This window comes from Vibrio sp. 10N.261.54.A5, from assembly GCF_041471145.1.
Classification (GTDB): Bacteria; Pseudomonadota; Gammaproteobacteria; order Enterobacterales; family Vibrionaceae; genus Vibrio; species Vibrio crassostreae_C.
In genome coordinates, this window is sequence record NZ_JBFRNU010000037.1 from 1 (window position 1) to 43,915 (window position 43,915).

Genomic DNA, 43,915 nt, shown 5'->3' on the forward strand with positions numbered 1-43,915 from the left:
ATGTCGATAATCCAGATAACGCATTCACACCGGATTCGATTACTGGCACCAACGGCAACCTCACCATTGGTGCTAATGGCCAATGGACATTCACCGCCAACAGTGCGTTTAATCAATTGAACGTCGGCGATAAAGTCGAAGAAACCTTTACCGTCTCTTCCGTTGATGGCACACCGTCGACCATCAAAGTGACGATTAATGGCACCAATGACCGCCCTACTATCTCAGGTACCTCAAGTGGCGCGGTGATCGAACAGGGCTTGAACACGGCAGGAAACCCCGATGCGACAGGGAGCTTAATCGCGACTGATATAGATAAGTCCGACACCGTTACGTGGGCAATCAATCAACCCCAAGGTCAATGGGGAACGCTGTCGATTGATCAGCATGGTCATTGGCACTATCAGCTAGACAATTCAACCGGCGGTGCCGCGGATAAACTCGCGGCTGGTGAACATCAGTCTGAATCATTCTGGATCACCGCTACCGATTCAACAGGAGCGACAGTCCCTCATAAAGTCGTTATCGATGTGCAAGGCAGCAACGACAAACCAATTGTCAGTGCGTGGACTCAGCTTCCTGCGGGTAAAGAGGATCAACCCGTAACCATCAAGGCTTCTGACTTGCTAACACATGCAAGCGATGTGGATAGTAGCGATGTATTGCACGTGACAAATTTGCAAGCGACACACGGTAGCCTGACTGATAATAAAGATGGCACTTATACCTTCACGCCAGATAAAGATTTCAATGGTGAGATTCGACTCACCTATGATGTGGTTGACGGCCATGGGGGCAGCGTCAGCACTCAAGCTAAGTTTGATCTTATCGCAACTCCAGATAACGCGATTATTACCGACGCACAAGCCAATGCAGACTTACGGGGAGTAACTGAAGATCGCGGCTATATAGATACCCACTACCAACTGCATTACGACGGCAGATTAAACATCCAAGACCCTGATAAGGGAGAGGCACAGTTTGATCCGAATATAGGCTCACAAACCTATCAAGGTATTGGCTACGACACCAAACTGGGTGGGCACATACTGCTCATGCGCGACGGTCACTACACCTATACCCTCGACAACCGCAATATACAGAACTTAGCGCAAGGCGAAGTTAAACACGATTCAGCCATTATACGCTCAGCAGATGGTACAACACACACGATAGAGCTAACGGTTCATGGTACCAACGATGCCCCAACCATCAATGCTCAGTCCCACTCAGTGACTGAAGGTGGAAGCGTTCTAAATGGACAAATGGTTGGCCAAGATATTGATACCGGTGCGGCCTTGACTTACAGCGCACCGCAGATTGATGGCTTGGTGGTTAATCCGGACGGCAGTTATAGCTTCGATCCTGCTCACTCTAGCTATCAATCGTTAGCATCAGGTGTCACGAAGACATTGACTGTTCCAGTAACAGTCACAGACGAGCATAATGCGAGCAGCACTCAAAACCTCTCAATAACGATTACAGGGGTTAATAATTCTGCCGTTATCGGCGGTGTCTATACTGGAGATGTTCATGAAGGGCATACCTATACAGCACCAGATGGTACAATGTCTGGTGGCTACGTCGATGATCGCTCACCAGATCATATGCATGGAAACATCGGCAAATTATGGAACGACGAAATACACACTGATGGTCACCTGAACATTGTTGATCCAGACTCCGGTGAAAGCCATGCCCAAACCGGCGTTTATTACGGCACTCATGGTCGTGTCATACTTCAGAGTAACGGAGATTGGAGCTACTACGCTTCCATAGGCCAAGACGCAACAGGTAGAAAGATTGATCACCTCGGCCAAGGTGAATCGATAACGGATACTGTCACCGTCAAATCGGCTGATGGCACCACTCACGATATTGTTGTCACCGTTCATGGCGATAACGACCGTCCGTATTGTTCTGGTGAAGTGCAACTGAACAGCGGTAAAGAAGATCTTGCTCAAACCATCACAGCAACCGAGCTAATCGCTAATACTGTTGACGTAGACGCCAACGATGCAGGTAAGCTCACTATCGCTAATTTGCATGCTGACCATGGCTCGATTCAAGACAATCACGATGGAACCTTCACCTTCACTCCAAGCCACAATTACAACGGCAGCGTCCACTTCACCTACGATGTGAAAGACGCGCATGGTGGTACAACACACACTGGCGCATCAACGACGCTCTCGGCTGTTGGCGATAAAGCCCAAATCGCTGGCGTTGATACTGGTTCAATAACCGAAAACAGCGCGGGTGTCGACATGTCACCCGACTATGCTCACTCAGGCATCGCCACACTTGGCAATACAACACTCTATGCTGATGGCAAGCTGACCATCACAGACCCCGATGTAGGCGAGTCAGGATTTGAACGCCAAGGCAGCAATGGTTACGACTATCACGGCACCTATGGCGATCTAATCTTACTCACCGATGGCACCTGGCATTACCATGCCGATGCTGGGCATCTATCAGGTATAGGTGCTAGACCCACAACGCGTGGCACTGCAATTGACCAACTTGGTGAAGGGCAAAGCTTAACCGATACGATTACAGTCCATTCAAAAGATGGTACAACACACGATATTGTCATCACCATTCACGGCAGTAACGACAGACCTTACTGTTCATCTGAAGTGGTGCTTGCAAATGGCAGTGAAGATACACGCCAAACCTTAACCACCGCGCAACTGTTAGCGAATACCGTCGATGTGGATGCCAATGACGCCGGTAAACTAACCATTGAAAACCTGCATGCTGACCATGGATCCATTCTAAACAATGCCGATGGCACGTTTACCTTTACCCCAGAAAAAGACTATAACGGCGATGTACACTTTAGCTATGACGTTAAGGATGCACACGGTGGTGTGACCCACACCGGCGCAACCACCAACTTAGCTGCGGTTAACGACAACCCTGATGTGACGCCTTTAACCGACAGTGTCAGTGAGGGGGCCGATAATCATCACACCCTCAATCTGCTAGTAGGTGCCACAGATAAAGACGGCGACGCTTTAACTATCAGTCACCTTGAATATGCCATCGATGGCCAACCTCAGTCGGGCCAACTTCCAACGGGCATTACCTTAGATGCTGATGGGCATACGTTAATTGTTGATGCCACTGATCCCGCATTTAATCATTTGGCCAATGGTCAGTCGCAACAAATCGCTATCACTTATCAAGTAGAAGATGGCCATGGTGGAAGTACGCAACAAACCGCCACGCTTACGATTGCCGGGACAGATGATAAAGCCACACTGGTTTCTAATGTCATTCAGCTCACTGAAACACAAGCGCTGGATAGTGAATTTAAATTCTATAGAGGCCAGCTTCAGCTAATTGACCCTGATAGTGGTGATAACACTCAGTTTGTTTTTAGCGGGAAGTATTTAGGCCAAGGGGTTGAGCCTGGTCACCTTGATGTTTGGCCTAATGGCACTTATCAATTCAGATTAGAAGCTGTTACCAATCGTCATGCGGACGATCTCATTGGTAGCCTACATGCTGGCGAGTCGATGGAGCTCCCCTACGAAATCGAAACCAATGATGGTCAAAAGCTCACCATTATGGTGAAGGTGACCGGTGAAGATAACCAAGCAAAAATTGAAGTAACGCCCTACTCCAGCCTCAATAATCATGTTTACGAAGATCACACTTCCTTTGGCAATACCACTAATCAGCTCAGCAGTGGCGGCACGTTACACGTGATTGACCCCGATCACGACCAAGCCGGTTTTATTGCACAAACCATCACCACCGCCGAAGGTGGTCGGTTCAATATCAACGCAAAGGGCCATTGGTCATACGATATTGACAATGATAAAGTCCAACATTTAGGCGCAGGGGAAAGCTTCCAGCAAACCTTTACCGTTGAATCTATTGATGGCAGTGCTAAAAAAGATATCACAGTGACCGTTCATGGCACCAATGATGCGCCAATTGCCTCGGCTGAAGTGCGTTTAGCGAATGGCTTAGAAGATAGCAAAATTGTCCTCACCCCAGCACTGCTACTTGCTAACACAACTGATATCGATGATAACGATATTGGCAAATTATCCATTGAGAACCTACACGCCGACCATGGTTCGATATTAATTAATGGCGATGGCACCTTTACCTTTACGCCAGAAAAAGACTATAACGGCGATGTCCATTTTAGCTATGACGTCAAAGATGCCCACGGTGGTGTGACCCACACCGGTGCATCAACAACACTCTCGGCAGTTGGCGATGCTGCGATCTTCGCCGGAGATAAAAGCGGTCAAATAACAGAAGATCGCCACGTACAAGGTGATGCCCAACATACGATATTTGTCACTGGCGTGTTGAATGTTATCGATCCTGATGCCGGTGAAGATCATTTTTACGACACTCGTAATGCCCATGCGATCAGTGATCCCTATGGCGGTCATCTGACCATTGGAAAAGCCGGTGATTGGGCTTATTCGGTTCCCAATGCCAATATCCAGCACTTAGCGGCAGGGCAAGTCGAGCAGGTTCAATATGAAGTAACGACCGCTGGTGGTGATAAACAAATTATTACCATCAATGTGCATGGCACTAATGATAAACCAACAGTTTCTGAAGTTATCGCAGGTGCACATAACATTGATGAAGATGCTGCAAATGCGACCTCTGGGCAAATTATTATCAGCGATGTTGATCATAGCGATCAACATTCTGTCAGTATTGATAGCCAACATCAGCCACAGTATGGTTCTGTTACCTATAATAGCAATACACAAACTTGGGTCTACACACTTAATAACAGCAATAGCCATGTTAATGCTTTAAATAATGGTGAACAATTGACCGATAAGTTTTCTCTATTAGTCGATGATGGACACGGGGGCATTACAACTCAAGAAGTTGAAATGCGCATTGATGGACACAGCGATGTTCCACCAATGCCAACCCTAGTTGCCCCTGCAAAAATTACCGGCAGTGCAGGCAATCAGGACCTGCATGCCTCAATCGGAATTCCTCCAATTATTCACCAAGGAACGCCTACGCCAATGACAGGCTGGGGAATATCAGATCACCACGGACACTCTCTCACTGCATTACACGGTCAATTTGGTACTTTGCATGTCAATCCTGCAACCGGAGAGTTGAGTTACGATTACCAACAAACTTCATCAGGCGTCGTTAAGACACATACAGGAGGCTCTTACGGTAGTGGTACAGACGAAACCGACTCGTTTGTTTTAACCCTAGGAGGCGATCAAAACTCACAAGTCGCGGTGCACCTACATTTGCACTCGCAATCCGTCCATGGAAACAGCGGACATCACATTGACCAAACCACACTAACTGGCATGGATTTATCGCCAATCGCTCCACCACCTCCTCCAGCACCCGGCATGAGCCAAGCGGATGAACCGGATGCCTCTTTCAGCACCCCTGATGAAGTTACTCTTAATTTTGATGAGGTGACGGCAAACCTAGAACATACAGCGATAGGCGAACACGAACAGCGTTCTGGTGCCCATGCTTACCTAGACGCTCTGGGTATTAATGCTGACTCGCCGTCTATAGATTCACCGTCACACAATGTACCAGTAGCGCATGATATCGATATCATTTTCAGTGATGCCGAGAGTGCTTATGGGGCTGAGCAAACTGACGATGGTATGAGTGATGGGCTGTCTCACCATACCGATAACCCATCTATTGATGATTCTTTACACCATCATAATGACGTTGACGGACTGCCTGACATAGACCCAAATAACTAGAACATCACCCCTTCGGTTAGATAAAAAAAGGAGCACGGCATGTGCTCCTTTTTTATGCAAGCCAGAGTGGAGGACTTTACCTCTCTCCAAACGCCACGCTAACATTGGTATAAATCGGTTTCCATAAGTATTGGAACACCGACTTCTCGCCAGTTGTGATGTCTACTTCACCCGTCATACCCGGCAGTATGGAAAAGCTTTCAGGGTTATCACGGAAGTAAGGCGTATCAACCGACACTACAACTTCATAATAGATCTCGCCACGTTCGCTTTGACTTGTGGTCGGTGAAATACTCTCTACCGCCCCTTTTAAAGCCCCAAAGCGGCTGTAATCAAACGCATCAATCTTGACTCGAGTGGGCTGCCCAACACTCACAAAACCAATATCTCTTGGGGACAAACGTGCTTTGAAGTCAGCGTTCCCTCCGACAGGCACAATTTCAACTACCGTGCCACCCGGCTGAATAACACCACCATCCTGCGTGCTTGGTATGCTTTGCACCAAGCCTTGTAGCGGTGACACTAACATAGTGTTCGTCAATTTAGCTTGGCTTGAACGAACTCTAGCATTCAATGCTGATAAGTCAGATACGGCTTTAGAACGATCATCGCTCACTTTAGCTTTCGCTTCCGCCAGAAGCTGTATGATTTTTTGGTCATTACTGTCAGCTTGTCTAATCAATACCGACTTCTTACCACGAGCTTCTTCGATTTTCTGTTCGATACTGGCCAATTTTTGTCGCATTTCAAGCACACGTAAACGTGAAATGTTACCCGCTTTATAACCCTTCTCCAGTATGTTCAACTCTTGCTTAGTCGCATTTAACTCTTTCTCATAACTCGGCAAGGCCTTTTCTACGCTACGAAGCTGCTCTGCAATTTGCTCGCTCTCTTTCTCAAGCACCACACGCTTTTGGAAGTAGAGGGCTTTTTGCGCGTTCAGCTGCGCTTTTTGCTGGCTGACGATCTCTGGGTAATCGACCTCAAACTCAGCAAGGTTAGGCTCACGTTGCTCAAGCAACGCATTCATACGTTCCACACTGGCTAAAAGCGTCACTTGTTGGGACTTTAGCTCTTCAAGGGCGGTACGCTGGAAAGTGGCATCAAACTCAACAAGCGGCTGGCCTTTCTCTACCAACTGGCCTTCTTTAACAAGAATTTGCTTTAACTTACCGCCAATCGCACTTTGTAATACTTGCTTCTCGCCTTCCGGAATCACAGCACCTTTGGCTTTGGCGATTTCATCAACTTGAGTGACTACAGACCAAGTGGCAAAAGCAATAACACATAAGGCAACCGACCATGTGGCCAGCGCCAATGTACGAGCCGTATTTTGTGATTCAACAAGCTCACCGTAGCGCTTGCCCTTCTCGATAGATTGTTTAGTCATTAGCGACTCCTTGCTTAGACTCTGATTGTTCTTGTTGGGCTGCATTTTGTTGAGCAGACGCCTCTTGAGTTGACGGCTGTAGCTCTTGAGATAACGGTTGCTCAGATAACTGCGGTTCTTGAGAAGCTTGAGGCTCTGAAGGCTGTTCCTGCTTCGAAGACTGCTCCGGCTCTAATGGACCGGCATAAACCACTGCACCTTCATTTAATACCACCACTTTATCGGCAAGCTTGATTAAATCCGGATCGTGGGACGTGTAAATCACCGTTGCTTTTCCTTTTTTCGACTGCACAAACTCACCAAATATACGTTTAGTATTTGGGTGAGCATCAGGCACAGGGTTATCCATTAAGAACATTGGGTAGTCATAAACCAGCGCTTTTGCATCAATTAGGATCTGCGCGACGCTGCCAGACAACATGTCAAAAAGGCTGTCCGGCTGAATACTGCTGATGGAAGTATCGAGCCCACCTGATAATGTCTCGAACCAACGCTTTCCGCCGACCATTTCAATTGCAGAGATCATTTTCTGATCTTCGACTTTGTGACCGTCGTTTAGCCACTCTCGAATACTCAGCGTAAGCAAATCAGGATATGCGGCTCGAATGAAACACCAGTGGCGATAAAGCTGCGGGTCGTATTGAACGAGGTTAACGCCTTCAAGCTCGACCATGCCATTTTGGATAGGCTGCAAGCCAGACAGCACTTCAATTAATGTTGATTTACCGCTCCCAGAAGGGCCGGTAATCGCGACAACTTCACCGGCTTCAATATCAAAACTCACACCATTCAAAGCGGGGCGACTCTGTTTGGGATAGCGCAGCGTCACTTGGTCTAATTTCAAGTTAGGCGCTACCACGGGTAACGGGTGATGCTGGTAACTGAATTCACGCTCAGACGGCTGAGACAAAATACGGTTCACTTGCAGCTTGGATTGATTAAAGCTATTAAAACGCATCGCGCTGTTTGCCAACACCTGAGCAGGACCCGTCACCTTAGATATCAACATCATTGAAGCAATCAAACCACCGGGCGTCATCACTTGTTCAAAAATAAGTCCTATGCCTAACCCCATCACGGCGAGTGTCGAGCCCACACCAATGAAATAGTAAATCGAGGTGTACCGACTCTGGAGAACCGATTGATTAAAGGTCACTGTTGAAGCAAGAAGATTGGCTTTTTTGAAACGTTGAATCCAGTGCTCTGAGAATCCAGCACTGCGAATAAAGGCAAGCTTGGATGACAGCTCATTAGTCATGTTTTGACGATTCGTACCTGCGACTGTCGATTGCATCGAGCGCTTGCTGCTAGAGCGTATCGAGCGTTTTGCTAGCAAGTAATAAAGGATTAAAGAGACGGCTGGAACCAGTACCAACCATCCGCCTAAAACTCCTATCGCTAGTACAAAAATTAGAATGAATGGTAGGTCAAATAACGCATTTCCTAATGGCCCCGATAGCACACCTGAAATACGCTCTGACAACATCACTTGGTTTTGCTGACTAGAAGAAGCTGTTTGCTGATTTTGAGCATAGCTATTACGAAGCAGACGCTGCACGAGGGATTGAGAAATCTCACGACTTACTCGGTTGGAAACTGAAGCAAACACTCGGCTACGTAATGTTCTCAACCAACCCATCATCACAAACAACAACACCGCGCCAATGGCGATACCTTGCAACTCATGCCCTGCATCACCACCAATCACATGGTCATAAATCGACATCGTGATGAAGGGAACAGCAAGCGCAAATAAGTTAGTGATAAAGCTGACCAATAACAATTTAGGAATGATGGGGCGAAACGCATGTAACCTTTCACCAACCCAATCAGGAGAGGCCTTCTCTAATGGTGGCCCTTCGATAACAATACAAAACTGAGGGACATCGGTGATGTCGTTATTGGCATTAAAGGCAACAAATTGCTTGGATTCCAAATGACCAGAGACCAGCTCATGTTCACCAAGTACCAGTAAGACCAATTTATGTTCACCAACTTCATCTAGGTTGGCAACCAAGCGATAAGGCAGTGCAAGCCTGTCGAACAAGGCAAACATATCGTCGATTGATTCAATGCCATTTTCATCGACCCATTGATGTGCGAACAACTGGATATTAGCATTAACTTCCAACTGCTTAAGAACGGAAAGGCTCTCGGTTTCTAAATGATTCATCACCTCTTGTCGACCGCTGGTATCTGCACGGTTGTTCGTACCTGAAGGGTTACCAATATCTAAACGATTCATACGACGGCCTCCTGATTGCTCTCGCTGTCGACCGTAATAGCTCGACTTTCCACTGTAATGATTCGATTAGCAAATTCGCGAAGCTTCGAATGGTAGCTCACCATCAGTATCGTGCGTCCTGCCGTTACTTCTTCTTCCAACACCTTAGCTAGATTCCCAAGGGCGTCTAAATCAAGTGAAGAATCCGGCCTTTCCAACATGATTATGGGTTTATCACTTGCCAATTGAGCCGCGATATTGAGCATTTTCACGTTACCCATACTCAACAAAGAAGCACTCGTATGGCCAATTTGTGTCTCTAGTCCATCGGGTAATCGAGTAATCTCTTTGGTTAAACCCAAACGCTTTGCATAGTCACTGGCGCTTTGCGTTTTCTCAGGGTCAAACCCGCACAAGTTGTCGAGAATAGTACCCGACACCAACTGCCCTTTAACGCCACAGTAGGCAGCAATATTGGTTACGGATGCGATTGAAACTGCAGCTCCGTTAATGAAGCACTCACCCGCTTTTAGATCATCAATACCTGCAATCGACGACAATAAATGACTGTTGGTGTGGCGATCCTCACTCTCTAACAAAACCAACTCACCTTTATTCAGTGTGACATCTGCATGAGAGAGTTCACCATATCTTTCAACGGTCGCTTGCTTGATTTCCAACGTCTCAAAGTCAGATAAGTGGTTCTCAACTTGCTCAGAATCTGAAGATTCCGATAATGATAAGTCACTCAATTTTTCTATTGCCTGATTGGCACTGTGTATTGAATTAAGCTTAATTCGAACTCCCACCAGAGCACTCAAAGGCGCAACCGCTCTGCCAGATAAGATAGAACATGCCGCCAAGCCACCAGTAGTTAACTGACCATCCAACACCCACAAGCTCCCCGTAATTACGAGTAAAACTGACGTGGCTAATGCGGCAAGCTGAATACATTCTTGGGCAAAGGCGTTCTGTTCTTCTTCTCTCGCTTTAGACTGAGAGCGAACGCTATTGAGGGATTTAAACTGATTGAAGATTCGAGACTCAACAGCCTGACGTTTGATTCCTTGAATGGTTTGGCTCAGTAAAATCAAGAACGCTTTTCGCTCCTGCTCATCTTGGGAAGCTTCTTCACTTAAGCTTTTAACGCGAATAGAAGATAACCAAACGATTCCGAGAGTAATCAGCCAAACTGCCAAAGGTATCGCCACCAGCTCACCGCCGATGTAAGCCACCAAGCCCAAGAAGATCAAGGCAAAAGGCAAATCAATAAAGCCTGCAATCACACCACCGGAATACCAATCTTTGACTTTGGATACAGAACCAAGCCCCTCTTCCACGCCGCCAACACCAATGTGGCGGAGATGGCCTGATGAAGCCGTTGTTACTCTTTCAACCAAAGTTTGATAGGTCGCTTTCTCGGTATTGCTGGCCGCGGCTGACAAAAGCCAAGTACGCACAAACCGGATCAATGCTTCCATGGCAACAGCCAACGCTGCACCCGCCAACAACAAAGTGGCAGTACCGTAACTTTGGTTAGGTAAAATACGATCGTAAATTTGCAAAACCGTTAACGGAACGGCGAGAGAGAGAAGATTTATGAGTAAAGAAGGCAGTAAGACTTTCCCCACCACCCCTTTGTTTTTCATTGAACTTGCGGGCATACACAATCCTTATCCATGCTTATGAAATAAGATTGGTACACCATGTTGAGTATTGCAAGGTAACGGACTGATTTAACGTGTTTTTCAATATAAATATGACACAGATCTTTCTACACAAATCTGTGGCTATACCCGTACCTTAAAAACGCTCCTTACAAACGCTCGTTACAAGTGCTCCTTACAAACAATTGTCGTAATCCGTTATCGCCTGCTTTAACTTTGAAAAGTCTGAGTTACATAAATACGGTTTCAGCGCTTCAAATTTATCTGAGGGCCACTCGTATATTTTGAATGACATGAGTTCGTCAATAACGGACTCATCAAAGCGGTATTTGACGACTTTAGCTGGAGAACCACCGACAATGCTGTATGGAGCGACGTCTTTAGTCACCACACTATTCGCTGCAACCACAGCGCCTTCGCCAATCGTCACACCGGGCATCACCATCGCTCTCATGCCTAACCACACCCCATCTTCAATGTGAGTGTCACCTTTGCCAAGGTAGGCATCGTCGATTACATCCATAAATGGATACAGCGAAAACCAATCAACTCTGTGGGTATGGTTGCCACCCATTAAAATCACAACCTCTGCGCCAATGCAGACATAATCGCCGATATGGAGTTCGTCGATTTCCCATCGAGGCTCCCACTGGCGGCTGACTTCGTCGCCATGTAAATAACGGACGACAGATTGCTCGAACCCATTATCCCAGCAATCGCTGTAATAACTGTGTTGACCTTTTACGTGAATATTGGGGTTGGTTACGACTTCATGCAGCAACTCGAATTTGGACCAATGCTTCTTTTGCATTTTTACCTCTGAATGATCTATTAAGTTTTATTCGTTAACTATCAAAATGTTCGACGATGCAAATCCAAGGTGCACAAACTAACGCCCTATAAACACAGGGTTCACTGGGATGAATAGTGAGTATCACGCTTAAATCATAGCAATATCGCTAAAACTAAAGAGACGTCAGTGGATTCGAGGTTGCTTAAGAAGAGGAAGTAGTTTCAAAGTTTGCTCAGTTTTTATCGATAACTTGGTTGGATAATTTACAGGCGTAGTGTAACTGTTTAGTCGCGCCAATTTGACAGGAAGATGTGATTAATAAGGTTTCAAATTTCGTTTCGTGGAATACGGAATGAACAAGAGCCTGCGCGATTACACAGGCTCAAACTTAGACTCAGCTATAAACTTCGGAGCTCGCTTGGAGCTGGGCTCAGCGACTACATGCGTGCAAGCTGTACTTTTCTGTCTTTATTCACCACGCAGAAGTTACCGCGCTTAGTACGACACTTAGAGCATCGTTCGCATTCAACAGGGCTTCTATCCCCTTCCTTCCAACGCTTCACTAAATGGGGTTCAGAAAGCAGCGGTCTTGAAAGCGCGAAGTACTCAATGCCCGTGTTGTTTGCAATCGCTTCGATAGCATCAAAATCCGTTAGACCACCAACCGTGATCACTGGGATATTAACGTCTTGGCTAATCGCGTGACCATACTCATGGAAGTAGCCTTCAGCTTGAATGGTAAAACCATCGTGCGACTCGCCAATCATAGTGTCTGCTTTGCCATGAATATTGCCTGACACGACAATGCCATCCACACCCACTTGTTCAAGCTTTTTACAGACAATACGTGTTTCCTCAAAGGTGACGCCACCTTCAAAAAACTCGGATGCCGTGAGCTTAACCAAGATAGGGAAATCATCACCCACCAGCTTACGTGTCGCGGTATAGATCTCTAACAAAAATCTCATGCGGTTTTCTAAGCTACCGCCGTATTCATCTTCACGTTGGTTGTAATAAGGGCTTAGAAATTGGTTAATCAGGTAAGTGTGAGCGGCATGAATTTCAACGCCATCAAAGCCTGACTTCTGTGCTCTCAAAGACGCTTGAGCAAACGCATCAACAATGTAGTCGATCTCGTCTTTGGTCATCGCTTTGCCTAGAGTTTGAGTTCCTTTTTCTGGAACCTCACTTGGTGCGTAGATTACTCGCTCGCCAAGGTCATGCGTGGTTTTGGTGCCACCATAAGCCAACTGCATCAAGATTTTAGAGTCGTTGTCGTGCACCAGTTGAGTCAGCTTTTGATACTCTTCAATGAATGAGTCGTTATACATACCCATCATGCCTGCATTCGGCTTTTCTTCTTCAACAATGTTCGCGTAGCCCGTCACGATCAGGCCGACTTCACCTTGAGCCAACTCTTCATAGATAGCGTACAGTTTATCTGTCATATGCCCATCTTCGGTGGCCATATTTTCCCACGTTGCACTTCTCATGAAGCGATTCTTTAGTGTCATCTTGCCAATGTGGGTTTCTGTAAACAAAGTGCTCAAGTGTCTTCCTCTCAAAATCGTGTTACGCAAGTTACCCATTAAGCATGGGCACTGATTCAGGCGGATACTACAGAGAATAAGGCAGCGAAAACTTAATCTAGATTAAGAGAGCGGCACTCTCATGTGAGAAAGATATAGAAAGCATCAAAAAGAGATAAAAAAGATTGGAGAAATGGTAACAAAAGAAAGTCGCTAAGTTTTAATAAGCGACTTTGTTCAATTTAATCTGGACTAAGTCAATGGTTCTTACGAGAGGTGTCCACCTGCGAATTTCTGCCTGCTAACAGTTATTTGAACTCATAGGTGTAAGACGCGCCAACACTGTTATTTTCACCGAAATCGTCCTCAGCAAAAATAGTGAAGAAGTTGAATGATTGAGCGTCACTCAACTTGTAGCTAGCACCGACGCCTGCCCAATACCCTGAATAATCATCAGACCCCATTGAACCGCCACCGAAGCCCATGATAGACCATTCATCAGTAATCGTTTTTAAACCAAACGCACCAATGTAGCCACCGTGTGTTGAGCTCGACATCAATACATAGTCAGAACCAACATTATCATCATCGAAAACCGCTACTTCGCCGTCATTATAGCTGTAACCAGCCATAGGGAAGATTTGCCAACCGAACGGCTCAATATCGAAATAGCTCAGTGGTATAAATGTGCCAATACTGTAGTTGTTCTTATAAGCATCGTTGTCATATTCAGAACGGCTAAAGTTGAAGTTAACAATACCCATAGGCAACAGCCATGAGCCGCCTATTCGCCATTCTTCGCCATCTGCGTTAACACGAGCATTGATCATTCGTGCTTCATCAAGCCCAATAGACCCAGAGAACTGCAGATCTTCGTTATAAGCAACGCCAGCTTTGGTTACGATTTTAGTCGGATCATCAGGGTGCTTCTCTTCAGCAAAAGCACCCGTTGAAAATAAAGACACTAAAGTAATGATTAGTAGATTACGTAATGTCATTAGAAGGTCGCGCTAACACCAACAAAGTGGATACGGCCATCGAACGAACCATTCAACAGATTAACTTGACCAAATCGACCATATCGATCCATCTCAACTGAACCCAAATCAGCGTATTCATAGAACACATCAATTAAGATGTTGTCCCAGTAGGTAGATGCGCCAACTGAGTAGCGGTACTGTTCACCCACAGGAAGGTCAACCCATTGCATTGACGGATCGTCTTGCGGAGAAGTTTCGTAAGAGAAGCCAGCTTTCAAACGCCAGTCTGAATTCAATTGATAATCCGCACCTACCGCAAATTTCCAAACGTCATCCCAGTCACGCTCAATCGAAACACCATTAATTGGACTTCCTGCTATTCCAAAATCAAGAACGGTTGTATCCCATTCACTCCAACGGTGGAACTGAATACTAGCAAGCAGGTCAAGTTGAGAGTTCAAAGCATAGCTCGCACTGACATCGATGATTTCAGGTAAAGCAATATCAGTTGATAATGAATTCAATACGCCTTGGTTAATAACGCCATTTACATCATTGTTAAACTCATGCTCTAGCTTAGAACGGTAACTTGCGCCCAGCTTAAGTTTATTTGTCGGTGTGTACATTACGCCAAGGTTATAGCCGTATGCCCAGTCAGTATCTTGCTTCGCAGTAAGCATTGACGTTGTTTGTTTGAATGCAGCCCAACTTAATTGTACACCCGCCCCAACCGACCACTGGTCATTCAGTTGGTAACTCAGTGATGGATTCACTTGCATCGCAGTAAGCGTAATATCTTGAAGTAAAAGATGACCTGCCCATTCGTTACCGTAATCAAGGCTAGAGCCACCAACGGCACCAAGTGCAATACCAAGGTGTAATTTGTCAGTGACTTGATGAGCGTGGAAGGCACCAAATGACGGCATTACGGAATGAGCTTTACCATCTGGATTACCACCGTTATCTTGATACTTCATTTCAAGATCGAATGCCATGGTGTTGATGGTCGTTTTGCTTTCGCCCATGTGAGACATAGTGGCAGGGTTTGTCCACATCGCCGCTGCAGATCGAGTGTAAACACCATCACCAGCGCCAGTAGTACCAGCGTTGGCAACGACAGCTTCTTGCAAAAACAGGCCACTTGCGAATGCATTTAAGCTCGTAAAAATTGCAGTGGCAGCTAGAGAGTAAGTAAAAGTTTTGTTCATCAGAGCGCTCATTTAGCCTTAGACATTAAATTGCTCTAAGGTTACCGCAAAGCTCAATAAACAAAGGGAATATCCATTATTCCTGTACAAGCGCTATTTAAACTTTCTGGCGACGTAAGGGCGTGGTTTGTCTCGATGAATTTCACGTTGAGCAGCAATCGCCCTGTTCTTACCTAACCCAACCTTTATCTGATACCAAGTTTCGCAGAATACAGCCATGCCCGGGCTTGACCACCAAGTCTTGTTGTAGAGCTTCTTGTTAGCAGCGACGACATCTGGCGACCGATTCGCACACTCAAGTGCCAACGCATAGGCTTCAGCGTAAGGATCTTCGGCAATCTTGGTCACCAACCCATATTCTTTAGCGGTTTCACAGTCGATCACTTTGGCCGTCATCGCCATTTCAAGGGTGTGATCTTTACGCATCAGCTCTCTAAAAGCGATAGCGCCTCCCATGTCTGGAATCAGACCCCACTTTGCTTCCAATATAGAGAAGTTCGCATCCGGGCTAGCAATTCTAAAATCACCCCCACTGACCAATTGCAGGCCGCCTCCCCAACAACGACCATGAATCGCAAAAATGACAGGGCATGGAATATCTCGCCAACCCAATGAAAAGCGTTGTGCAGCGTTAGGCAATGTCGGTAGCCATTTAAACAAGAGCTTCATCGCCCCAGATTTACTGGTTAATAGGGACTTAACATCAAGCCCTGAACAAAAATCAGAACCCTCACCTTTTACTATTACGGCACGAATCTCGGTGTTCTTTTTCAGCTGAGTCACCATGTTATTCACGCCTTGAAACATTGCCATATCAATAGCATTGAGCTTATCGGGTCGATTCAACACAACCGTCGCAATTTGGTTTTTATCGATAGAACAAGTAATACGATCGAGGTTTGGCATGGTGGCTACCTTATCAGTGGTCAGACCTTTAGGTTATACATTTTATTAACATATGCCAAACTTGCACATTAAGAAGCGAGACCTGTGTTGCTTAACGTCTTTCCCTTTACACAAACGACATCAACAAAAAAGCAGTGATGGATCGCTCCATTCACTGCTTTTCATCCGTAGCTTTTATCGCCAATGGCTTTGATTGCCAGTAGCTTTGATTAGCAATGGCTTTCGGTCATGAGCAAAACCTATGTTCTTCGAGATTTCAGTAGCAAGAAGATAAAGTAGCTGCCAGCAATAATGGAAACTAACGTCCCTGCCGCAAGCTGCGCTCGGAACACTACCACTTGCCCTAAGCAGTCAGAAAATAGCATATATTCTGGTAACTTAAACCAAAGCGCTGAACATTAAAAAGGCCATTGAAATTCATCATTTCAATGGCCTTCTCGTTCCTACTAGCCAGGCAGCTAGCTAATTACCTAAGCAACTAACTGAGCTGAGACTCTCTCGCTTCTTGGCTACTGAAACCACGCAAAATGTTAAACAGGGTAATCAATGTGAACAGCATGATAACGAGCGATAAATGCCACGCTTCCCCTAACCCTAACTGAACCAGGCCCATACTCACCATTGAAGACACCACCATCTGCCCGCCACCAGACATCGCAGCCGCCGCGCCAGCGTTCTTCTTATAAGGCAACATCACTAACGCCTGAGCACAAGGTAACGCAATACCATTACCAAGGATCATCAAGAACTGGCCAAGCATGAGATACAAAGGTTCGAGTGGACAGAAGAACAGCCACAAGGCCGCAGCAACGTGCAATACAGGTGTGCATAACAGAGTTTTCTTGTTACCCAGCATAGGGCGAATACGGTTACATAAGCCTGTTCCGCCAAGCATGCCTAATGCTGGAATCACCGCCCACATCGCGTATTCATCTGACGTCATACCAATCTGGTTCTGCATGATAAATGGCATCACCGACACAGTGGTGATCATCAAGCTAAAGTTAAGCCAACCGATACTCGCAAAGCTCATAAAATAACGAGAAGTGAGTAGCTCTTTATATTGAGAAACCATTTTATTCGGTGAAGGGATCGCCGAAACCTGAGTGACAGTTTCTTTAAACTTGAACGCCAATACACCCCAAGCCAATGAGACATAGCCAAGTAGTGAGATGAACACCATGCTCCAACCGAAGTGGAAGTTAATGAATCCACCGATAACGGGCGCGATCAAAGGTGTTATAGACGCAACCATAGCAATGTAAGACATCGCCAAAGGCAAGTCTGCCCCACTGAATCTGTCTCGCGTAGAAGCACGAGCAAGTACCGCGCAACAACCGGTTCCTAAGCCTTGCAGGAATCGCCCCATCACCATATTGGTAAACGAGTGGCTGAAGAAAATGATCATCAATAGTCCCAGCATGGCGATTAATAATCCGCTCAGCAGCACTTTCTTGCGCCCAAGAGCATCGGAAATAGGGCCATAAATAAACTGGGAAGGCCCAAAACCTAATAGGTACACGCTTACCAATAGCTGGGCTTGCTCTAGTGATACATCGAAGTCTTTGGCGATCCAAGGTAGTGATGGAAACACCAGTCCCATACTGAGCTGACCGATACTGATGACCAAGCACGCAAGTAAGATCGATTTAAAATCAAATCCACGACTCATCGTTTAATAGGTCCGTTCGAAGAAAAATCGTGCGTATCTAACTCACAACATAAAAACTGAGAAAATAGCGAAAATGCTGCTGGTGAGTTGTTCATAATGCTCCGACAGGATCAAATAGAGAAAGGCAGAGTAAACATACGTGAGCTTGTATAATCATACAATAGGCGTTCAACTAAATATGTGAATAGTCACTTTTCAGCAACCTCGGCTTTCCGCCTATCGGCCACAAGCGCTAGACTAACACTAGATGCTCATAATCAAGGGACTTCAATGAACACTCATCACCGTATTTTTTCATGTGCTTTGGCGCTGCTTGCCTCAGGTCCTGTAACGTCAGCCTTTGCTTGGCAGGCAGAGAAGATCACCGACGGACTCGTGATCCCTTGGGGACTGGCTTATGTCAACGATAAGTCCATGCTAGTCACAGAAAAATCAGGCGTCATTAAACATGTCGATTTAAAAACTGGCGATCAACACACACTCTTCAGGCTGCCCAATGTATGGGCGAAAGGCCAAGGTGGGTTATTAGATATCGCACTTTCCCCTTTTGAAAACGGAAAGTTCTACGTCACTTACAGTAAAGACATCGATGATGAAGGCGTAACAACACTGGCTTCTGCTAATTACAGCAATAATGAAGTCATCAATTGGACAGACGTGTTTGTAACTAAATCCAGAACGGACACAGGACGTCACTTTGGTAGCCGTATCACCTTTGATGATAGCCACCTGTATTTTTCAATCGGTGATCGAGGTGATCGAGACAACGGCCAAGACACCATGACTCACGCCGGATCAATATTACGACTGAATGCCGATGGAAGCACACCAAGCGATAACCCATTCACGGATAACAACAAAGTGCTCAATGAAATTTGGAGCTTTGGCCATCGTAATCCACAAGGTCTGTATTACGATTTCCCGACTCAAAAGCTTTGGTCGATTGAACACGGCCCTCGCGGTGGTGATGAAATTAACCTAATAAAAGCGGGTGCCAACTATGGGTGGCCTGTCACCTCACACGGAAAAGAGTATTGGGGCCCTATCAGCGTTGGCGAATCGGAAACCAAAGATGGTATTGAAGCGCCAAAAAAAGTCTATGTTCCTTCAATCGCTCCGGGCAGTTTGCTTGTTTACCAAGGAGACAAATACCCAGAGCTGAAAGGCAAACTGCTGGCTGGCGCACTAAAACTTACTCACATCAATATTGTGACAGTCAATGAACAAGGTGAGGCAATCGAGGAAGAACGCATTTTAGAGGACTTGGGCGAAAGGGTAAGAGACATCGAAACTTCACCAAACGGAGACATCTTCTTCAGCACTGATAATGGCAACCTGTACCGCTTGAAAAAGTAGCCGAGACCTCGTTCAAGTAAAGGCACTTACCTTACAACGACATTTATAAATATAAGCCGTTAAAAGTGGGCTCAACGCCCAGTTAGCGGCTTTAAATTTGCAAAAATGAATGCGCTAAAACAGTGCATTTACTCCAAATTCGTCATCAATTTCGACCACCTTTTTCACAAAAACTACAACAAATCACCATACAACTGTAACTCCATGATATTTAAGGAATGCAAAGTTTGACTACCCCCAAGTTTCTGCAACCTTTCCCTATGTATTCGATTGACTATCCCCTGATTTGATTTAGACTCGTTGCCGGCTAGAAAGAAAGTTCTTTGTATATAAACATTTCGTTGGATTACTAGTAACCCCGTTGTGTTGTACGCAATAGCAATAAACTTTTCCACGCTATCAGTGCCACAATTGGCTCAAAATAAAAATTTAATTTTAGGATATCATCATGTCTAACACAGTTACTGGTACAGTAAAATGGTTCAACGAAACTAAAGGCTTCGGCTTCATTCAACAAGAAAACGGCCCAGACGTATTCGCACACTTCTCTGCTATCACTGGCGACGGTTTCAAAACTCTTGCTGAAGGCCAAAAAGTTGAGTTCGTAGTATCTCAAGGTCAAAAAGGCCCACAAGCTGACAGCATCAAAGTACTTTAATCTAGTATTTTAAAGCTTTCTAAAAATAGCCAGCCTCTGCTGGCTATTTTTTTACCCGCTATTCAGAGATTTAAGGTAATATTCCCCTTCACTATTTCTACCTAAGACACCCTCTCAATGGCTCTTAAACCGACAATCTACAAGTTTCGTATCTCTTTAACCGATATGAATCGCGACTATTACGACTCTTTCAATCTAACGGTTGCACAACACCCTTCTGAAACAGAACAGCGAATGATGGCTCGAATCATGGCTTTCTGTATCAATGCGTCTCCTGAACTTGAGTTCACTAAAGGGTTGTCTAGCATTGAAGAACCCGATTTATGGCAGAAGTCGTTAGACGATCAAATCCTAGAATGGGTTGATGTAGGCGAACCTGATCCAGAGCGTGTTAAGAAGGCAACTCGCCTATCTAAATCAGTACGCGTATTCAGCTTCAACACTAAATCAAACGTTTGGTGGGAGCAGAACAAAGGTAAATTCGGCTACCTAAAAGCTCAGATCGTTCGTCTAGACAACGATGGTATTGAGCAGCTAGCAGCGATGACACAACGTACGATGGATCTTTCAGTCATGCTGACGGGTAACTCTGCTTTCATTAACAGCGATACTCAATCGGCAGAAGTAACGTGGGAAGAGCTACAGAGTAATGACTGAGCGTCCAACCCCGAATAGTTCGCAAACAGAAGCTAGCCTGCAAGAAGAAGCCAAGCAGCAAGAAATCAAAGCCAAACAACAAGCTAGAACCAAGCTTCACCAGTGTTTAAAAGAAGCAGGTTTAGATTCAGTCAAAGCGCTCTCGACAAGCTACGAGAAAGAGCTGTCGTCATTTATTGATGAAAACCACGCTCTGTTCAAACACGCTTGCGAGAACAAGCCTGACAACTCTGCACGTCAGACGTTGCTTGGCCTGTTAACCAAGGTACATATCGATGCAAGCTATCGCTTTGAAAGCTATAAAGAAGCGAATGAGACGATGCAAAATGTATTCGATAATACTGTGGGCACTGAGCACAGTGACAAGTTTCAAAACTCTAACGCTCAACAGTTAAAACTAGTCACGCATTTGTGGTTGTTCATTCAAGGACGACTAGGAATGGATTACAGCCTAGCCAATGATCACGCAGCTGTAGCCGCTACGCTACTGTCTCGTATATCGAGAAGCAGTGATGATGAGATTCGCGTAGAGTTCATGGCGAGTTTTTACGATGGTTTGAGCATCTATCAAGCCGAGAACAAGCCATCCGGTATTGTTCACCACTTAAAGCGTTTGTTTAACCTTTCTTAAGCACTCCACCAGCGACTGATTCTAGTTACGCTCTATATGCTTTCAACAAACGTTAAGATATAGAGCGTGCTTTTTCTGCTTGGCCGCAACAGATTCCCTATTACGTTCATTCCTCACTTTAGGGAATGGCGAAAGTGAATAAGTCGCTCATTCTTCACTTTAGGGAATAACAGCATTCTCAGCCATTACAGTTGACTTCATTGCAGGCGTAAAAAAGCCCCGCATAAAGCGAGGCTTAGAATATTTTCAACGAACTTCAATTTACAAAGGCTAAATCACGTGCATCCAATAACGAAACGTATTAACGCAGGCCGTGTAAGAATTCGTGGCGCGTTGCTGGGTTTGATCTGAAGATACCGCCCAGAGCTGTTGTTGTCGTTTCGCTAGTCGCGTCCATTACACCGCGTGATTTCACGCAGTAGTGAACCGCATCCATGGTGACAGCAACGTCATCAGTTTCGAGTAGCGTTTGCAGTGCAACAAGGATCTGCTGCGTCATACGTTCTTGAACTTGTGGGCGCTGAGCAAAGAATCGAACAATACGGTTAATCTTTGAAAGGCCGATGATTTTCCCACGAGGGATATAAGCGACCGCAGTCTTACCATCAATCGTCACTAAGTGGTGCTCACAAGTACTGGTCACGGTAATGTCTTTTACTCGTACCATCTCACGAACGCCCATCTTGTTTTCGATTACCGTAATTTTAGGGAAATTGGCGTAATCCAAACCAGAGAAAATTTCATCCACGTACATTTTAGCAATACGTTGCGGTGTTTCTTCCAGACTATCGTCCGTAAGATCAAGTTCAAGGAGAGTGAGAATCTCACGCATATGGTGTTCGATTCGTTCCTTTTTCTCTTCTCGGCTAACCTGGTTTGGACTCATTGGTGTCTCTAAACCACGGCTTGCTAGCGCATCTTTAACCAACTTCGCTGATTCGCTAAGACCTGACATTGAACTTCCTCTTTTATTACCCCTTCTGGATGGCAAACAAGGATACTCGGAATTTTGAATAAATACACCCATATTTTAAGGGAGGTCATTATTTACGGGGCTTAAACTGTGCTAGAGTGGCTAGAATTTCGTTGGCGAACCATCATGATTTGATAACTATTGAATCCCTATTGCCAACCGCCAAATCAAAATAATAACGATCAAAGGATTTCAATTATGGGCTGTTGCGACGCTCCGGGCTTGATGCCAATTGAAGAAGCACTAGATAAGCTGCTATCACCAATTCAACCTATTCAAACGACCTTATCACTGCCATTAGCAGAAGCATTGGGTTACGTACTTGCTGAAGATATTCTATCCCCTATTTTCGTCCCTCCTTTTGATAACTCAGCAATGGACGGCTATGCACTGCGCTTAGCAGACCTAGAGAACAGTAAAGTGCTGCCTTTAGCGGGCAAGTCCTTTGCAGGTCAACCTTTTGAAGGTGAATGGCCAGCAAACACCTGTATTCGCATTATGACTGGCGCAAAGATCCCGGAAGGTTGTGACGTCGTAATCATGCAAGAAAACACGGCTGAAACTGACGCTGGCATTGAGATTCAGCAAGACGACATCAAGCTGAACAATAACATTCGCCCTACCGGTGACGACATCAAGCAAGGCGATATCGTTCTTAGCCGTGGCGAACGTTTAACACCTCGTGACATTCCAATGATTGCTTCGCTCGGTGTGAGTCATGTAACTGTGGCACACAAACCTAAAGTCGCTTTCTTCTCTACTGGCGATGAGCTCAAGCCATTAGGTCAGCCTCTTGAAGATGGTCAGATCTACGACAGCAACCGCTACGGTATCAAACCACTGATTGAAGCGTTTGGTTGCGAAGCAATTGACCTAGGTATTATTCCTGATTGCCCTGCAACGCTTAAAGAAACCTTTGTAAAAGCGCAAGAACTGGCAGACGTAGTTGTCACTTCTGGTGGCGTAAGTGTCGGCGAAGCTGATTACACCAAAGACATTCTTGAAGAGCTTGGCGAAATCGGCTTTTGGAAACTAGCAATCAAACCAGGTAAACCATTCGCATTTGGTGAGCTAGACAACGCTTGGTTCTGTGGCCTACCGGGTAACCCAGTGTCTGCAATGATGACTATGTATGTGTTAGTTCAACCTATGCTGGCTAAACTTGCCGGTCACACTGCGTGGACAGCACCAGAATCGATTCCTGCGATCACTAAATCTGCATTCAAAAAAGGCCCAGGCCGTACTGATTATCAACGTGGTATTTACTCGATTGAAAACGGTAAGTTTGTAGTAGAAACAACAGGTAACCAAAGCTCTGGCGCTTTCCGCTCAATGAGCTTAGCAAACTGCTTTGTGGTACTAGAGCGCGAACGTGGCCGTGTTGAAGTCGGTGAAACGGTTCAGATTCAACTGTTTAACTCCACGCTTTACTAACGAGGCTTGCTGATGGAAATACTGTCTGACGCAGAGATGCTTCGTTACAATCGCCAGATCATTCTCAAACAGTTTGATTTTGAAGGTCAAGAAGCGCTGAAACAGAGTTCAATCTTAGTGTTAGGTGCGGGTGGTTTAGGCTGTGCCTCTGCTCAATACCTTGCGACTGCGGGCATTGGTAAGCTAATGCTGATCGACGACGATGTTGTCGAGCTTTCAAATTTGCAGCGACAAGTACTTCACACCGATACTGATATTGGTAAGAAGAAGGTCGATTCTGCCGCTGAATCTTTGCAGGTATTGAACCCGCATCTGACGATTGAAACTGTCGAACACAGGCTTGATGACGAGGCACTTGGCAAGTTAATTGAAGCACACTCGCTTGTTCTTGATGCCAGTGACAACGTCGAAACGCGCAATCAGTTGAACCGCTTATGTTACGCATCAAAAACGCCTCTAGTATCGGGCGCTGCGATTCGCATGGAAGGTCAGATTAGCGTATTCACTTATCAAGATGAAAATGCACCTTGCTACCAGTGCTTGAGCGCTCTATTCGGCAACGCTGCTCTAAGCTGTGTTGAAGCCGGTGTGATGGCACCTGTTGTTGGCATGGTTGGCGCGGCTCAGGCTTTGGAAGCTATCAAGGTTATTGCCGGGTTTGGACAACCAAAGCAAGGCAAGCTTTTGATTCTCGATGCCATGTCTCACAGCTGGCGTGAAATGAATTTAATGAAGATGCCTAATTGTTCGGTGTGTGGTAAGTAATAAAAAGAGCCAAAGCCCATTGAGTTGGCTTTGGCTCGTTACCCTAATACGTTGTTAATGATTAGAAGTATATTCAGAAGCGACGTAATCTAGCTCCTTTTGCTCTGCGAGCATCTCAACTACAATTTCAGGTAGTGATGGAACCCCATGAAGAAAACCTTGTTGGTTAAAGCCGCCTAGAGCTTCCAGAAATGCACAGGTGTCTTTATTTTCAACACCCTCATAGATAATACGTGCGTTTTTTACCGAAACGAGCTTCTTAACTTCATCGATTTTTTGCATGTAATCAATGTTATGGCAAAGTCCCCATGTAATGGTTTTATCTATTTTTATCTCACTAATAGGCAGTTTGACAATACGTTCAATATTCGATGCTTCCATCCCAAAGTCATCTATAGAGATCTCAAAACCATTCAACCTTAGCCGTAAAATATTTGCCAACAATTCTTTTTCAATATTGCCTGAAAGCCCCTTTTCAGTCAGCTCTACAACGATAGAATGCTCAATACCTTGCTTATAGATCTCGAGTAGATTATCGACAACAGATTCATCAGTCAGTAAATTAGGATCGATATTAATTGAGAACCTCAACGATTTATCAAGTTCACTGAAGTGGAGATGATAATCCTGAATGAATTTATTTATCACGATATTGGTAAAAACCTTTTGCTTTCCTAGCTCTTCAATTACTGGCAAAAAATAGCTCGGTGGAAGTAAGGTCCCGTTTTCATCAGACCATCGTGACAACACTTCAAACCCCGAAATAACATTTATATCCGAAACAACTTGCGGCTGATAAACCAGATTGATGGGAAAATCGTCATCGATGATTGTTGCACGGTTACCAAAGCCAAGCTCGCTTTTGGTTATGGTTTCAACTTCAAGTGCTTTATCAACCAACTCACTTATTTGGCTAGCCCAAATAGGCTTTTCTAGTGAAGCGACAACATTTAACTCATAGAGCTTTCCAAGCATACTCACCGAGCTAACAATGGATTTATCCAAACCTGAAATAATGATTATTTTAGACTCAACATTTTGTTGCGACATCATACTCAAGAGTTCAAATCCATCGCCATTGGGCATCATGATGTCCATAATCACCAAATCAAATGATGCGTTTTGCATTTTGCTCATTGCATCGAACGCATTTTCTGCAAACTGTACAGATGTTTTTTTATTAGATAAAGAGACCGCATTTTTAATGACCTCTCTCGATAGTTCAACATCGTCAACAATCAATACTGTGTTATTCATTCTCTTCACCTTTATAGTTTGCAATAATATCCATCCAAGTGCGTTGTGATTTCATTTTCTTTGAATCCAAGTTCATGACCTTCATTGATCTATCGTTACTTCTTACACTTCGATACTCGCAGCCCAATGAAAAAAACAGATCAAAAATCCTTTTGCTTTTCAGTAGTATATAAAGCTCTTTATCTGGATTTAAGCTTTGTAGATACTTGTACGCCTCTCTGCCCATTGTGTCTGTAAATGACGAATAATGAGTGCAGTTAAAAGTAACAACTAAATGTGCTCTATCTTCTTTAGATACTAAGACTTGCTCCAAAAAATCTGCTGCAAGATTATAGTTAGCACTTAATAAGTGTCCGATTAATTGCCCATTAACCGTGACGAGCGTTAACTCTCCAGAATATTGATTTATTATTTTTTCAATAATTACCTTTCTACTCATACCTAAATCTTCTAAATTACTGAGCATAACGTTATCCTCATATTCAAAGATGACATCAATTAACTTGGTAATCTTCCCAAGAAGGAATGAATTATTTGAGTTAATCACCGTAACTTCTGTTTGGACGTGCATGTTCATATCAATATAACCGTTATTATTAAATTTATTCGTTAACCCTGTGAGAACTGTTTGTGAGTCGTTTGCCTCCCAAACATCAAATATGTTGACTCCAATAAGGTCCAGTAACTCGTTTTGACGTTTTAAGTGGGGAGTTGTTACTCCTCTTTCCCAACGGCTTAGTGTCACAACGTCCAGGTTGTTAAAGTTAGAGTTACTTCTTTGAATCGCATCAACAAAATTAGTTTGAGACAAACCATTATTAACACGAAACGTACGTATAATATTTCCAAACATAGCTTTATTTTCTTATTCGTTATTGTGATTTAGCTTATTTTTAATTAAATACGAACAAAAGCTAAGGGCAAGCTGTGATTGAATAATTTGAAAATGCCCAGCTACTCTCAACACTTATTGGATGATAGTTATTTTCATAACAGTTTGGGCATTATCTTGATGACAATGCCCATAACTCTCAGAAAAACAGATGAAAATAATACATGAAGATCCGAAGATGGCTTACCCTCAGGTTATAGGTAGGAGTATTTAACTAAGTTAGCAAGTACCACCTGATAAAGCGCAATGAAGCTTTAGCTTTAGATCGCTCGGGTTGAGCGGTTTGGTTAGATAACACGAAAAGTATTGGTCCATTCGAGCCTCTTCTTGAATGGTAGCTCGTGCCGTAACGGCAATTATAGGTAACGATGGCTTACGCTTTTCCAACTCAGAAGCAAGCTCAATGCCATCCATAACCGGCATTGAAATATCCGTCAGTACAACATCAAAGTCATGTTCAGAAGCGAGTGCTAAAGCCTCCAAACCATCATTCGCGGTCATGCATTCACAACCTAGCTCGTTTAAGTGGAACTCTAGAATTTCTCGGTTGAACTCAACATCATCAACGATCAAGGCTTTTTTACTTGTGCAGTCTAAGCGCTCTCTAACGTTATATACCTGTTCAGCAACACCGTTAGAACACTCAAGAACATTCATAATTTCTTGAGCTGGGAGTGAGATAACAAAAGTACTACCGGTGCCGAGCACACTCTCAACACGCAACGAACCCTTCATTAACTCTACGATGGTTTTAGTTATCGCCAAGCCCAAGCCAAAACCAAACTGTTGGTCTTCTTGATTAACCTGTTCAAAGCCGTTAAACACCGCATCCAATTTATCTTGGGGAATACCGACTCCAGTATCGCTTACGGAGATATTGAATGCTCTATCGTCGGTTGAAACTTCTATTGTCACCCCTCCCTTGTTTGTAAACTTCAATGCGTTCGAAACTATATTATTGATTGCTTGCTTAATACGAAGCTCATCAATCATCAATGTTGTCGAAGCATCGACATTGCATATAATATCAAGCGACAATTGTTTAGACTCGCTAAGCGGAAAAAACGTATTTTCAATTTCGCGCATCAAACTCATTACTGACAGGCATTTAGGGTTTAATGAATAGCTTGCTGCTTTTACTCTTTCAAAATCCAATAGGTCATTCACAATGCCTAAAATAGTATTGCTCGCACTCGAAATACCGTTCAGCTGATGGCGATATTCGTCAAAGTTTTTGCTATGGCTTAGCATATGTGTATAACCAATAATCGCGTTCAGTGGCGTGCGAACCTCATGGGACACATTTGAAAGCAGCACCGATTTCTGTTTATTGGCCTCACTCGCCTCTTGCGCTGCTATCTCGTACTGCTTCGTTCGCTCTTCAACTTCATATTCAAGCCCTTCAATCAAATTTTGAATCTGGATCCCAGCCTCAGAATAAGCCTTTGAAAGCTGTTCAATTTCGTCTCCATTACTATAAACAGTATGTCTGGATTTATTAAAATCACGCTGCTTTAGATATTTAGCTTGTGCGATCAATTTAGAAATAGGTATCAGCATCTTATTCACCGCGATTGAGTTAATAGCTAAAAACAGACCAAGCAAAAGGATATAAGCAAAGAACAGGCGTTTGATCAACGAGTTATCACCAGATAAAACCAGCTCTTTGGTGGTCGCATAACTGGAACGAATCACATGCTCTGGCGTGACTAAAATCAACCTCCAACCGGTTTGACGGTTCTGAACAAAAGTGACATTGAAAACACCTTTTTCGCCACTTACCACAAAACTACCCAAGTAATGTGACATGATATGGCTTCCGACACTCTTTTGAATTTGTTCATCAAAAACACTTTCAGACATCAATTGGTCGACATTCTGTTGTAGATTCGACGCGATAAGCTTGCCGCTGTCGTCTACTAAGAAATAACGGTATTGGAATTCATCGATCATATTTTCAAAAGTCAGTGAACGAGAAAAATACTCTAAATCTAAATCAAATTTGAGTAACGCGTTATCCCAGTGCTCTGGACGGATATAAATGGCAAACTTAGTGACGTGCCCCACTTTAACTTCTTTCCCTATATAGAAATTCTTGTAGTGGATCATGCGACTAAAATCGACAGAAATAGAGCGGCTTACAATACCATTTTCGGTGATAGAGACTTCTTGGTTGCGTTCAGTGTCAATAAAAAGCACCTTTTTGATAAAAGGCTTACGCTCTGTGTTGATATAAGCCAGTTGTTTATTACGAAGTGCCTCGTTTTTCGATTCATTAACAAAATCATGAGCAAAATCAATCGCTACATGCTCCACTTCCTCAGTGATCAGCTCGACCTCTTTATCAAGGGTTACACTTTGAGCTTTCACAAAGGTAAGTAGAAGCTTTTTGTTATTTCCCGTAATGCTCTCCTTTATCTCTTCAAATTGGTTTTGTGAAGAAACCTGAACGATTTCGATAGCGGAGTACGTAAGCAACACCACAAATAGAACCAGTATTGTTGCGTTGGTGAAAATGATTTTATTTTTAAAAGACACGTTCATATCCTCCAACTTAAGCGTCAAAAAGTTGAATCATGGCGTTAGACACATCCATCAAAATCTTTTTTCCTGCACTTTCATTGATTACCGCGTCGTAGTGCTCCAATTTAAGACAAATTCTTGCAACCTCTGTAGCCCCGCAAGATAACGCAATGCCTTTCACTTTATGGGCGAGCGCTCGATTGGACTCACCTCCTTGAAGAATATCATCATTAACCTTGTGCAAACTTCTAATAGCAATCTGACGAAATCGAACGCCAATATCCGATTGAAAGTTACAACCCGTCGCCATTAAAAATACATTTGTGTCGATGCTATACATACCAATTTCTCCCGCCTTCGTGACCCCCCTTAATTTTGACCGTCTGTTACAAAACTGATATGGCAGATCGAGAATTTAAATAACCGGCATGCCTAATGGCATTGTCTGTTTTTTAACTTGGCTTATGCCATATTCACTGCTGGCTACATTTGGACAATAGATCACACTTTTTATGATTATCGAGTGAAAATAATGGCTCAACTTTTCAGACATACTTTTAGACGCTTGGAACAATTAGGTCGAGTGTCTATAAAACAAATATTTGGCGTAACGGCCTTCTATGTAGATCACGTTTTGCTCGTTCTACATAAAAGTGGGGAGCTGTACCTCAGAGGAACACCGGCACAAGAAGGCTACTTTATTAACAAGGGCTACCCCAAGGTGAATGCGAGCGTACTTGGAGTAAGTCAGAATGCGGATTATTACAAGTTGCCAGCAAACCCTTGGAGCAAGTATTCTTTGACTCTATGTGAAGCAGAAATCGCACTAGAGCAAATAAAGAGATCACGAAGCAGTTATATTTCTGCTCCCGAAAGGCTCAAAGACTTACCCAACATGCGATTCTCAACTGAGCAACTTCTTGAGAAAGCGGGTATAAACTCCATTGAGAAACTCAAAAACCTGGGCACGATTGGTGCTGTAGAGGCTATCCAACAGCATACCCACCATAAACCAACCATCGAGTTAGTTTGGTCGTTAGAGGGTGCAATCCAGGGTATACACCGTTCACAACTGCCGACGAACCTAAAAAATGCATTGCGCACCCAAGCTCAAAGTTATTGTTAGCCTATATTGTTTTAACGAAGCTTAGATTCTTGTTAAATCCAAATGCGGTCAATTTGATGCCGTGGCTATTCCTAGCTACGGCTCATTAGGCTAACCCGCTGTCCTTAAGTGATTTCACTCAAGTTTAACGTCTTTAAATTAGCCTCCCCTTTCATTTGATCGCCCACTCCGTTTTAATTTTCACTGCCAGCCTTTATTTTGGTTTCCTACTATTCCCTCTGCTACAAATTACCATTCAAGTTTTAATGCAACTGAATTTATAACTATTTATTTTACAACCTGCCCTATCGCTACCAAACTAGGCATATCAACACAACACTAATAAAAGGTGCCTAAATATGCGTTCATTAATCTTTATTTCAACAGCAGTATTAGCAACTCTTATCTCTTTTCAGTCGGCGGCCGCAAATGTCACTGTGCGTTGGACAGGGAAAGTACCGACTTCTGACTGCGCTTCAAACCCTATTAGCAATCAAGTCGCGTTCAACTCACAAAGCGAACGTTGTAAGGTTGAACTTAAACAAACTGAAATAACTAATACAAAAACAGCAAATAAAATGGTTTCGTTTGATGTGTAATATGAAAGGAAAACCCATTAAGTAGGCATAATAGCCAGATTAATATTCAACCTGACCTTGCATGTAATCGCAGCAAATAAATAATACGGGTATGATAATTAAACTGGCTGTTTGTTTATGCACTTAATCTTACATAAAGGGTCGCTAAGAATTTCGCTAGCCGACCACCCAACGATAAAACCCATCCAGCTCACACTCAGTGAATTTTTAGTTCTAAAAGAGTTACTCACTCATCAAGGGGAGCATTTAACCAAACACCATCTACTAAAAATGGGATGGCCCAATTCATTCGTCTGTGACAATGCATTGAATATGGTGATCATGTCTTTAAGAAAGAAGCTTCTTAGGCTCGGTGGATGGATAGAAATCAATACCATTTACAAGATAGGTTATAGTTTAAATAAAACTGACAAAATATGTGTTTTGCAGTGAATTTAAACACTCCCGTCCAAAAACCAGCGCCGCCAACCTACAACTTGCCTTTGAATATGACCAATGCATTCGGTCAGTTGCATCAATGGCTAGGTGTTGTATCGCTCCTCTCGCTTTAGTCTTAAATGAGACCTCAACTTGCTTGGCTCTACGACTGATGCAGGTGTAATGCGGACAACTTAACGGCACATGGGCTAACCTAAATATCGAGTCGATAAATCCTTGCAGCGCTCTCAGTGGCATAGAAAAAACTCGTTTCACCATGAGTGCTGTCGTAATAGCTAAATCACTGAACCGACGTGGCCTCCCGCGCTTATTCTGTTTGCTTTGCGCCCACCCACTTATTGCTTCTTCATCGATCCAGAAGGTCAGAGAACCACGGTTAATGAGCGATTGGTTGTATTGCTTCCAGTTGGTTGTTTTGTAACAAGGTTTAGGCATAAGGCTACGAGAGAGAGTGGTGGTAGCTGATCAGATCGTAGGTTCTTGATTTAGTTCCATTGAATTACGCAACAAAGCCCCTGCCAATGCATACTATACGAGCGTTAAGCTCCGTTCTTGTCATTTTTGATAAGGCGACAACACTGAGTATATGTCAGCCTGATACGCACGAGACGTAGTTCTGATTGGATGGGTTGTTGCTGTTGACGTTGCCATAGTTGAGGTTCACGTTGTAGTAGTTGGAACCATTAGCCGTCGACGACCAGTAGTTGTTGTTGGTCGCCCAACCCTTCACGTTTGCACTTATTGTTTATACGGAGTGTTGCCTTTCGACTTGCCCCCCTTTATTACCTCTAATAAGGCCATAAGTGCCGATAACATACCAGGGCCCGCTCACCAATGCCGTAACAAAGGTGTTCTCTAGGCGCAGCAACGCTGCTATGTTCCCTGTTTTTAGCGTATCGCCTTATCAAAAACATTACTAAGGCTACCGTTCAGTCCAACGAATAACATCAAACAGCAACCTACCCTCTGGGTTAGATGTGTCCGGTGTGCATTCGTCTAGCTGGTGTACTAACCACTGTGGCATCCAAACTTTAGCGAAGCTGTTATCTATTTTTAGTCTAGGATTTAAGTCAGACCGTTCATGTACAGGTAAGTCGTTTTTGTGCGATAGATACCACTCTTCCCAATTAGACATATCGGCATAAAAACCAATGCTGATGATACCTTTTCGTCAGGAAACACCCCTACTTTTGCAAGGCTGCTTACAGGTAACCCGCCCGATAGAACACATTGTGACCCGAGTTTTTTAACCACTTTAGCTGACACTTTTAAAACAGGCAAAGAGGGGGGAGTGACCACCCACTGCTGCCATGCGAACAGCGCTTGATCATAAAAACGAACAAACATGCCTTCATGTATGCCGATAATTTTACCTTGTTGCTGACTAAGCTTGAGTTTTGTTTCAATATCCATATTAATCCTTACTGAGTTTAGAAAATAAACCGCTACCCTCTATAAAAAGAAAAAACGGCCCTGCGGGCCGCAAACTCTGAACGTTGAACCCTAAGAACCTGATACGCACGAGACGTAGTACTGACGGGATGGGTAGCTGCTGCCGACGCCGCCATAGGTGAGGCCCACGCTGTAGTAGTAGCCGGAACCATTAGCCGTCGACGACCAGTAGAAGTAGCCGGTCGCCCAACCCTTCGCGGTGTACATGTGACCAAAGTTATTAAAAAGACTCGTCAACTCATCTATATTTGCTAAAGCCCAATCATCTCTCCCGTTAAGCTCAAGTGTATTATAATGTTCACAAAGGCTATGTGCTTCAGTAACACTAAAAATTGCAAACGATCCTGAAGGACCATAAGGGATATTGTCAACATGACTACCGTAGTAATTACCACTATAGCCAACAGCGTTTAAAAAGCTCTCACTTGGAGTACCGGTAAACAACTTTCCATCGCTTTCCGCAATTTTAACACAGGCACCCGCGGCGTTTTGTTGATCATCATCCCCAACTTGGCCACCACACAAATAGGCATGAAAGGTAACTTGGCTAATCGCATTAGTCTGTGTATTGGTTGTTGTGGTGTAAGATGACGCCACATCAAAGGTCATGGTCGTTGTTGGGGTTTGATAGTTTGTATCCCACTTTACCCGCACTTTTTGCTCACCTGATTCATCGGTTTGAGTCGTTTCCGCTTCAAGGATAGGAGTAACCATTTCTGCGGTGTCTGGGTGCTGTTCTGTACTTACCACTGAAATGACTGAGTAACCTTCTACTGGGTTGCTATTTTGATCGGTCAAGGTCGCAGTAACCTGGCCACCTTCCACTGACGTATAAGGTACCGTGTCAATCGTTGCTTCTGATGACACTGCAGCCGTCTTTTCATCACCAATAAACTTAACTTCATAGTCTTGAGTAATGCCACCCACATCAAGGGTTAATGTGACGGTTTCCGCTTTTAAACTGGTTAAGCGAAACTCGGCAATACCATAGCTGTCTGTGGTAACGTTATCGCTGTCCAATGTCACATTTGGGCTAGAGACAGAAGCCGTCACAAGGGTATCTGGTCTTACTTCTTGACCGAGTTTTAACTCAACAAATACAGAACCAACATCAACTCCATCCGCGACAACTTCCGTGCTTGAGGTAGGCAATACAGTAATTAAACCTTGCTTAACACATGTCACATAATAAGCCGATGTTGGATCGACATCGCCTGTAAGGGTGCTGCCATCTTTAAGATCCACCCACTTAACCAGATCTGCTCCGTCATCATAAGCGAGGTATTGCGCTTTAACAGGCCAGTTATGTAACGCCTGAACATCGGTATCAGTGGCCATCAGCTTAAGTTGATCAAACGTCGGCACTGAACCACCGATGGTGTCGCAGTATGCTACGGCCGACGGATAACGAAAACCAGCCATATCAATCGCTGGGCTGTAGCCATCATCGTTCAGTTTTATATCATAAGGCGAGCCTTGCCCGGCTGCATCAAGTGCGGTGGGTGGTCCAATATAGAGATCCAACAAATGAGAAATGTCGTCCCATTTTGATGACTGATTAGGATCGGTCACTTCAACACGAATCAAACCCATGTCATACACTCCATTATGATCACTAACCGCAAAACTAATATAGTGGTAACCTGGTTGTGACGCTTGAAAGACGATCGTTTTATTCTGAGTGTCCAGTGGATCTTTAGGTACCGCTTTTGCGTTAAACGATTCAACATACACCAATTGATAATCATCACTATCGTCCGAGGAAACAAAGCCGCTGATGTCGATTTCTTCATCGGTCAATACGTTGACAACAACTGGATATACAATATTATCGTCAATCGTAAAACCTTGGTTAGCTTCGTAGCCCACCGCAACATCTAAAACCCCCATCAGCACAAGGCCATTAACCGAGTCTTCTAACGTATAAAGAACACGGTCAATGCCGGTAAAACCTGACGGCGGGGTATAATCCATAGTCTGGTCATCTGTACTATTTATTTGAACTGAGCTCGAGCGACCGTACGGTAGTGTAAGCTCCGTTAATACAAACTCGTCACCTAACGTAAAGCCGACTTTCTCCAATTCGTCCTTCAGTAAAACACTCACATCTTCATTAATCAGTGTTGTTGCACTTACTGGAACCAGTTCGGTTGAGCTAGGATTACTACTTACCGCAATGCGCGTAACCGCAGAACTCGAACCTTCTGAGCTACTACTATCACTCATTGGCGCTTCAGCCATACGGCTCATTGGCGACAATGTTTTAGGAGTCACATGATATCGATAGTCACACACCTTAGTATCAAAGGCCTGAATTACAAACCCTGTTTCCGTCATACTTTCTACTTGGCAGCTATCATCATTAGACAAGACCTCGACTTCACTCAGCGCAAAGCCACCACCCGTTGATGAAAATACCTTTGACGACAGGTCAACCTCGAACGATTCAGCATAGCCAGTCGAGTAGGTAGCATTTTGAGCGGAAAGCGTCGCGCTTTGAGTATTAGGGGAAACACTTGCTGAGCTTCCGGCACTTCCTTCACTGCCCTCTCCACCACACCCAAAAAGGGTAAGCGTAGTAGCGACGACAAAACCCAGGGGAATGCTTCCTCCTGGCTTATTGCTTAAAAGGTTCATATTACTTCTCTTTACTTTTTATTGATTTCAAAATTGATTTTATGATTTGTATTTAATGTTGTATTGGGCATTTACACTTTGCTGATAACAGTGATGCCATGTAGGCTAAAATTAGCACTGAACATGGGTAATGAATGCTGATCGTCCTTGATTAGCATTAATCATTGAAGGCCTATAATTATGTCTATTTTCAGCGTTCCTATTACTGAATAGGCAGTTGCATCTCTTTAGAGTATTTTTTATCGTAAGATGTTACGGTTACATTAAGTTGTTCACTTTGCGTATATTCCGCAAGAGAAAACGTTTTATCCCGACCAGATACAACAGTGAACTTTTGTTTGCATTGCGTATTATTTTCTGTTGTACATGAGTTAACATAAACATCAATTAGCGTATTACTATTATTATCGATGCGTAAATTCTCGCCCTGATTGTAAATCTTATAATCAAAACTTGGCTTTGTCGTAGGCAGAATATAAACCGGTGAAAAACCATAGTTTATCTCGACACCGTGAATTTTCTCTCCCTCTTCTTTATAACGACTAGGAGTAAATGGCAGCATAAACATCAAATCTTTGCTGTTATCGCAAGACGTGTTGTGACATAAGCTACGAACACCCACGTCTTTCTCTTCACCAGGTCTTAAAACTAATCTTGGGTGCGTAAGAGATATTTTCCAATCATCTAGATTGTTTCTTGTATAACTATTACGAACGATTTTGTCGCCATCAATAAACTGAATTTCTTGTACTTTTCCATTAACAAAAATCGGGTGAGACTCATCATTAATAAGTGTCACGACACCATTGCCCTTTTTATCCGCGACGACAATCATCTTGTCGACATTAAAAGCATTGGCAGCAGTAGAAGTCATTGCTGAACAAATTGCGAATACTGTTAATAGATTATATTTAATTTTCATATTTCTCTCTACTAAAAATAATAAATTTTAGGATACTACTCGTCTATTTTGCTCAGCGCGTATATAACACCAAGCGCGAAAAGAATGAGTACATACATGTTTAAAATATTTGGTCCGATCATTACTCCGCTCTCTTATATTTGACCTTCATGCATATAATTGAGGTATTAATTAGCATATTTGCGAGCCCAAACGATAAAAGGTGAGTAGCTCGATTGGTGAGCAGTATCGCGCATTCGGATTTAAAGGTATTGGGCACTCTTGAATTTCAAAAACGCAAGATGCGAGATAGCTAAACAAGTGTAGATATCATTTACATTGGCGAGATACTCTCTGCTACAAACAAAGAAACACTGCCAAAAAATTGGCAGTGTTTCTGTTTCAAGGAAGGCAACTTAATCTAAACAGCTAACTTTCGGGTAAAGTATTTTCTCTTCAGGGTAAATCAAATTCAAATCACGATTATTAAGATTTGGATTTGCTTCGACTAATTCATCAAGTGAGCTATCAAATGCTCTTGCAATTCGGTGCAAATAGTCGCCAGGAACCACTCGGTATTCAACTAAACGCTGCTGACACGATGGCGCCTTCTTAATTGGGACAATAGACGCCAATTGGGTTTTCGGCCTTGATACTTGGGTCGACTCTTCAACAAGCTGGTCAACATTGGGCCTTGGGTTAATATCTGAAAGGCCTTCTGCGGCTTCATTGCTTGAAAAACGATAAACCAACAGTGCATTAAATGCGTATAGATCGTCTTGTTGACGAGCTAAATCAAAGACGCCTTGGTAACCAAGGTCGGCGCTCCAATTTTTACTCAATTGGTATTTAAGACCAAGCGATGCCGTAAAATTGGTGTCGTCACTAGAAAACGCGCCCCCGACTCCTGCATACAAGGAGGCAAATTCACTGACGGGTAGCAATAAGTCGGTTTCAACCATTACCGCACGTAAACTATCTATTTCCGAATCAGAAAAAGCAGAATAATCAGCATAGCCAAGTTCAAATAGTACGTTTTCACTAATGTTATATCCAACCGCCGCCTTATAACCAAGTGCTTCAGTCTGTCCCATGTTGTCATCAAATGCAGAAAACGTCATGCCACCACTCATCTGGATAGGCAGCTCCTCTGCTGATACACTTATGGATAAGAACACAGCGATAATCGATGACATTAAGTTCATTTTTTTCATCTTAAATACCAGGCTCCAACATGATCGTTACTTCATCAAAATAATCTCCGGAAACAGCAGAACTGCCCTCAATATCGTAATCAAAGTCTAAAGTAAAGTTAATACTTGTTTGCACTCCAGCTCCTTCTGAAATAGCCGTTGTTTGATACATTAATTGTCCTTCATCAACTAAGTTACCAGAGCTGCACTGATCGCAATGAATGCTGTAAGGAATAACCACACCAGGGTTACTTGAATTAACCAATTCGTATGACTGTAAGGGCATTGTTAAAACAATTCCGTCATTAAAATAGCCGTTCGCTGTAATATCAAATGACGTTGTCGATGTTATTCTTTTGCCAATTGTGTCGTAGACTGGCGTCATGACACCATCTCCACTTACAAAAACACTGTCGAGTTGAACAGGCTGATAATCAAATGAAAACAACATCACTTCATTGATGTTGCGATAAGTCATAATGCCGTCATTTTCATAGTAGTAACGAATATTTACCGGCACTGAAGCTGAATATTGCCCCTCTGGTAGCCCACTTAATGCCGACACTATTTCACTTTCGTTAATATCGAAAATAGGTCTCAGGAAAATAAATGGGCTCGATTTTTGTTTATTAATTAATCGAACAGACGAAACACAGTTTGGACCTTCAACAGTCACAATCGGTAGTGACACTTCATCAAATGAGCACCCACCACCTACCGTATTCGCTGACTGGGCAAATTCAATTCCAGTAGTATTGTATTGAACGCCCGATATATCGATCGATATTGACGGTGAAGTATTCCCATTTCCCCCAATTAAAGTCATCTCTGTTGGAGGTGTACCCGAAAATGTCGCGGCCGCCCAAGCTTCTGAAGCCTGCAACATAGGAGGAGTTTCCCACGTACTTGGCAGCATTTTACCATTGTAACGTGTCACATTGTCCCAACGAACACCACCAGCCTTCACTTCCGCGCGAACTTCAAACGCAGCTTGAGCCATGCTTGTCGTCATTAATGCAATAAACGCTACAATATATAGGATAGGTCTAGGCATTATATTTTACCTCTCGTCACCATTTCTTTCTTTGAATAGCTTCTGTCGTGAGATGTCACGGTAATGGTCAACTCGTTATTTCGCATAGTTTCGGTTAAAGGGAACGTCTTATTCCTTCCCAATACAACCGTAAATTTTTGTTTGCATTGGGCTTTGTTTTCAGCAACACATGCATCTACAAAAAAATTGAGCATGGTATTACTTTTATTTTCGACTCTAAGGCTATCACCGTTGTTGGTTAATTCGTAAGAATAATTCGGTTGTGTTGTAGGAATAATATAAACAGGTGCGAATCCGTAATTAATTTCCACACCACTCACTACTTCACCAGGTCTGTATTTACTTGGAGAAAAAGACAGCATAAACATCAAATCTTTTGAATTATCGCATGCAGCGTTGTGGCATAAACTACGTATGCCAATGTCTTTCTCTTCACCAGGGTTCAAAACTACCTTCTGGTGCGTTAATGACACCTTCCAATCGTTTAAGTTGTCTCTTGTATATTGTTTTTTTTCTACCTGTTCTCCATCAATAATATTTATTTCATCCACCTTTGCTTGGATAAAAATTGGGTGAGACTCGTCGTTGGTTAACGTAACGATACCGTTCCCTTTATCATCAGAGACAATAACCATTTTATCTACCGTAAAAGCTTGTACACTTATAGATAACAATATAGCGGTGAGTGATACTAAATTTAGTAGAACTTTATTGGATTTCATTTCCCACTCCTTAATTAACTTGTGCGACTGGGTATGTAATGGCGTTGGTGCGATAAAGTCGCTTTGCCAACAGTTTTAACTGATCGATATCTCTTTTATGAAGCGCTATTGTTTCCGCCATGTTTATAGATTCATGCGCTATATAAATTGCCTTAAACGAACCCACTTCTTTCTGAATAATTCGATAACCGTGTGACTCGAGCTTTTTAAGCGCTTTATTCAGTTCAATCGAGCTTTCGTATGCACCTAAATACATCGCTTGTAGTCGTTCATCTGCATCAATCAAATCTATCTGCTTTTCTTGAGCTATTGGCAAACAATAGTTTTGACCAAAGTTCATCTGATTTGTTGAAGTAAATTCATAAGGCAGTAAGCATTGGCTTTCTTTCGCTGACAATTCAAAGTTCATGCCTTCCAATACGGTTACTCTATAAACACCGTCGGCCATTTCATTGACTTCAATACAACCTTCTCCATGACACTCCACTTCTGTAATCGGCTGTTCTGATATGTCATTAAAGGCGCTGACAAACGAAACGACGCGACTAACTCTTGGCTCAATAGAAGCAACCGTACCTGGGTGTGTAAACACGGTTACGTTACTATCACCAGAGTTGTAAAGATCAACGCTCTCTGAATCAAATTTCGCACGATATTGACTATAGTCTTCCAAAGGCACAATTGTTTCATCGTTATATACGATGAACTTACTGTTGTTTCGCCCTTCTTTTTTAAGAGAGAAGTAACCTTTTTCATCAAACGTCTGCTCTGTATTCTGCGACTGATGAATATCGACAAGCGTATAAGACATTGCCGCTTTATCGGTAATATAAACGCCGTCTGTCGTCACGATTTGAGTGCTAGACAAGCCAGCATTGATACCACTCGTGCCATTGGTGGACGTATGGGCGGAGGCATTCATTCGAGCGTATTTAGTCGTGCCACTGGTCGCCAATAACGCATCTTGATACATATCATCCTGTTGTCGATCGTAGGTGTTACTCACCTCAAGCGACGTATTAAAGGAGTCTGAGTCAATTAACTGATTTCGTCTTACTGTTGTTTTAAATTGATTAATGTCATCACTATCACTCGTCAGGCCCATGATAGTTTCTACTGTGTCTGACAACGGGACACTCCATAACAAATTAACTGATATGTCGTCCGTCGCCTCAGAGTAATCGACGTTAATATTAACTCGCGAATCTAAAACTGTGGGCGTGCTGTAACCAACGGAAATAAACTGCTGTTCCTGTTCATCCGAGTTACCTAAATTGTCTAACTGCTTGTCGTTATTAAGCGAGTAAACCGCATACATAGATTGTCCACCGCGGAAGCTGTACGAAGAATTCAACGATAGACGTGAATAATCGGCATATCCGTACATATAAGAAGCAACTGGATCACCAAGTTCATTATCGAGAGACTCATAAGATAGACTTAAATAAGGGATACCGATATTAGCATTAAAGTGAGATGCGTCTTCGAATTGGCTGTACACAGCTTCAGTACTCAAATCCCAATCAATCAGATTGTATGCACCACCAACGGTGTACATAGTGCCACTGTCCGTGACCAAGCCGCCCAAGCCTACTTGCAACGAACGGGTGAGTTGGTAGTTAGCTAATGCCTTGCCATAAACATCGTCTTCAATATTTTGAATGCCATGTTCCGTGTAGTCGTAATGGCTTCCTGAAAACATACCCGCAGTGGCAACGAAATCCACTTCCCCCTGAGTCAGAGAGTCACCTTTGGTGTTATATACTTGATAAGTCTGGGTATTAACAACTTGCCCACCACTTGTCACCTCAAGTACAGCTTCATAGCGACCAGATGGTAACTTGCTGTAAGGAATTGAGTTCTGCCCTTCTGGTACGTTATCTTGAAAAATCAATCGACCATCACGAAGAACTTGTACACCGCCACTTGTTGGCGCATAAAAGCTCAATACTTTGTCGTTATTATGTCCGCCTACGAGCAACTTTTTAGAGGTACCTACCGTGAGCGAGTTTTGAGCAACTCGAGCGGTGTTATTCAGGAAGTCAGTTGAGTTAACCTCTGGCTCAAATTCAAAATGACCCGCTTTTATTGAGTAAGAATCGATATCTAAATGATATGCCGCTTCATACAATTCAGAACCGTTATCACTGTTGTTGGCATTGAAATCAGTTTTGAGGTATCCGTAAGGTAGCCCCAGTGTCGTTTCATTATTTAAAGAAACGATTGAGTCTTGATCTTGATATTCACTCACGTACAGATCAAATGAATTGATTAACCCATTGTGTTGACTCAGAGACGAGTGGTATACCAGTTCTTCATCGAGATTCGAGTATGACAACACCTGTGGAGATACAAAAAGATAGACTTCTTGATCGTTATAGTTATGAACGATCTCAAACGTTTCTGGGTACAACTCACACTCATCGAGCTTACCTAAACACTCAGACTGATCTTGTATGCCAACCATTAATTGATCTATGATCTTCTGCTGGTACTCAGCCGACACTGTATTATCATTTAAATAGTCAGATACCTGTGCGATCGCTTTTTTATTATTCGAGTCTAATTTTAACGTGTTAAACGACGTTAAAAATGGGATCGGTGAAGTAAGGGAACCATCTAAGTTACGTATACGGACTGTTGACTCTTTCAATTCAAACAGTTCTTCAAAACCTTCAAGAACATTTTGACTATAACTTGAATACGAATACACAGGCAATAACACTAAAATTGCCATTGTTATGAGTTTGAACCTGAACATTATATATCTACCTCTATATTGAACTCTATCTCACCATTACACCTCTCCGCTTGGCCCGCTGTGATGATATCTTTAAATGACTGAAAACTTAATATAATGTCATGCTCACTATACTTATTGTCGCCATCATTTAAATTGAAATTTGAAAAAGAGACGGATTCACCCTCTGACAAACTTTTCCCGTCAATCGTTAATGTAACGAAATCATCCTGAACATTGCTCACTCCAGAGTAGTCCGTACAAATTGACGTATTTTTTGTTAACGTTGAAATATAAGGAATATCCGAAGACTCAAAAGGTATATCTGTTTCAATTCTTAATGTGGTATTAACATCATCAAATTTTGTTTTGTCTTGATTTGACGTCAACTCCAGAACTGCCGGAATAAATTCAACAGAATTAATTGAATTTGTATAAAGTTTGCCTACATCGAGGCTCGTAGTAATGTAAAGCACTTTGAAATCGGCGTTGGCATTCATACTCATGAAAGCCAATAGTATTAAAACTTTTTTCATATTGACTACCATCGTAGAGAAATAAGGCTCGTAATTACTACGAGCCTTTGAATCGGGAATTTTCTACAAATTAAACAAGGTCAGCCATAACCGTTACTGATGCTTGAACAGTAGTTCCACCTACTTCAGATTCAGGTAATACAGCAGTCTGCTTAACTTTAGTTGAAATAGTTTCTTCACCAGAAACAACATCACCAACGGCTACTGGTGCACCATTTACATTAATCTCAACAGCTTGAGATGGGTTTGCCACACCGTCAAAAGCTACTGATGCATCAACTAGAGTCCAGTTAGCTGAAGCTAATGCACCAACAACAGGAGTAACAGCATCACCATCATTTAAGTGAGACTCAAGTACGATAGTATCTGATTCAAACACACCGTCTGAGCTTGGAGTGATAGTACCGTTAAGCGCTGTTGTATCACCTCCTAGGCCAGTGATGATAAGTGCATCTGATGCGCTAGTTGTTGGAACAACGCCGTTCCATATAACAGTAGCATTTGAAGATGCGTTAGCACCTGCACTTACTGCCATACCCATAAGAAGAACTGATGCTAGTGCGCTTTTTTTGAAGTTAAACATTTTACTTTCCTTTAAAGATTAAATATTTCATAAATTAGTAATCCCGCTCCTGCGTTTAAATTTGTTAACGCTCATCGGTGACAGGACGAAATAAATTATGCGGAACACTGGAAAAGAAATATTGGGCATTTGAAAATTCCATTTGCCGAAAATGCCGATTCGATAAAACCATCAACAGTAAAGCTAGTAATACCTACCTTCGTTTTATCTACATCTATAATAAAAACCTGCCCGATAAGCTATAGTTTAAATTCTAATAAAAGAAGATTGAATTACATAAGCAATCGAACAATACTTACCATAATAGAGATTATCGAGGACAAAGAATGCCACTCACGTTTGCACACTTCTTAGAACAAGCCAGAAAGGAGCGAGGTTTAACACAGCAGGAGATGCTTGAGTTACTGCTTGAGGCCGACCCGACATTGTCTAAGCTCGACCTCAGGGCAAGATTACGAAGCCCCTTGCCCTGCAAGGACTTGCGAAAGGTAAGCGTTATTGCGGTTCGCTTTTTTCTGCTTTCTTTTGATCCCTGCTTTGAAGCTGATTTCTTCCGTCAGCAGATTTAAAGCTATATGTCTTATAACTGCTAAATTCTCACCGGCTTGCTCTCGACGTATCCGACATTCATCTTCTTTAAAACCAACGTCTAATCGCCAGTGCATCTGATTTTCAATGCTCCAATGTGCT

At 43.4% G+C, this 43,915-nt stretch carries 35 protein-coding genes and 1 pseudogene; 10 read left to right on the plus strand and 26 right to left on the minus strand.

What is annotated here, in order from left to right; all coding sequences use genetic code 11:
- Positions 1–5,750: VCBS domain-containing protein (locus tag AB4329_RS11825; protein WP_372138392.1), on the plus strand; the 5,750-nt coding region annotated here is incomplete at its 5' end.
- Between the two features lie 76 nt (positions 5,751–5,826).
- Here the strand turns inward: AB4329_RS11825 and AB4329_RS11830 are convergent.
- From AB4329_RS11830 to AB4329_RS11870, 9 genes are all read right to left on the minus strand, one after another.
- On the minus strand, positions 5,827–7,140 hold the full coding sequence (locus AB4329_RS11830) for an HlyD family type I secretion periplasmic adaptor subunit (protein ID WP_017061737.1): 1,314 nt from the start codon (positions 7,138–7,140) through the stop codon (positions 5,827–5,829).
- Positions 7,133–9,385: an ABC transporter transmembrane domain-containing protein gene (locus AB4329_RS11835; protein ID WP_372138393.1), complete on the minus strand. Its 2,253-nt coding sequence runs from the start codon at positions 9,383–9,385 to the stop codon at positions 7,133–7,135. The genes AB4329_RS11830 and AB4329_RS11835 overlap by 8 nt, the downstream gene beginning before the upstream one ends.
- Positions 9,382–11,028: an ABC transporter transmembrane domain-containing protein gene (locus tag AB4329_RS11840; RefSeq protein WP_372138395.1), complete on the minus strand. Its 1,647-nt coding sequence runs from the start codon at positions 11,026–11,028 to the stop codon at positions 9,382–9,384. The genes AB4329_RS11835 and AB4329_RS11840 overlap by 4 nt, the downstream gene beginning before the upstream one ends.
- A gap of 178 nt (positions 11,029–11,206) precedes the next feature.
- A complete protein-coding gene (locus tag AB4329_RS11845) occupies positions 11,207–11,842 on the minus strand; it encodes a CatB-related O-acetyltransferase (RefSeq protein WP_372138397.1) in 636 nt (211 codons plus the stop codon).
- Positions 11,843–12,261: 419 nt separating this feature from the next.
- Positions 12,262–13,374 carry an NADH:flavin oxidoreductase gene (locus AB4329_RS11850; protein ID WP_372138399.1) on the minus strand — a complete coding sequence of 371 codons (1,113 nt, stop codon included), beginning with the start codon at positions 13,372–13,374 and terminating at the stop codon, positions 12,262–12,264.
- Between the two features lie 287 nt (positions 13,375–13,661).
- Positions 13,662–14,351, minus strand: coding sequence for a hypothetical protein (locus AB4329_RS11855; RefSeq protein ID WP_102320576.1), 690 nt, complete (start codon positions 14,349–14,351; stop codon positions 13,662–13,664).
- Entirely contained in the window at positions 14,351–15,541 is a 1,191-nt protein-coding gene (locus tag AB4329_RS11860) for an OmpP1/FadL family transporter (protein ID WP_372138401.1), read from the minus strand. The genes AB4329_RS11855 and AB4329_RS11860 overlap by 1 nt, the downstream gene beginning before the upstream one ends.
- A 93-nt stretch (positions 15,542–15,634) precedes the next feature.
- Positions 15,635–16,447, minus strand: a complete 813-nt coding sequence (locus tag AB4329_RS11865) for a crotonase/enoyl-CoA hydratase family protein (RefSeq protein WP_017061730.1) — start codon at positions 16,445–16,447, stop codon at positions 15,635–15,637.
- A gap of 478 nt (positions 16,448–16,925) precedes the next feature.
- The gene (locus AB4329_RS11870; protein WP_372138402.1) at positions 16,926–18,119 is read right to left on the minus strand and encodes a multidrug effflux MFS transporter; all 1,194 of its coding nucleotides are present in this window, start codon (positions 18,117–18,119) and stop codon (positions 16,926–16,928) included.
- A 270-nt stretch (positions 18,120–18,389) separates the two neighbouring features.
- Between AB4329_RS11870 and AB4329_RS11875 the strand changes: the two genes are divergently transcribed.
- The 4 genes from AB4329_RS11875 (at position 18,390) to AB4329_RS11890 (ending at position 21,421) form a co-directional block, all read left to right on the plus strand.
- On the plus strand, positions 18,390–19,475 hold the full coding sequence (locus AB4329_RS11875; RefSeq protein ID WP_372138404.1) for a PQQ-dependent sugar dehydrogenase: 1,086 nt from the start codon (positions 18,390–18,392) through the stop codon (positions 19,473–19,475).
- Between the two features lie 448 nt (positions 19,476–19,923).
- On the plus strand, positions 19,924–20,133 hold the full coding sequence (locus AB4329_RS11880; RefSeq protein WP_010430417.1) for a cold-shock protein: 210 nt from the start codon (positions 19,924–19,926) through the stop codon (positions 20,131–20,133).
- A 117-nt stretch (positions 20,134–20,250) separates the two neighbouring features.
- Positions 20,251–20,790: a YaeQ family protein gene (locus AB4329_RS11885; RefSeq protein ID WP_017061727.1), complete on the plus strand. Its 540-nt coding sequence runs from the start codon at positions 20,251–20,253 to the stop codon at positions 20,788–20,790.
- Positions 20,783–21,421 (plus strand): hypothetical protein, encoded by a 639-nt coding sequence (locus tag AB4329_RS11890; RefSeq protein ID WP_372138405.1) that lies wholly within the window; start codon positions 20,783–20,785, stop codon positions 21,419–21,421. The genes AB4329_RS11885 and AB4329_RS11890 overlap by 8 nt, the downstream gene beginning before the upstream one ends.
- A gap of 301 nt (positions 21,422–21,722) precedes the next feature.
- Here the strand turns inward: AB4329_RS11890 and folE are convergent, their stop codons facing one another.
- Positions 21,723–22,376, minus strand: coding sequence for a GTP cyclohydrolase I FolE (folE, locus tag AB4329_RS11895; RefSeq protein ID WP_017061725.1), 654 nt, complete (start codon positions 22,374–22,376; stop codon positions 21,723–21,725).
- 216 nt (positions 22,377–22,592) lie between these two features.
- Here folE and moeA point away from each other — a divergent pair, with 216 nt between their 5' ends.
- Positions 22,593–23,828 (plus strand): molybdopterin molybdotransferase MoeA, encoded by a 1,236-nt coding sequence (gene moeA / locus AB4329_RS11900; protein WP_102393097.1) that lies wholly within the window; start codon positions 22,593–22,595, stop codon positions 23,826–23,828.
- Positions 23,829–23,840: 12 nt separating this feature from the next.
- Entirely contained in the window at positions 23,841–24,593 is a 753-nt protein-coding gene (gene moeB / locus AB4329_RS11905) for a molybdopterin-synthase adenylyltransferase MoeB (protein WP_372112360.1), read from the plus strand.
- Between the two features lie 54 nt (positions 24,594–24,647).
- Here the strand turns inward: moeB and AB4329_RS11910 are convergent, their stop codons facing one another.
- From AB4329_RS11910 to AB4329_RS11925, 4 genes are all read right to left on the minus strand, one after another.
- Entirely contained in the window at positions 24,648–25,850 is a 1,203-nt protein-coding gene (locus tag AB4329_RS11910; RefSeq protein ID WP_372138407.1) for an EAL domain-containing protein, read from the minus strand.
- Positions 25,843–26,703: a helix-turn-helix transcriptional regulator gene (locus AB4329_RS11915; protein ID WP_102319859.1), complete on the minus strand. Its 861-nt coding sequence runs from the start codon at positions 26,701–26,703 to the stop codon at positions 25,843–25,845. The genes AB4329_RS11910 and AB4329_RS11915 overlap by 8 nt, the downstream gene beginning before the upstream one ends.
- A 258-nt stretch (positions 26,704–26,961) precedes the next feature.
- The gene (locus AB4329_RS11920; protein WP_137001857.1) at positions 26,962–29,286 is read right to left on the minus strand and encodes an ATP-binding protein; all 2,325 of its coding nucleotides are present in this window, start codon (positions 29,284–29,286) and stop codon (positions 26,962–26,964) included.
- Positions 29,287–29,296: 10 nt separating this feature from the next.
- Complete coding sequence (locus tag AB4329_RS11925) at positions 29,297–29,605, minus strand: Hpt domain-containing protein (RefSeq protein ID WP_017061719.1); 309 nt, start codon at positions 29,603–29,605, stop codon at positions 29,297–29,299.
- 192 nt (positions 29,606–29,797) lie between these two features.
- On the opposite strand from AB4329_RS11925, the gene AB4329_RS11930 reads away from it, so the two are divergent.
- The 3 genes from AB4329_RS11930 to AB4329_RS11940 all read left to right on the plus strand — a co-directional run bounded on the left by AB4329_RS11930 (position 29,798) and on the right by AB4329_RS11940 (position 31,401).
- A complete protein-coding gene (locus AB4329_RS11930; protein ID WP_137001856.1) occupies positions 29,798–30,391 on the plus strand; it encodes a TfoX/Sxy family DNA transformation protein in 594 nt (197 codons plus the stop codon).
- Between the two features lie 338 nt (positions 30,392–30,729).
- The gene (locus AB4329_RS11935) at positions 30,730–30,969 is read left to right on the plus strand and encodes a hypothetical protein (protein WP_017061717.1); all 240 of its coding nucleotides are present in this window, start codon (positions 30,730–30,732) and stop codon (positions 30,967–30,969) included.
- A 117-nt stretch (positions 30,970–31,086) separates the two neighbouring features.
- The gene (locus tag AB4329_RS11940; protein ID WP_017061716.1) at positions 31,087–31,401 is read left to right on the plus strand and encodes a helix-turn-helix domain-containing protein; all 315 of its coding nucleotides are present in this window, start codon (positions 31,087–31,089) and stop codon (positions 31,399–31,401) included.
- Positions 31,402–31,476: 75 nt separating this feature from the next.
- Here AB4329_RS11940 and AB4329_RS11945 read toward each other — a convergent pair.
- The 12 genes and pseudogenes from AB4329_RS11945 to AB4329_RS12000 all read right to left on the minus strand — a co-directional run.
- A pseudogene (locus AB4329_RS11945) lies at positions 31,477–31,842 on the minus strand (IS5 family transposase); the annotation flags it as partial.
- Between the two features lie 154 nt (positions 31,843–31,996).
- On the minus strand, positions 31,997–32,137 hold the full coding sequence (locus AB4329_RS11950) for a DUF1566 domain-containing protein (protein ID WP_137001855.1): 141 nt from the start codon (positions 32,135–32,137) through the stop codon (positions 31,997–31,999).
- A gap of 335 nt (positions 32,138–32,472) precedes the next feature.
- Entirely contained in the window at positions 32,473–32,820 is a 348-nt protein-coding gene (locus AB4329_RS11955) for a hypothetical protein (protein ID WP_137001854.1), read from the minus strand.
- Between the two features lie 90 nt (positions 32,821–32,910).
- Positions 32,911–35,496 carry a DUF1566 domain-containing protein gene (locus AB4329_RS11960; RefSeq protein ID WP_102321097.1) on the minus strand — a complete coding sequence of 862 codons (2,586 nt, stop codon included), beginning with the start codon at positions 35,494–35,496 and terminating at the stop codon, positions 32,911–32,913.
- Positions 35,497–35,698: 202 nt separating this feature from the next.
- Positions 35,699–36,418, minus strand: coding sequence for a hypothetical protein (locus tag AB4329_RS11965; RefSeq protein WP_241910598.1), 720 nt, complete (start codon positions 36,416–36,418; stop codon positions 35,699–35,701).
- Positions 36,419–36,813: 395 nt separating this feature from the next.
- Positions 36,814–37,611: an outer membrane beta-barrel protein gene (locus AB4329_RS11970; protein WP_102321098.1), complete on the minus strand. Its 798-nt coding sequence runs from the start codon at positions 37,609–37,611 to the stop codon at positions 36,814–36,816.
- Position 37,612: 1 nt separating this feature from the next.
- Complete coding sequence (locus tag AB4329_RS11975) at positions 37,613–38,644, minus strand: hypothetical protein (protein ID WP_065583729.1); 1,032 nt, start codon at positions 38,642–38,644, stop codon at positions 37,613–37,615.
- Positions 38,644–39,366, minus strand: coding sequence for a hypothetical protein (locus tag AB4329_RS11980; RefSeq protein WP_372138409.1), 723 nt, complete (start codon positions 39,364–39,366; stop codon positions 38,644–38,646). The genes AB4329_RS11975 and AB4329_RS11980 overlap by 1 nt, the downstream gene beginning before the upstream one ends.
- Before the next feature lie 10 nt (positions 39,367–39,376).
- Positions 39,377–41,833: a TcfC E-set like domain-containing protein gene (locus tag AB4329_RS11985; RefSeq protein ID WP_372138411.1), complete on the minus strand. Its 2,457-nt coding sequence runs from the start codon at positions 41,831–41,833 to the stop codon at positions 39,377–39,379.
- Positions 41,834–42,126: 293 nt separating this feature from the next.
- Positions 42,127–42,642 (minus strand): hypothetical protein, encoded by a 516-nt coding sequence (locus AB4329_RS11990; protein WP_102321101.1) that lies wholly within the window; start codon positions 42,640–42,642, stop codon positions 42,127–42,129.
- Between the two features lie 70 nt (positions 42,643–42,712).
- On the minus strand, positions 42,713–43,225 hold the full coding sequence (locus AB4329_RS11995) for a hypothetical protein (protein WP_102321102.1): 513 nt from the start codon (positions 43,223–43,225) through the stop codon (positions 42,713–42,715).
- A 452-nt stretch (positions 43,226–43,677) separates the two neighbouring features.
- Positions 43,678–43,915: ISAs1 family transposase (locus AB4329_RS12000; RefSeq protein ID WP_372138412.1), on the minus strand; the 238-nt coding region annotated here is incomplete at its 5' end.

Bases quoted from the DNA above. Each gene is read 5' to 3' on its own strand.
- AB4329_RS11830 (WP_017061737.1), bottom strand. From the start codon at position 7,140: ATGACTAAACAATCTATCGAGAAGGGCAAGCGCTACGGTGAGCTTGTT.
- AB4329_RS11835 (WP_372138393.1), bottom strand. From the start codon at position 9,385: ATGAATCGTTTAGATATTGGTAACCCTTCAGGTACGAACAACCGTGCA.
- AB4329_RS11840 (WP_372138395.1), bottom strand. From the start codon at position 11,028: ATGCCCGCAAGTTCAATGAAAAACAAAGGGGTGGTGGGGAAAGTCTTA.
- AB4329_RS11845 (WP_372138397.1), bottom strand. From the start codon at position 11,842: ATGCAAAAGAAGCATTGGTCCAAATTCGAGTTGCTGCATGAAGTCGTA.
- AB4329_RS11855 (WP_102320576.1), bottom strand. From the start codon at position 14,351: ATGACATTACGTAATCTACTAATCATTACTTTAGTGTCTTTATTTTCA.
- AB4329_RS11860 (WP_372138401.1), bottom strand. From the start codon at position 15,541: ATGAACAAAACTTTTACTTACTCTCTAGCTGCCACTGCAATTTTTACG.
- AB4329_RS11865 (WP_017061730.1), bottom strand. From the start codon at position 16,447: ATGCCAAACCTCGATCGTATTACTTGTTCTATCGATAAAAACCAAATT.
- AB4329_RS11870 (WP_372138402.1), bottom strand. From the start codon at position 18,119: ATGAGTCGTGGATTTGATTTTAAATCGATCTTACTTGCGTGCTTGGTC.
- AB4329_RS11875 (WP_372138404.1), top strand. From the start codon at position 18,390: ATGAACACTCATCACCGTATTTTTTCATGTGCTTTGGCGCTGCTTGCC.
- AB4329_RS11880 (WP_010430417.1), top strand. From the start codon at position 19,924: ATGTCTAACACAGTTACTGGTACAGTAAAATGGTTCAACGAAACTAAA.
- AB4329_RS11885 (WP_017061727.1), top strand. From the start codon at position 20,251: ATGGCTCTTAAACCGACAATCTACAAGTTTCGTATCTCTTTAACCGAT.
- AB4329_RS11890 (WP_372138405.1), top strand. From the start codon at position 20,783: ATGACTGAGCGTCCAACCCCGAATAGTTCGCAAACAGAAGCTAGCCTG.
- folE (WP_017061725.1), bottom strand. From the start codon at position 22,376: ATGTCAGGTCTTAGCGAATCAGCGAAGTTGGTTAAAGATGCGCTAGCA.
- moeA (WP_102393097.1), top strand. From the start codon at position 22,593: ATGGGCTGTTGCGACGCTCCGGGCTTGATGCCAATTGAAGAAGCACTA.
- moeB (WP_372112360.1), top strand. From the start codon at position 23,841: ATGGAAATACTGTCTGACGCAGAGATGCTTCGTTACAATCGCCAGATC.
- AB4329_RS11910 (WP_372138407.1), bottom strand. From the start codon at position 25,850: ATGAATAACACAGTATTGATTGTTGACGATGTTGAACTATCGAGAGAG.
- AB4329_RS11915 (WP_102319859.1), bottom strand. From the start codon at position 26,703: ATGTTTGGAAATATTATACGTACGTTTCGTGTTAATAATGGTTTGTCT.
- AB4329_RS11920 (WP_137001857.1), bottom strand. From the start codon at position 29,286: ATGAACGTGTCTTTTAAAAATAAAATCATTTTCACCAACGCAACAATA.
- AB4329_RS11925 (WP_017061719.1), bottom strand. From the start codon at position 29,605: ATGTATAGCATCGACACAAATGTATTTTTAATGGCGACGGGTTGTAAC.
- AB4329_RS11930 (WP_137001856.1), top strand. From the start codon at position 29,798: ATGGCTCAACTTTTCAGACATACTTTTAGACGCTTGGAACAATTAGGT.
- AB4329_RS11935 (WP_017061717.1), top strand. From the start codon at position 30,730: ATGCGTTCATTAATCTTTATTTCAACAGCAGTATTAGCAACTCTTATC.
- AB4329_RS11940 (WP_017061716.1), top strand. From the start codon at position 31,087: ATGCACTTAATCTTACATAAAGGGTCGCTAAGAATTTCGCTAGCCGAC.
- AB4329_RS11955 (WP_137001854.1), bottom strand. From the start codon at position 32,820: ATGGATATTGAAACAAAACTCAAGCTTAGTCAGCAACAAGGTAAAATT.
- AB4329_RS11960 (WP_102321097.1), bottom strand. From the start codon at position 35,496: ATGAACCTTTTAAGCAATAAGCCAGGAGGAAGCATTCCCCTGGGTTTT.
- AB4329_RS11965 (WP_241910598.1), bottom strand. From the start codon at position 36,418: ATGAAAATTAAATATAATCTATTAACAGTATTCGCAATTTGTTCAGCA.
- AB4329_RS11970 (WP_102321098.1), bottom strand. From the start codon at position 37,611: ATGAAAAAAATGAACTTAATGTCATCGATTATCGCTGTGTTCTTATCC.
- AB4329_RS11975 (WP_065583729.1), bottom strand. From the start codon at position 38,644: ATGCCTAGACCTATCCTATATATTGTAGCGTTTATTGCATTAATGACG.
- AB4329_RS11980 (WP_372138409.1), bottom strand. From the start codon at position 39,366: ATGAAATCCAATAAAGTTCTACTAAATTTAGTATCACTCACCGCTATA.
- AB4329_RS11985 (WP_372138411.1), bottom strand. From the start codon at position 41,833: ATGGTTGGCATACAAGATCAGTCTGAGTGTTTAGGTAAGCTCGATGAG.
- AB4329_RS11990 (WP_102321101.1), bottom strand. From the start codon at position 42,642: ATGAAAAAAGTTTTAATACTATTGGCTTTCATGAGTATGAATGCCAAC.
- AB4329_RS11995 (WP_102321102.1), bottom strand. From the start codon at position 43,225: ATGTTTAACTTCAAAAAAAGCGCACTAGCATCAGTTCTTCTTATGGGT.